Annotated in this window: 57 protein-coding genes and 4 pseudogenes (2 of these 61 running past the window's edge); 30 read left to right on the plus strand and 31 right to left on the minus strand. The window is 69.2% G+C overall.

Annotated features, from left to right (window positions below):
* The 5 genes from QF037_RS04050 to QF037_RS04070 form a co-directional block, all read left to right on the plus strand.
* Positions 1-1,163, plus strand: the 3' portion of a protein-coding gene (locus tag QF037_RS04050; protein ID WP_307021863.1) for a cellulase family glycosylhydrolase. It extends 592 nt beyond the left edge of the window; 1,163 of the gene's 1,755 nt are visible here — the last part of the coding sequence; the start codon falls outside the window, past its left edge; the stop codon is at positions 1,161-1,163.
* Between the two features lie 158 nt (positions 1,164-1,321).
* Positions 1,322-1,807, plus strand: a complete 486-nt coding sequence (locus tag QF037_RS04055) for a DUF5709 domain-containing protein (protein WP_307021865.1) — start codon at positions 1,322-1,324, stop codon at positions 1,805-1,807.
* A 61-nt stretch (positions 1,808-1,868) separates the two neighbouring features.
* Positions 1,869-2,429, plus strand: coding sequence for a 2Fe-2S iron-sulfur cluster-binding protein (locus tag QF037_RS04060; protein ID WP_307021867.1), 561 nt, complete (start codon positions 1,869-1,871; stop codon positions 2,427-2,429).
* Positions 2,426-3,418: an FAD binding domain-containing protein gene (locus QF037_RS04065; protein ID WP_307021869.1), complete on the plus strand. Its 993-nt coding sequence runs from the start codon at positions 2,426-2,428 to the stop codon at positions 3,416-3,418. The genes QF037_RS04060 and QF037_RS04065 overlap by 4 nt, the downstream gene beginning before the upstream one ends.
* Positions 3,419-3,454: 36 nt before the next feature.
* A complete protein-coding gene (locus QF037_RS04070) occupies positions 3,455-5,551 on the plus strand; it encodes a xanthine dehydrogenase family protein molybdopterin-binding subunit (RefSeq protein ID WP_307021871.1) in 2,097 nt (698 codons plus the stop codon).
* A 127-nt stretch (positions 5,552-5,678) separates the two neighbouring features.
* Here QF037_RS04070 and QF037_RS04075 read toward each other — a convergent pair whose 3' ends face one another.
* Positions 5,679-7,826 (minus strand): beta-galactosidase, encoded by a 2,148-nt coding sequence (locus QF037_RS04075; protein WP_307021873.1) that lies wholly within the window; start codon positions 7,824-7,826, stop codon positions 5,679-5,681.
* A 228-nt stretch (positions 7,827-8,054) separates the two neighbouring features.
* Here QF037_RS04075 and QF037_RS04080 point away from each other — a divergent pair, with 228 nt between their 5' ends.
* Entirely contained in the window at positions 8,055-9,443 is a 1,389-nt protein-coding gene (locus QF037_RS04080) for a GH1 family beta-glucosidase (RefSeq protein WP_307021876.1), read from the plus strand.
* Entirely contained in the window at positions 9,440-11,722 is a 2,283-nt protein-coding gene (gene yicI / locus QF037_RS04085) for an alpha-xylosidase (RefSeq protein WP_307021878.1), read from the plus strand. The genes QF037_RS04080 and yicI overlap by 4 nt, the downstream gene beginning before the upstream one ends.
* A 32-nt stretch (positions 11,723-11,754) precedes the next feature.
* Here yicI and QF037_RS04090 read toward each other — a convergent pair whose 3' ends face one another.
* Positions 11,755-12,486 carry a bacterial transcriptional activator domain-containing protein gene (locus tag QF037_RS04090; protein ID WP_307021880.1) on the minus strand — a complete coding sequence of 244 codons (732 nt, stop codon included), beginning with the start codon at positions 12,484-12,486 and terminating at the stop codon, positions 11,755-11,757.
* Positions 12,487-12,665: 179 nt separating this feature from the next.
* Here QF037_RS04090 and QF037_RS04095 point away from each other — a divergent pair, with 179 nt between their 5' ends.
* The 3 genes from QF037_RS04095 (at position 12,666) to QF037_RS04105 (ending at position 14,686) form a co-directional block, all read left to right on the plus strand.
* Complete coding sequence (locus QF037_RS04095; protein ID WP_307021882.1) at positions 12,666-13,217, plus strand: NUDIX domain-containing protein; 552 nt, start codon at positions 12,666-12,668, stop codon at positions 13,215-13,217.
* A gap of 109 nt (positions 13,218-13,326) precedes the next feature.
* The gene (locus QF037_RS04100) at positions 13,327-13,746 is read left to right on the plus strand and encodes a VOC family protein (RefSeq protein ID WP_307021884.1); all 420 of its coding nucleotides are present in this window, start codon (positions 13,327-13,329) and stop codon (positions 13,744-13,746) included.
* Positions 13,747-14,110: 364 nt separating this feature from the next.
* Positions 14,111-14,686, plus strand: a complete 576-nt coding sequence (locus tag QF037_RS04105) for a dihydrofolate reductase family protein (protein WP_307021886.1) — start codon at positions 14,111-14,113, stop codon at positions 14,684-14,686.
* Here QF037_RS04105 and QF037_RS04110 read toward each other — a convergent pair.
* The 3 genes from QF037_RS04110 to QF037_RS04120 form a co-directional block, all read right to left on the minus strand.
* Entirely contained in the window at positions 14,668-15,378 is a 711-nt protein-coding gene (locus tag QF037_RS04110) for a helix-turn-helix domain-containing protein (RefSeq protein ID WP_307021888.1), read from the minus strand. The genes QF037_RS04105 and QF037_RS04110 overlap by 19 nt on opposite strands.
* A gap of 300 nt (positions 15,379-15,678) precedes the next feature.
* A complete protein-coding gene (locus QF037_RS04115) occupies positions 15,679-16,116 on the minus strand; it encodes a glutaredoxin domain-containing protein (RefSeq protein ID WP_307021890.1) in 438 nt (145 codons plus the stop codon).
* 381 nt (positions 16,117-16,497) lie between these two features.
* Positions 16,498-16,791 (minus strand): hypothetical protein, encoded by a 294-nt coding sequence (locus tag QF037_RS04120; protein ID WP_307021891.1) that lies wholly within the window; start codon positions 16,789-16,791, stop codon positions 16,498-16,500.
* A 164-nt stretch (positions 16,792-16,955) separates the two neighbouring features.
* Between QF037_RS04120 and QF037_RS04125 the strand changes: the two genes are divergently transcribed.
* The gene (locus tag QF037_RS04125; protein WP_307021893.1) at positions 16,956-17,264 is read left to right on the plus strand and encodes a DUF7677 family protein; all 309 of its coding nucleotides are present in this window, start codon (positions 16,956-16,958) and stop codon (positions 17,262-17,264) included.
* 93 nt (positions 17,265-17,357) lie between these two features.
* Positions 17,358-18,380, plus strand: a complete 1,023-nt coding sequence (locus QF037_RS04130) for an LLM class flavin-dependent oxidoreductase (RefSeq protein WP_307021895.1) — start codon at positions 17,358-17,360, stop codon at positions 18,378-18,380.
* 392 nt (positions 18,381-18,772) lie between these two features.
* Here QF037_RS04130 and QF037_RS04135 read toward each other — a convergent pair whose 3' ends face one another.
* The 5 genes from QF037_RS04135 to QF037_RS04155 form a co-directional block, all read right to left on the minus strand.
* A complete protein-coding gene (locus QF037_RS04135; protein ID WP_307021896.1) occupies positions 18,773-18,928 on the minus strand; it encodes a hypothetical protein in 156 nt (51 codons plus the stop codon).
* A gap of 266 nt (positions 18,929-19,194) precedes the next feature.
* Positions 19,195-19,782 carry a TetR/AcrR family transcriptional regulator gene (locus tag QF037_RS04140; protein WP_307021898.1) on the minus strand — a complete coding sequence of 196 codons (588 nt, stop codon included), beginning with the start codon at positions 19,780-19,782 and terminating at the stop codon, positions 19,195-19,197.
* Between the two features lie 415 nt (positions 19,783-20,197).
* The gene (locus QF037_RS04145; RefSeq protein WP_307021900.1) at positions 20,198-21,013 is read right to left on the minus strand and encodes an oxidoreductase; all 816 of its coding nucleotides are present in this window, start codon (positions 21,011-21,013) and stop codon (positions 20,198-20,200) included.
* A 597-nt stretch (positions 21,014-21,610) separates the two neighbouring features.
* Positions 21,611-22,009, minus strand: a complete 399-nt coding sequence (locus QF037_RS04150; protein WP_307021902.1) for an MmcQ/YjbR family DNA-binding protein — start codon at positions 22,007-22,009, stop codon at positions 21,611-21,613.
* Positions 22,006-22,401, minus strand: a complete 396-nt coding sequence (locus QF037_RS04155; RefSeq protein WP_307021904.1) for an MmcQ/YjbR family DNA-binding protein — start codon at positions 22,399-22,401, stop codon at positions 22,006-22,008. The genes QF037_RS04150 and QF037_RS04155 overlap by 4 nt, the downstream gene beginning before the upstream one ends.
* 234 nt (positions 22,402-22,635) lie before the next feature.
* Here QF037_RS04155 and QF037_RS04160 point away from each other — a divergent pair, with 234 nt between their 5' ends.
* Complete coding sequence (locus tag QF037_RS04160; RefSeq protein WP_307021907.1) at positions 22,636-23,466, plus strand: helix-turn-helix domain-containing protein; 831 nt, start codon at positions 22,636-22,638, stop codon at positions 23,464-23,466.
* Positions 23,467-23,590: 124 nt separating this feature from the next.
* Here the strand turns inward: QF037_RS04160 and QF037_RS04165 are convergent, their stop codons facing one another.
* From QF037_RS04165 to QF037_RS04185, 5 genes are all read right to left on the minus strand, one after another.
* A complete protein-coding gene (locus QF037_RS04165; RefSeq protein ID WP_307021909.1) occupies positions 23,591-24,022 on the minus strand; it encodes a YybH family protein in 432 nt (143 codons plus the stop codon).
* An 84-nt stretch (positions 24,023-24,106) separates the two neighbouring features.
* Positions 24,107-25,087: an alcohol dehydrogenase catalytic domain-containing protein gene (locus QF037_RS04170; protein ID WP_307036975.1), complete on the minus strand. Its 981-nt coding sequence runs from the start codon at positions 25,085-25,087 to the stop codon at positions 24,107-24,109.
* Between the two features lie 375 nt (positions 25,088-25,462).
* A complete protein-coding gene (locus QF037_RS04175; RefSeq protein ID WP_307021910.1) occupies positions 25,463-26,371 on the minus strand; it encodes an SDR family oxidoreductase in 909 nt (302 codons plus the stop codon).
* A 393-nt stretch (positions 26,372-26,764) separates the two neighbouring features.
* On the minus strand, positions 26,765-27,607 hold the full coding sequence (locus QF037_RS04180) for an alpha/beta fold hydrolase (RefSeq protein ID WP_307021912.1): 843 nt from the start codon (positions 27,605-27,607) through the stop codon (positions 26,765-26,767).
* A gap of 373 nt (positions 27,608-27,980) precedes the next feature.
* Complete coding sequence (locus QF037_RS04185) at positions 27,981-28,400, minus strand: hypothetical protein (RefSeq protein ID WP_307021914.1); 420 nt, start codon at positions 28,398-28,400, stop codon at positions 27,981-27,983.
* Positions 28,401-28,676: 276 nt separating this feature from the next.
* Between QF037_RS04185 and QF037_RS04190 the strand changes: the two are divergent.
* Both QF037_RS04190 and QF037_RS50880 read left to right on the plus strand, forming a co-directional pair.
* Positions 28,677-28,900: pseudogene (locus QF037_RS04190) on the plus strand (MmyB family transcriptional regulator); the annotation flags it as partial.
* A 168-nt stretch (positions 28,901-29,068) separates the two neighbouring features.
* On the plus strand, positions 29,069-29,734 hold the full coding sequence (locus QF037_RS50880) for a hypothetical protein (protein ID WP_373463661.1): 666 nt from the start codon (positions 29,069-29,071) through the stop codon (positions 29,732-29,734).
* A gap of 187 nt (positions 29,735-29,921) precedes the next feature.
* On the opposite strand, the pseudogene QF037_RS04195 reads toward QF037_RS50880, so the two are convergent.
* Both QF037_RS04195 and QF037_RS04200 read right to left on the minus strand, forming a co-directional pair.
* Positions 29,922-30,105, minus strand: a pseudogene (locus QF037_RS04195) (IS630 family transposase); the annotation flags it as partial.
* A 27-nt stretch (positions 30,106-30,132) separates the two neighbouring features.
* Positions 30,133-30,504, minus strand: a complete 372-nt coding sequence (locus QF037_RS04200) for a VOC family protein (protein ID WP_307021917.1) — start codon at positions 30,502-30,504, stop codon at positions 30,133-30,135.
* 303 nt (positions 30,505-30,807) lie between these two features.
* On the opposite strand from QF037_RS04200, the gene QF037_RS04205 reads away from it, so the two are divergent.
* A complete protein-coding gene (locus QF037_RS04205) occupies positions 30,808-32,868 on the plus strand; it encodes a sensor histidine kinase (protein ID WP_307021919.1) in 2,061 nt (686 codons plus the stop codon).
* A gap of 78 nt (positions 32,869-32,946) precedes the next feature.
* On the opposite strand, the gene QF037_RS04210 is transcribed toward QF037_RS04205, so the two are convergent.
* A complete protein-coding gene (locus QF037_RS04210) occupies positions 32,947-33,222 on the minus strand; it encodes a hypothetical protein (RefSeq protein ID WP_307021921.1) in 276 nt (91 codons plus the stop codon).
* 381 nt (positions 33,223-33,603) lie between these two features.
* On the opposite strand from QF037_RS04210, the gene QF037_RS04215 reads away from it, so the two are divergent.
* Positions 33,604-34,422, plus strand: a complete 819-nt coding sequence (locus QF037_RS04215; RefSeq protein ID WP_307036976.1) for an SAM-dependent methyltransferase — start codon at positions 33,604-33,606, stop codon at positions 34,420-34,422.
* 15 nt (positions 34,423-34,437) lie between these two features.
* On the opposite strand, the gene QF037_RS04220 is transcribed toward QF037_RS04215, so the two are convergent.
* Together QF037_RS04220 and QF037_RS04225 are read right to left on the minus strand one after the other, a co-directional pair.
* Positions 34,438-35,358, minus strand: coding sequence for a helix-turn-helix domain-containing protein (locus QF037_RS04220; protein WP_307021923.1), 921 nt, complete (start codon positions 35,356-35,358; stop codon positions 34,438-34,440).
* 104 nt (positions 35,359-35,462) lie between these two features.
* On the minus strand, positions 35,463-35,693 hold the full coding sequence (locus QF037_RS04225) for a DUF397 domain-containing protein (RefSeq protein WP_307021925.1): 231 nt from the start codon (positions 35,691-35,693) through the stop codon (positions 35,463-35,465).
* 150 nt (positions 35,694-35,843) lie between these two features.
* Between QF037_RS04225 and QF037_RS04230 the strand changes: the two genes are divergently transcribed.
* Together QF037_RS04230 and QF037_RS04235 are read left to right on the plus strand one after the other, a co-directional pair.
* Complete coding sequence (locus QF037_RS04230) at positions 35,844-36,353, plus strand: ATP-binding protein (protein WP_307021927.1); 510 nt, start codon at positions 35,844-35,846, stop codon at positions 36,351-36,353.
* 35 nt (positions 36,354-36,388) lie between these two features.
* Positions 36,389-36,889 (plus strand): hypothetical protein, encoded by a 501-nt coding sequence (locus QF037_RS04235; protein WP_307021929.1) that lies wholly within the window; start codon positions 36,389-36,391, stop codon positions 36,887-36,889.
* Positions 36,890-37,852: 963 nt separating this feature from the next.
* On the opposite strand, the pseudogene QF037_RS04240 reads toward QF037_RS04235, so the two are convergent.
* Positions 37,853-38,929 (minus strand): annotated as a pseudogene (locus QF037_RS04240) (LLM class flavin-dependent oxidoreductase).
* A 645-nt stretch (positions 38,930-39,574) separates the two neighbouring features.
* On the opposite strand from QF037_RS04240, the gene QF037_RS04245 reads away from it, so the two are divergent.
* The 4 genes and pseudogenes from QF037_RS04245 to QF037_RS04260 form a co-directional block, all read left to right on the plus strand.
* A complete protein-coding gene (locus QF037_RS04245; protein WP_307021931.1) occupies positions 39,575-40,486 on the plus strand; it encodes an SH3 domain-containing protein in 912 nt (303 codons plus the stop codon).
* Between the two features lie 506 nt (positions 40,487-40,992).
* The gene (locus QF037_RS04250; RefSeq protein WP_307021933.1) at positions 40,993-42,213 is read left to right on the plus strand and encodes a metallophosphoesterase; all 1,221 of its coding nucleotides are present in this window, start codon (positions 40,993-40,995) and stop codon (positions 42,211-42,213) included.
* Between the two features lie 166 nt (positions 42,214-42,379).
* Positions 42,380-43,570, plus strand: a complete 1,191-nt coding sequence (locus tag QF037_RS04255; RefSeq protein WP_307021935.1) for a cytochrome P450 — start codon at positions 42,380-42,382, stop codon at positions 43,568-43,570.
* A gap of 357 nt (positions 43,571-43,927) precedes the next feature.
* Positions 43,928-44,014, plus strand: a pseudogene (locus QF037_RS04260) (IS5/IS1182 family transposase); the annotation flags it as partial.
* A 70-nt stretch (positions 44,015-44,084) separates the two neighbouring features.
* Here QF037_RS04260 and QF037_RS04265 read toward each other — a convergent pair.
* The gene (locus tag QF037_RS04265; protein WP_373463663.1) at positions 44,085-44,348 is read right to left on the minus strand and encodes a hypothetical protein; all 264 of its coding nucleotides are present in this window, start codon (positions 44,346-44,348) and stop codon (positions 44,085-44,087) included.
* 121 nt (positions 44,349-44,469) lie between these two features.
* Here QF037_RS04265 and QF037_RS04270 point away from each other — a divergent pair, with 121 nt between their 5' ends.
* Positions 44,470-44,832: a hypothetical protein gene (locus QF037_RS04270; RefSeq protein ID WP_307021938.1), complete on the plus strand. Its 363-nt coding sequence runs from the start codon at positions 44,470-44,472 to the stop codon at positions 44,830-44,832.
* A 40-nt stretch (positions 44,833-44,872) separates the two neighbouring features.
* On the opposite strand, the gene QF037_RS04275 is transcribed toward QF037_RS04270, so the two are convergent.
* Complete coding sequence (locus QF037_RS04275; RefSeq protein WP_307021940.1) at positions 44,873-45,229, minus strand: hypothetical protein; 357 nt, start codon at positions 45,227-45,229, stop codon at positions 44,873-44,875.
* A gap of 346 nt (positions 45,230-45,575) precedes the next feature.
* The gene (locus QF037_RS04280) at positions 45,576-46,568 is read right to left on the minus strand and encodes an ArsR/SmtB family transcription factor (protein WP_307021942.1); all 993 of its coding nucleotides are present in this window, start codon (positions 46,566-46,568) and stop codon (positions 45,576-45,578) included.
* Between the two features lie 160 nt (positions 46,569-46,728).
* Here QF037_RS04280 and QF037_RS04285 point away from each other — a divergent pair, with 160 nt between their 5' ends.
* From QF037_RS04285 to QF037_RS04305, 5 genes are all read left to right on the plus strand, one after another.
* Complete coding sequence (locus QF037_RS04285; RefSeq protein WP_307021944.1) at positions 46,729-47,094, plus strand: hypothetical protein; 366 nt, start codon at positions 46,729-46,731, stop codon at positions 47,092-47,094.
* 3 nt (positions 47,095-47,097) lie between these two features.
* Positions 47,098-47,658, plus strand: coding sequence for a hypothetical protein (locus QF037_RS04290; protein ID WP_307021945.1), 561 nt, complete (start codon positions 47,098-47,100; stop codon positions 47,656-47,658).
* A gap of 107 nt (positions 47,659-47,765) precedes the next feature.
* Positions 47,766-48,386, plus strand: a complete 621-nt coding sequence (locus tag QF037_RS04295; RefSeq protein WP_307021947.1) for an LLM class flavin-dependent oxidoreductase — start codon at positions 47,766-47,768, stop codon at positions 48,384-48,386.
* A complete protein-coding gene (locus QF037_RS04300) occupies positions 48,307-48,513 on the plus strand; it encodes a hypothetical protein (protein WP_307037824.1) in 207 nt (68 codons plus the stop codon). The genes QF037_RS04295 and QF037_RS04300 overlap by 80 nt, the downstream gene beginning before the upstream one ends.
* A 121-nt stretch (positions 48,514-48,634) precedes the next feature.
* On the plus strand, positions 48,635-49,804 hold the full coding sequence (locus tag QF037_RS04305) for a UDP-N-acetylglucosamine--N-acetylmuramyl-(pentapeptide) pyrophosphoryl-undecaprenol N-acetylglucosamine transferase (RefSeq protein WP_307021949.1): 1,170 nt from the start codon (positions 48,635-48,637) through the stop codon (positions 49,802-49,804).
* A 108-nt stretch (positions 49,805-49,912) separates the two neighbouring features.
* Here the strand turns inward: QF037_RS04305 and QF037_RS04310 are convergent, their stop codons facing one another.
* From QF037_RS04310 to QF037_RS04340, 7 genes are all read right to left on the minus strand, one after another.
* Positions 49,913-51,289 carry an oxidoreductase gene (locus QF037_RS04310; RefSeq protein ID WP_307021951.1) on the minus strand — a complete coding sequence of 459 codons (1,377 nt, stop codon included), beginning with the start codon at positions 51,287-51,289 and terminating at the stop codon, positions 49,913-49,915.
* On the minus strand, positions 51,273-51,416 hold the full coding sequence (locus QF037_RS04315) for a hypothetical protein (protein WP_307021953.1): 144 nt from the start codon (positions 51,414-51,416) through the stop codon (positions 51,273-51,275). Before QF037_RS04315 ends, QF037_RS04310 begins: the two co-directional genes overlap by 17 nt.
* 195 nt (positions 51,417-51,611) lie before the next feature.
* Positions 51,612-52,058 carry an SDR family NAD(P)-dependent oxidoreductase gene (locus tag QF037_RS04320; protein ID WP_307021955.1) on the minus strand — a complete coding sequence of 149 codons (447 nt, stop codon included), beginning with the start codon at positions 52,056-52,058 and terminating at the stop codon, positions 51,612-51,614.
* Positions 52,046-52,366, minus strand: coding sequence for an SDR family NAD(P)-dependent oxidoreductase (locus QF037_RS04325; protein WP_307021957.1), 321 nt, complete (start codon positions 52,364-52,366; stop codon positions 52,046-52,048). The genes QF037_RS04320 and QF037_RS04325 overlap by 13 nt, the downstream gene beginning before the upstream one ends.
* A gap of 57 nt (positions 52,367-52,423) precedes the next feature.
* Entirely contained in the window at positions 52,424-52,867 is a 444-nt protein-coding gene (locus QF037_RS04330; protein WP_307021959.1) for a hypothetical protein, read from the minus strand.
* 759 nt (positions 52,868-53,626) lie between these two features.
* Positions 53,627-54,109: a DUF6114 domain-containing protein gene (locus QF037_RS04335; protein ID WP_307021961.1), complete on the minus strand. Its 483-nt coding sequence runs from the start codon at positions 54,107-54,109 to the stop codon at positions 53,627-53,629.
* 130 nt (positions 54,110-54,239) lie between these two features.
* Positions 54,240-54,854, minus strand: a complete 615-nt coding sequence (locus tag QF037_RS04340; protein WP_307021963.1) for a DUF6230 family protein — start codon at positions 54,852-54,854, stop codon at positions 54,240-54,242.
* Positions 54,855-55,128: 274 nt separating this feature from the next.
* On the opposite strand from QF037_RS04340, the gene QF037_RS04345 reads away from it, so the two are divergent.
* Positions 55,129-55,470: the start of a MerR family transcriptional regulator gene (locus QF037_RS04345; RefSeq protein ID WP_307021965.1), read on the plus strand. The gene runs 378 nt beyond the window's last position; the window shows 342 of its 720 coding nt (coding positions 1-342); it begins with the start codon at positions 55,129-55,131; the stop codon falls past the right edge of the window.

A 55,470-nucleotide genomic window follows, 5' to 3' on the forward strand; every position in this document is an offset into this window, starting at 1 on the left:
TCGACAACGCCACGCCCGCGCAGAAGACCGAGTTCCTGAGCGAACTCCAGCTCTCCTTCCACTCGATCGTCCGCTCCTCGGGCGGCGGGAACGCGAACCGTATGTTGTCGCTGACCACGCAGTTCGGCAGTAGCGACCAGGCCCTCATGGATGACCTGTTCAAGACGATCTCCTCGCTGAACGACCGTCAGCTCGTGGCGCAGGTGCACTTCTACAGCTGGTACCCGTTCAGCGTGAACGTCGCGGGCGGCACTCGCTACGACGACGTCGCGCAGAAGAACCTGGAGGACTCGTTCGCCGCCATGCACCGCACCTTCGTCGCCGAGGGCATCCCGCTCTACATCGGCGAGTACGGTCTGCTCGAGTACCCCAATCACTTCCACCCCTCCCGCGTCGAGCGCGGCGAGGCGCTGAAGTACTACGAGCACGTGGGCTACGGAGCGCGCAGGTACGGCCTCACCACCGCCCTGTGGGACCCGTTCTCGTACCTGAACCGCGACACCCTCGAGTGGCGTGACCCGGCCCTGTTCGCCGCTATCAAGTCGAGCTGGACCACCCGCTCGGGCACGGCCTCCTTCGACAAGGTCTTCGTGCCGAAGTCCAGTCCGGTCGCCGCCCAGTCGCTCACCCTCAGCCTCAACGGCACGTCCTTCCGTGGGGTGTGGCAGGGCGAGACCCGACTGCTCCCGGGACGGGACTACACCGTCTCCGGCAGCACGCTGACCTTCACCGCCAAGGCGCTGACCCGCCTGGTCGGCAACCGCGCATACGGCGTCAACTCGACGCTCCAGGCCCGGTTCACCCGTGGGGTGCCCTGGAGCATCGACATCGTCACCAACGACGTTCCGGTGCTGTCGGACGCCACCGGGACGCCGGAATCGTTCACGGTTCCCTCCCAGTACCGGGGCAACGACCTGGCGACGATGCACGCCACGTACGCCGACGGCGGCAACGCGGGCCCGACCGACTGGACGCCGTACCAGGAGTTCAACAAGGCGTTCTCGCCCGACTACGCGAACGGGACGATCATCCTGACGCCCGAGTTCCTCAAGACGCTCCGCGACGGGGAACCGGCGACGCTGGTCTTCCACTTCTACAGCGGCGCCAAGGTCACCTACCACGTCACCAGGTCCGGAAGCTCGGTCACCGGCACAGTCTCCTGACCGGCCACCCCTTTCAGCCTGGCCGCCCGCTCCCCCGGGCGGCCGGGCCGGCGCTTACCAGTCCCCGGACGCCTCCCCGGTGTGCCGGAAGGTGTGGATGGGGTCAGCCTGGATACGCGGACCCAAGAGCCTGGATCCATCCGGAAGGTATGTGCGCCATGGGAAGCCAGAACGACGATGTCATGGGTGACGAGGTCTACCAGCCCCAAGGCACCGACGACCGTGAGGACGAGGGCGCCCTGGATCCGGAGGACACGCTCAGTGACCGGGGCAGCGACCCCTACGACGAAGGCTGGTCGCCCCCGGAGCGTCCGCTCGCCGTGGATCATCAGGGCACCACCGGTCGTGAGCAGCTCGAGGGCGAGAGTCTGGACCAGAGGCTGGCCGAGGAGCGTACGGATCCGGCGCTGGAGGAGCCAGGCGCGGACGATCTCGTAGGGGACCTGTCGGGCGGGCAGGGGGATCCGCTGGACGCGGAGGTGGGTGCGGACCGGGCGGGCCGCCTCGTGGCTCCGGACGAAGGCGCGCGCGAGGACGCCGAGAAGGACATGATCGCCGACGACATCGGCATCGGCGGCGGCGCGGCCTCCGCGGAAGAGGCCGCCGTCCACCGTGTCCCGGACGAGGACGACATCTTGCCGTAGCTCTCGTGCCCCCCTTTTCCGAACGCCGTGTCCCCACGGCCTTTACGTACGGGAGGTCTCTATGGATTCCGACGCCGCGCGCGCTACCTCCGCCTCACCCGGCAGCCACCACTCGGACGTCACTCTGCGGGTGAACGGCAAGCCGCACACGCTCACCGTCGACCACCGTTCCGTTCTGCTGGACGTGCTGCGTGAGGACCTCGACCTCATCGGCGCCAAAAAGGGCTGTGACCACGGCCAGTGCGGCGCCTGCACGGTCCTGGTCGACGGCCGCCGTGCCAACAGCTGCCTGCTGCCCGCCGTCGCCCTCGACGGCGGCGACATCACGACCGTCGAAGGAGTCTCGGGGGACGGCGAGGACCTCCATCCGCTCCAGCGCGCCTTCCTGGACCGCGACGCCTTTCAGTGCGGCTACTGCACCCCGGGACAGATCTGCAGTGCCCTGGGCGCGGTCGCCGAGGCGGCGGCCGGCCATCCCTCCCACGTCACCGACCCCGCCGTCCCCTCCGGGCAGCCCGTACCGCTGGGCGCGGACGAGATCCGTGAGCGGCTCAGCGGCAACCTCTGCCGCTGCGGCGCCTACCCGCACATCGTCGAAGCCGTCCAGGACGTGATCTCGTGAAGCCCTTCGGATACATCCGCGCGGGCAGCGCCGAGGAGGCGGCCGACGCCTACGCCTCGCATCCCGGCGCGCGGTATCTCGGCGGCGGCACCAATCTCGTCGATCTGATGAAGCTCGGCGTGGAAGAGCCGACCACCCTCGTCGACGTCAGCCGGCTGCCCCTGGACTCGGTGGAGGCGCTGCCCGACGGCGGGCTGCGGATCGGGGCCACCGTCCGCAACAGCGACCTCGCGGCCCACCCTCTGGTCCGTGACCGCTACCCGGTGCTCTCACAGGCGCTGCTCGCAGGCGCCTCCGGACAACTGCGCAACATCGCCACCACGGGCGGCAACCTTCTCCAGCGCACCCGCTGCCCCTATTTCCAGGACACCGGCAAACCCTGCAACAAACGCGAGCCCGGCAGCGGCTGCGGCGCCCGGGACGGCGTCCATCGCGACCACGCGGTGCTCGGGCATTCGCCGCAGTGCGTCGCCACGCATCCCTCCGACATGGCCGTGGCCCTGTCCGCCCTCGACGCACGCGTCGAGTTGTACGGGACCGACGGCGAACGCTCCGTGCCCGCCGCCGAGTTCCATCGGCTGCCCGGTGACCACCCTGAGCGTGACACCGAGATCCGCCCCGGCGAACTCATCACCGCGGTCGTCCTGCCGGCCGCCGCGGCCGGGCTGCCGTCGCTCTATCGCAAGGCCCGCGACCGCGCCTCGTACGCCTTCGCCCTCGCCTCCGTCGCCGTGGTCCTGCACACCGGCGACGGCGTCGTCCAGCACGCCGGGATCGCTTTCGGCGCGCTGGCCCACCGGCCCTGGCGCGCCCGGCGCGCGGAGGAAGCCCTGCTGGGCGCCGCTCCCACGATGGCCGCCTTCGAGCGTGCCGTGGACCTCGAACTCGCCGCCGCCCAGCCCCTGCGCGACAACGCGTACAAAGTGCGTCTGGCCCGCAATCTCGCCCTCGACGTCCTGACCAGGCTGGCGCCGCCGACCGACACCTGACAGCCGACTCGCCACTGGCAGCCCCAGGAGGACTCCATGGCCGACACCGACACCGCGCTGGGCGCGCCCGCCGAGCGGCGGGAGGGCCGTGACAAGGTCACCGGCATGGCCCGTTATGCCGCCGAACACACCGTCTCCGGCCGGGTCCACGCGTGGCCCGTGGCTGCCGCCGTCGCAAGTGGTGCGGTCCGCGCGATCGACACCGGCGAGGCCCTGCGGCTCCCCGGGGTCCTGACCGTACTCACCCACGAGAACGCTCCCCAACTCGCCGACCCCGACGACCCCACCCTCGCCGTCCTGCAGAACTCCCGGGTACCGTACCGCGGTTGGCCGGTCGCCCTGGTCGTCGCCGAGACGCTGGAAGCGGCCCGGTCCGGTGCCGCGGCGGTGCGTGTCGAGTACGCCGCAGGGGACCATGACGTGACGCTCACCGAGAACCATCCGGGAGCGTACGTCCCCGACGAGGCCAACGGCGGCTACCCGGCACAGCGGGAACAGGGCGATCCCGAGGGCGCGTTCGCGTCCGCCGCGGTCCGCGTCGACGCCGGCTACCGGGTGCCGCCGCTGCACAACCACCCCATGGAACCGCACGCGGCCACCGCCCGCTGGGACGACGGCCGGCTCGTCGTGCACGACTCGAGCCAGGGTGCCACGGTCGTACGAGCCACACTCGCCGCGCTGTTCCGGCTTCCCGAGGACCGGGTCACCGTCATGTCCGAGCATGTCGGCGGCGGCTTCGGGTCCAAGGGGACCCCACGCCCCCACGTGGTGCTCGCCGCGATGGCGGCACGGCAGACCGGACGCCCTGTCACCGTCGCCCTGCCCCGCCGCCTCCTGCCCGCCCTCGTCGGCCATCGCGCGCCCACCCTGCACCGCCTCCGCCTCGGCGCCACCGAACAGGGCTCCCTCACCTCGCTCCGGCACGAGGTCACCACCCACACATCCCGCATCAAGGAGTTCGTCGAACAGGCAGCCGTGCCCGCCCGCATCATGTACGCCGCGCCGAACAGCCGCACCGGCCACCGCGTCGTACCGCTGGACGTTCCCAGCCCTTCCTGGATGCGTGCGCCCGGCGAGGCACCGGGCATGTACGCCCTGGAGTCGGCCATGGACGAACTCGCCGTGGCACTCGGGATGGACCCCGTCGAGCTGCGCATCGCGAACGAGCCGGACACCGAACCGGACAGCGGCAAACCGTTCAGCAGCCGGCATCTCGTCGAGTGTCTGCGTGAGGGCGCCCGGCGCTTCGACTGGTCGCAGCGGGATCCGCGGCCGGGCACCCGTTCCGCGGGTCCCCTGCTGCTGGGATCGGGGGTGGCGGCCGCGATGTATCCCGTGCTGATCCAGCCCTCCACCGCGACCGCTCAGGCGCGGCCGGACGGAAGCTTCGTCGTACGGGTCAACGCGACCGACATCGGCACCGGTGCCCGCACGGTCCTCGCGCAGGTCGCCGCCGATGCCCTTGGCGTCCCGCTGGAGCGGGTCCGTACCGAGATCGGGAACAGTGACCTGCCGTCGGCTTCACTGGCCGGCGGTTCCTCGGGTACCGCGTCATGGGGATGGGCGGTCCACCAGGCGTGCACACGGTTGCGCGCGGCTCTCGCGGAACACACGGGACCCCTGCCCGAGCCGGGTCTCACCGCGAGCGCCGACACAGAAGGCAGCGCGGATGCCGACAGCGACTACTCGCGGCACGCCTTCGGCGCCCACTTCGCCGAGGTCACCGTCGACACGGTCACCGGGGAGGTCCGGGTCCGCCGCCTGTTGGGCGTGTACGCGGCGGGGCGCATACTCAACGCCCGTACCGCCCGCTCTCAGTTCATCGGCGGCATGACGATGGGCTTGGGCATGGCCCTGACCGAGGGCAGCACCATGGACGCCGCGTTCGGGGACTTCACCGAGGCGGACCTGGCCGCCTACCACGTACCCGCCCATGCCGACGTGCCCGCCGTCGAGGCCCACTGGATCGACGAGGACGACCCCCATCTCAATCCGATGGGCAGCAAGGGCATCGGCGAGATCGGGATCGTGGGCACGGCCGCGGCCATCGGCAACGCCGTCCACCACGCCACCGGCGTCCGGTACCGCGAACTGCCCCTGACGCCGGACCGCGTGCTGGCCGGTCTCCCGTAGTTCCGTTCATTGCGCGGTGAGCGGAGATACGCGTTCGCGTACGACGTGGCGCAGGGACGTCAGCGGGGGGCACCCGGCCGCTACGAGCTCCTCGTCGGAGCGTGGAACCGGCATCCGGGGGCCAATGTCACCGCTCCCGCGCTGCGGATCCCGGTGCGGCGGCGAGGACGCGGACATCCCAGGCACCGAGCCGCACGGGCGTACCGGCCGGGAGCACGCTGCCGTCCAGGGCGTCGGTCAGGTCCACCGGGGCCTGGGCGGTGGCCGGCTGCCAGTTCCAGTTGTGCACGACATGGACGCGCCGGCCATCGGGGGCGGTGCCGGTGGCGACGGTGACCGAGTCCGGCAGGTCCTGCCAGCCGCTGCGCGGGGAGGGCGCGAGCCATGCGGCGAGCGCGCGGGCCAGGCTGCGGCCGGGCACGGTGCCCACGCATGTGACGCGGCCCGCGCCGTGGCGGCGGGTGGTGACGGCGGGCCAGCGCCCGAAGTGCGGGTGGTCGTACTCGGCCAGCACGTCGGCGTCCTCGACGGCCAGGCCCTCCACCCAACGGGTGGCCACCGCGTCTCCCGGCAGCTGGAGCGGGCTGTCCGGTGCGGTGCGCAGCGGCAGGTCGGCGTGCAGGTTGCTGAACTCGTCGTACCGGACGCCCGCGGCCCGCACCAGTCGCGCCGGTGTCACCTCGTGGCGGGCCCGCGCCTCATGGTCGCCGTAGCCGGTGCGGGGACCGAGGACGAGGTGGCCGCCCGCCTCCGCGTAGGCGCCGAGCCAGTCCAGCGTCCCGTCGTCGGCCACGTACAGCCCCGGCGCGATGAGCACGGCGTGCCGCTCGGCTGCCAACTCCGGTGCGACGCCAGGTCGTTCACCGCTCGGGTCGTGCAACTGACGGGTGTGCAGGATGCGTACCTGCCGTCCCGCCTCGAACGCACCCCGGTAGAACGGTTCGAAGATCCCCTCGTACGCGTGCGCGTCCGGACCACCGTCCGGGTCCGCCAGCGGCGGGTACCTGCGCATCAGCCACTTGCTCGGCGCCGAGTACACCATCGCGATATCCGCGTCCGGTGCGAGCCCGGCGACCAGGTCTCCGACACGCTCGAACTCGGCGCCCAGCCGGGCGAGTTCGCGGTAGACACGCCCCGGCCGTCCGCTGTGCGGGAGGACTCCGCCCCAGTACGTCTCGGTGCCGAAGTGCAGCGTGTGCCAGTGCCAGTACTCGATCATGCGGGCTCCGCGCGCGACCAGGGCCCACGCGGCCTGCCGCCACTGCCCGTCGAAGGCGGGACGGTTGTCCGAAGTTCCGCCGATGGCCTGGGCGTTGGTCTCCGTGATCAGGAACGGCTCCTGGCGCGAGGAGTAGATCCGGTCGGCGCTGTGGTGCAGCGCCCACGCCCCGTACGCCATCCACTGCCCCGGCAGCTTCTCGTACGGCGGCTCCGGCATGGTGAGGCTGTCCTGCATGTCGTAGTACGGGTTGCCCGCGGTGACGTCCAGGCTGTCGGTGAGCTCGTCGTCCTCCAGGCCGGGAGAGCCGTAGGCGAGGCACGTGGTGACGAACTGGCCGGGCCGCGCGTACTCGCGCACGATGTCGGCCTGCCACGTGATGAACTCGGTGGTCTGCCGCGCCTCGAACGCCTGCCAGGCCAGGTCGTACTGGGGCTGGGCATTGCCCTCCGGCTTCCACAGGTCCGCCCAGGTGCTCAGCCGGTGCGACCAGTACGTCAGCCCCCACTCGCGGTTGAGGTTCTCGACATCGCCGTAGCGCTGCCGCAGATCGTCCACGAACCGCTGGAAGACGCCGTGGTTGTGCGCGATCCGCGTGCCGGGCTCGTTGTCCACCTGGAAGCCGATGACGGCGGGGTGCGAGGCGTACCGGGCGACGATCCGGCGGATCATGCGCTCCGCGTGGAAGCGGAACGCGGGGTGGGTGTAGTCCACCTCCTGACGGCCGCCCCACGCGGCGCGGCGCCCGGCGGCGTCCTCAGCGGCGATCTCCGGGTACTGCCGGGCGAGCCAGGGCGGCACCGCGTACGTCGGAGTGCCGAGGACGACGGAGATGCCGCGTTCGTGGGCGCCGTCGAGGACGGGTTGCAGCCAGTCCAGTTCGAACCGGCCGTTCTCCGGTTCCCAGGTGGACCAGACCGACTCACCGACGCGGATGACGGTGAACTTCGCCTCCGCCATGAGATCGAGGTCGGCCTTGAGCCGCTCGTAGGGCTGGTACTCGTGGTAGTAGGCGGCGCCGAACAGGACGCGCGCGGGCAGATCAGCAGCAGTCATGCGAAGCCCTTGGGAGACGTGGGAATCCCGGCGGCCGGGACGAGGACGCAGAGCAGTCGAAGCGCTTCAATCGATGATGAAAGCTAGTGAGGAATTTCGGACGAAACAAGGGGACGTAGTCGAGGAATCCCTCTTCCTTGGCAGGGCATTGACATGACATCTTGGACGGTGACAGCGTCGAAGCGCTTCACCAACTGACCCTTCTCCTTCTTGTGGAGGTGTCCCTTCGTGGGTGCTTTCCTCCCCGCCGGCTTCCGTTTCGGAGCCGCGACCGCCGCCTACCAGATCGAGGGGGCCCACGACCAGGACGGCCGCGGCCCTTCCATCTGGGACACCTTCAGCCACACCCCCGGCCGCACCCTCGGCGGCGCCACCGGCGACACCGCCTGCGACCACTACCACCGCTACCGCGAGGACATCGGCCTGCTGCGCGGGCTGGGCGTGGACGGCTACCGGTTCTCGATCGCCTGGCCCCGCCTGTTGCCCGAGGGCACCGGGCCGGTCAACGCCAAGGGCCTGGATTTCTACGACCGGCTGATCGACGAGCTGCTGGCCGCCGGTGTCGCACCCGCCGTCACCCTCTATCACTGGGACCTGCCCCAGGCCCTGGAAGACCGCGGTGGCTGGCGCGTCAGGCAGACCGCCGAGGCCTTCGCGCAGTACGCGGCCCTCGCCGCCGAGCGTTACGGGGACCGGGTGGAACGCTGGATCACCCTCAACGAGCCCTACTGCTCCGCCTTCGTCGGCTACGCCGAGGGACGGCACGCACCCGGCGCCCAAGAGGGCCGCGGCGCGCTGGCCGCCGCTCACCACCTGCTGGTCGCCCACGGCCTCGCCGTACCCGCGCTGCGCGCCGCGGGCGCACGGGAGATCGGCATCACCCTCAACCTCGACCGCATCCACGCCGCCTCCGACCGCCCCGAGGACCGCGCCGCCCTGCGCCGCGCCGAGACCCTGCACAACGACATCTGGACGGAACCGCTCCTCGCCGGCCGCTACCCCCTCCATGAGGCCGAGACCTGGGCCGGGCTCGCCGACGGCCCCTGGCGGCTGCCCGGCGACCTGGACCTGATCGGCGCCCCGCTCGACTTCCTGGGCATCAACTTCTACCGGCCCCTCACCGTGACCGACGCGCCCCATCAGGTGGCCGACCCCGAGCAGCGCACCGCCGTGGACGTGGGCGTCGCCGAACTGGACCCGTACGGCACCCGGCACACCACCATGGGCTGGCCGGTCGTGCCGTCCGCGTTCACGGAACTGCTCCGTGACCTCGACGCCCGCTACCCGCACCTGCCGCCGATCTGGATCACCGAGAACGGCTCCGCGGAGGCCGACACGGTCTCACCCGACGGCCACGTCCACGACCCCGACCGCATCCGCTACCTGACCGACCACCTCGCCGCCGTGGCCGGCGCCATCGCCGCCGGCGTCGACGTACGCGGCTACTACACCTGGTCGCTGCTCGACAACTTCGAGTGGGCGCGCGGCTACGACCAGCGCTTCGGCCTGGTCCACATCGACTACGACACCCAGGACCGCACCCCCAAGGACAGCTACCACTGGTACCGGGGCCTGATCACCGCGCACCGCGCGCGGACGGAGGAAGCTGCCCGATGAAGTTCACGGACGGTTACTGGCTGATGCGTCCGGGCTGCACCGCCCGCTATGCGGCCGAGGTCGCCGACGTCCGCGCCGACGACCACCGGCTGACCCTGTACGCACCCGTCAAGCACGTGAGCCGGCGCGGGCAGACCCTCAACAGCCCGCTGCTGACCGTGGAGTGCTGGTCCCCGGCCGAGGGGATCATCGGCGTACGGACCACCCACCATGCCGGATCGGTGCGCCGGGGACCGGAGTTCGCGCTGTCCGGTGCCGATGCGGAGGCCGGCAAGGTGCACCAGGACGGCGCGGTACTGGAGCTGACGTCCGGTGAACTGACGCTGCGGGTGGACACGGAGCAGCCGTGGCGGCTGGAGTTCACCGCCGGCGGACGCGTCCTGACGTCCGCCGGTGAGCGCGGCACCGGTTTCGTCACCGACGCCGAGGGCCGTCACCACATGGTCGGCCAACTCGCCCTGGACGTGGGGGAACTGGTCTACGGGCTGGGTGAGCGATTCACCCCGTTCGTCAAGAACGGGCAGACGGTGGACATCTGGCAGGCCGACGGCGGCACCAGCAGCGAACAGGCGTACAAGAACATCCCCTTCCATCTGACCAACCGTGGGTACGGCGTCTTCGTGAACCACCCCGGCAAGGTCAGTTACGAGGTCGGCTCGGAGAGCGTCGGACAGGTCCAGTTCAGCGTCGAGGACCAGTCGCTGGAGTACTTCATCGTCTACGGTCCGACGCCGAAGCAGGTCCTGGAGCGCTACACCACGCTCACCGGCCGCCCGGCGCTGCCGCCCGCCTGGGCCCTGGGCCTGTGGCTGACCACGTCGTTCACGACCGACTACGACGAGGCCACGGTGGGCCGTTTCATCGACGGCATGGCCGAGCGCGGCATCCCCCTGAGCGTCTTCCACTTCGACTGCTTCTGGATGCGCGGCTACCAGTGGTGCGACTTCGCCTGGGACTCCGACACCTTCCCCGACCCGGCCGGCATGCTGAGCAGGCTCCGGCAGCAGGGGCTGCGGGTCTCCGTCTGGATCAATCCGTACATCGCGCAGAAGTCGGCGCTGTTCGAGGAGGGCATGCGCGAGGGCTACCTGGTCCGGCGCCCGGACGGCAGCGTGTGGCAGTGGGATCTGTGGCAGCCCGGCATGGCCCTGGTGGACTTCACCAACCCGGCCGCGCGCGACTGGTACACCGGCAAACTGAAGACACTGCTCGACCAGGGCGTGGACTGCTTCAAGACCGACTTCGGCGAGCGCATCCCCACCGACGTCGTCTGGCACGACGGCTCCGACCCCGAGCGGATGCACAACTACTACACCCACCTCTTCAACGAGGCCGTCTTCGAACTGCTGCGCGCCGAGCGGGGCGAGGGCGAGGCGCTGCTGTTCGCCCGCTCCGCCACGGCGGGCGGCCAGCAGTACCCGGTCCACTGGGGCGGCGACTGCGAGTCCCACTTCAGAGCCATGGCCGAGTCGCTGCGCGGCGGACTTTCTCTCGGTCTGTCCGGCTTCGGTTTCTGGAGCCATGACATCGGCGGCTTCGAGGGCACCCCGACCCCGGCCGTGTTCAAGCGCTGGGTGCAGTTCGGGCTGCTCTCCTCGCACAGCCGTCTGCACGGCAGCAAGTCGTACCGCGTGCCGTGGGACTACGGCGAGGAAGCCGTCGACGTCACCCGCGAGTTCACCCTGCTCAAGCACCGCCTCGCCCCGTACCTCCAGCGCGCCGCGCAGCAGGCGCACACCACCGGTGTCCCGGTGATGCGCGCCATGGTGCTGGAGTTCCCCGACGACCCGGCCGCCGCCTCCGTCGACCGGCAGTACATGCTCGGCGACGATCTGCTCGTCGCCCCGGTCTTCACCGACGACGGCACCGTCGAGTACTACGTGCCCGAAGGCACCTGGACCAATGTGCTGACGGGCACTCAGGTCACCGGCCCCCGCTGGGCCCGTGAGCAGCACGACTTCCACACCCTGCCGCTGCTGGCCCGCCCGGACTCGGTCATCGCGCTGGGCGCCGACGACCAGCATCCGGTCTCCGCCTGGGCGGACGGCGTCGAGCTGCGCGTGCATGCCTTCGCCGACGGCGCCGAGCAGACCGTGGTGATCCCCAGCACCGACGGCCCCGGTGAAACGGCGCGCTTCCACCTGCGCCGCCGGGGCGACCGCCTGCACGTGAGCACCGACAGCCCGCACGCGTGGCAGCTGCGGATCGGTGGCCCGAGCGCCACCGCGCACTCCTGGCCCGCCGGCACACGGGAGGCGGAGTTGCCGTATCCGGCCTGACCTCGACTGACAGGACGCAACGCCCTCGATCCCTACCGTTGCAGCTGCTTGAGCAGCTTGCGGGTGCTGGAAGAGGGGGTCGCGTCGATCTGGGCCAGTGCTGTCTCGCAGCCCTGGAAGGCCGTGAGGACTCCGTCGTCGTCGCCCAGCGCGTTCGCCGCACGCATCCATATGCGCCAGGCCACCTCGCGGAACGGGTCGATCGCGGTTGCCTGTTCGCACAGGCGGACGGCGTCGCCGTACTGGTGCAGTTGCAGAGCGAGGTCGGCCGCCGACGAGAGGGCGTCGGCGGCTTGCCGCGACAGTGCCCGACGCCGCTCTTCGACCCACTGCGAGGTGCGGTCCGGTAGGTAGTCGCCTTCGTTGCGGGCAAGCACTGCCTCGATTGCCGCCAGCCTTGCCCGGCCGGCCAGCCGGTAGGTATGCGCGAGGTCGGCATCCATCAGCAGCGACTGACACCCTCGTGCCAACTCGGCGGCGAGGGACAGCCTGTTGTCGCGGGCGAACAGGGCCTCCAGGGTGCGGGGGCGATCGGCGGCGTGGCCGGGTCTGCTGCTCAGGTACGAGAGCAGTTCCAGGCGCTTGCTGATGCGCAGGCGGGCCTCGACGCCGTCGACGATCAGGGCGTGGCGCCCGAACTCGGTGACCGTCACCGCCGTGGCAGCGGAGACGGGGGCGCCGACCGCGAGACTGTCCAGCCACGCGTCTGCGGGTGACGGCGGGCCCGGGGCGGCCGCGCTGTGCCGGTGGAACAGGATGGACATGCATCCCGTGGTGGTGTCGACCGCGACCGGCGTGTAGCGCCGGAAGGCGGTCGGAATGCGGGACGCAGCCCCTGGACCGCGGGTCTTGTCGGCGGAGGCACGCCCAGCTGCCGGCCCTGCCCAGGGCCGGCACAGCGTGACCTTTCGTTGGGTGTAGTGGAGTTCGCCCGCCGGAGCCGATGGCCTGGCCCTCTGGGCATTTCGGTCGGGTGTCAGTGGTGTCTGGGACTGTGTACGTTGTGGATGAACTCGTGGAACATGTCGATGCTCAGGACCGGGTGCTGGGAGTGGTCAGCCGGACGGAGGCCGTCCGGGAGGGCTGGCTGCATCGGGTGGGCGTGGTGGTGTGCCGCGATGGGCAAGGTCGCTTTCTCGTCCATCGGCGTGCCGAGCAGCTGTCCCGTTTCCCAGGGCACTACGAGCTCGGTGTCGGGGGCGCTGCGGGAGTCGGCGAGTCCTATGAGCAGGCGGCTGCCCGCGAGCTCAGTGAGGAACTGGGGGTGCGGGCGACAGTGTGCCTTCGGTTCACGTTCCTCAACCGGGGTGGACTCAGCCCTCACTGGCTCGGGGTGTGCGATGCCGTCCTTCCAGAGATCGGCGCCCCCGATCCGGGAGAAGTGGCCTGGCATGGGTGGCTGACCGAGTCCGAGCTGCGGCGGGCTCTGCGGCAGTGGACTTGCACTCCCGATAGCCACGAGATTTTCGGTCGGTATCTTGCAAGTGGGCGGTGACCGTTTCGCGGTCGCCTGTCTGAAAGTCTGATGCAGCGTCAGGAAGTGTGCACGGCGGCCCTTTCGCCACTCCCCTCCCCTTCAGGGCCCCGAGTACAGTGGGCCGACCATGCCCGGGCTCTTCGGAATCAACCACCTGACACTGTCCACCACCGACCTCGACCGGCTCGTGGCGTACTACACGCAGCTGCTCGGCGCGGTGCTTGCCTTCGAACGCGCCGCGACCTCTTCTGATCCACGCATCGCGGTTCTCGATGTGGGCGGAGACGACCATCTCATGATCGTCGAGACCGCCACCGTCCCCGCGACCGGTCTCGACCCCCTCCAGAAGGCAGGATGGGGGCTGCGCGTGGGATCCTACGAGTGCCTGTGTGAGGTCCACGCGCACATCCTGGCTGCCGGGTGGCCGGTCGGGCCGATCGAGACACTGCCCACCCAGTGGACAATGACGGCCCGGGACCCCGACGGACGTCCCGTGGACATCCGGGCCCACCGCCCGCGCACCCCGTCACCACAGCCCACCGGCTGACCACACATCCCAGCAGCACCGCGCCTCTGGCACAGCGCCGGAGGCGCGTCCAACCCAGCGCATGCCCCCTGTTGGGGCAAGGTTCCCATCGGTCGCAGGGCTCGCCGGCCGGCCTCGCAGGCAGCCGACATGCGTTCGCGGAGCACGGATACGACCACGGTTTCTCGGAGCCCGTGCGCCAAGTCGGCCGCACCCCCGCTGCCGGCCGGACGGTCATCGCGTAGCGCCAAAGCGGCTGCACCGCCACAGGTCACACGGCGTCCCGGAGCCGTCACCCACTCGATGTCGTTTCCGTCCAAGACGCCCGTCCCCGCCGTGATCTAACCTCATCCCGGAAGCTCGGCCTGTGATGAGGAGACAGCAGATGCGTACCTTGGTCTACACCGGATTCATGTCGCTCGACGGCGTTCTGGACTCGCCCGGTGGGCCCCAGGAAGGGCACCGCAGTGGTGGCTGGGTGGTGAAGGATCTGGAGTTCGTCCCCGAGGCCTGGTCGCTGAAGGGCGAGGAGCTTTCCGACACGACGGCGCTGATGTTCGGCCGCCGCAGTTATGAGGCCTTCGCGTCGGTCTGGCCCGCCTCGGAGGACCACGCCTCCTACAAGGAGCTGCCCAAGTACGTGGTGTCGAGCACGCTGTCGGACGACGCTCTCGTCGATGGGTGGGGGCCGACGACGATCCTGCGCACGACGGAGGACATCCAGAAGCTCAAGGAGAGCGAGGGCGGCTCCATCTACATCCACGGAAGCGCGGAACTGGCGCGCCGACTGTCGGAGGCGGGCCTGATCGACCAGTACAACCTGCTCGTTTTCCCGGTCTTGCTCGGTGCCGGCAAGAGCCTGTTCCACCGGGCCGACCGTGACAAGCAGATGCTGTCGCTGCGGGAGTCGGAGAGCTACTCCAACGGGATCATGAAGCTGATCTACGACGTCAAGCGCTGATCCAGGTCGAGCGCGATCGCCCCGCCGATGCCGTCCCGCAGCTGTCCGACGGTGCGTCCTACGTAGGTGCGCAGCGCTCTGGCGAGGTGCGGCTCGTCGAAGTATTCGAGCTTGGCGACGACGTCGGCGGCCGTATCGCCGGCCGCCAGCAGCTCCGCCGCCGTCCGGGCCCGCTCGATCTGCCGGACGGCGCCCCGCGTCAGGCCGGTCGCGGCTCGGAAACGGCGTTCGACGGTCCGTCCCGACACGGCCGGCTCGTGGCCTCGCAGGACATCGGCGACGAGTGGGTCACGCACCACGATCCCGGACTTGACCAGTCGCTCCACCAAGGCCTCGGCGTCATCGGCGCCCGGGGTCTCCCAGCGCGCGCCGTCCAGCCGGAACGTCCGATGTGTGGTGTCGGGGAGCTCGACGCCGCCGTCTACCAGCTCCGGCGTGGGCAGGACCCGCAGCGAGGTGCCCACGGCGAAATCGATGCCGGTGAAGGCAGCGCCTTCCGGGACCGGTGCCGTGCTGGTCCGGGTCTCGGGGCCGGTGACGGCCGCGTAGGGCCGGCCGTCCTGCTCCCAGAACACCAGCCCCCAGCGCACCCCGGCAACGGATGCCATCGCCGTGACCTGCTCGCTGGTGCAGGTCCATACGCTGTCGACCCACGGCGAGTTGGACCGACGTATCTCGAAGGGCAGCTCCACGGGCGCAGAATACGCCGCGCGGGGCTGTGGGCACCGGTCGTCAGTGTTCGTGACAGGCCTCGCGGACACCTCCGTCGGAGGGACCAGCGGCGATCGCTCGCCTTCGCCGGCAAAACTCCGAGACCGTCAGCGTACGAGCGCGGCCCGGCCATGGCGAGGGCATCCATCCTGCCCTCGCGCGCCGCAGGGGGCGCACCGCTCGCTCGCCTCGCAGCGGATCCGTTCACGAACTGTCGCCGCTCGGCGGTCAACCCGGAGCTGTGCGCGTAAGCGCCTGCGGGCGCTGAAGTGGCTTTCTGATCACGCGGACGAGGCGAGTTGTTCGCGTACCCATGCGGGATCGGGGTTGGTGTGTGGCTGGCCCGCCACGACGACGGTCGGCACGGTCTCGTTGCCGTTGTTGGCCGCCCTCACCGCTGCGGCTCCTGCCGGGTCGCGCCAGATGTTGACCCAGTGCAACTGGCGGGCGCTGCGGCCCAGCCGGATACGCAGTCGCATGCAGTACGTGCAGCCTGGCCGCCAGAAGACGACCGGCCGGCCGTCGACCGCGCTGCGGCGTTGTGCCTCCCGCGCACCGATCGACCTCGGGAAGATCAGGGGCGAGTTGACACCGGCGAGCACGAGGAACGCCAGCAGGAGGGCTGAGACTGTGCCAGGGCTCCCCTCGGAGATCAGGTCAGTCGCGACGGCTGAGCCGCAGAGCACAAGCAGCATCGGCAGGATCCAAGCGCGCATCATGGTGACGCACGCTATCGATGAGTCGAAACGCTCCTCGCATCAGGGCGCTCACCTGGGTGTTCGACGGACGCTGAGGCGGCCTTCGTCTGATCATGTGCTCCGGCCGAGGACACACATGACCACGACGAAGGCCGTCCGCAGGCTGACGGCCGCCATGGCGCGCGGTGTCAGTGGTCCGCGCAGCAAGGGGTCGGTTCCGGTACCTCGAACGGGACGAGGGCTCCCCAGCCGTCGGCATGGCCGTCAGTACGAGCTCGCTGCCCGCCCATTGCGGGCGCATGTGGTCGCGCGTCACCAGCAACGTGCCGGGGGCGGGTGGGCCGTGGACGTCCAGTACCGTCACGCGGTCGATCGCGGAGCGCAAGAGCAGCTCCGTGACCGTCAGCGTGCCGGTGAGGGCGGCGGCCCCGGGGCAGAGCACCGCACGGCCACCGGGTCGGGCACACCGTCCTGCACCTCGTGGCCCCGGTCCGTGAGCCGCTCCTTGACGGTGCGCAGGAGCGGCTCGGACGGCACGGCGAGAGAGGGCGACGCGCGGGCGGTCTCCCCGCACCGGTGTGTGCAGCCGAACGCGCCTTCACTCAGGGCGAGTTCGGCGGCCAGTTCCTGGAGCAGGTGATCGGCCGCGCGCAGATCGCGGACCCCGGGGTCCACTGTGAGGGCGTACTGCGTCACGAGGGCAGGACCCAGCTCGGGTTGGAGTAGAACCACAGGTCGAGCCACGGGTCGGCGTCGCCCACGACGTCGATGCATAGGCCGGTTGACCGGTGCGTGCGCGATCGCAAAACAACCACGGAGGCCGACGATCACCCTGGGAAGGCTGGAGCTAGATTCTTCGCATGCCTTCGCATCTCAGCCACGGTGCTTCCGGAGCCCTCCGACGCTTTGCCGGGTGGCTCGCCCGGGGGTCGGTGGGCCACCCGATGCTGGAAGGGATCGAGTACTGGGAAGACTTGCGTGAGTCGCCCTCCCAGATGGAGATCTGCGTCGCCATCTTCGCCAACGTCCTCGAACTGGATGAGCGGGGAGAACCGGTCAACGAGAAGTACGCGGAGCGCCGGGCCGCAGCCTGGCTCTACCTGTACTGCACCGGCGAGCTGCCACCAGGGGAACCGGACATCGAACCGTGGGAATGCCACCTTCATTGACCGCAGCCCGGCGCGCGTCTCGCCTGGCTCGAGCTTCGCCCCCACCGTGATGGGTGCCGGGAATGAACGCCGACCTTGATTGTTGAAAGCGGTATGAAAAAGATCGGATTCCTGTCCTTCGGACACTGGACGCCATCGCCGCACTCGCAGACGCGCTCCGCGGCGGATGCGCTCCTCCAGGCGATCGACCTCGCAGTCGCCGCGGAGGAGCTGGGCGCCGACGGCGCGTACTTCCGGGTCCATCACTTCGCGCGGCAGTACGCCTCACCGTTCCCACTGCTCGCTGCCATCGGCGCGCGTACCAGCCGGATCGAGATCGGCACCGGCGTGATCGACATGCGCTACGAGAACCCGCTGTACATGGCCGAGGACGCGGGCGCCGCGGACCTCATCTCCGGTGGCCGGCTCCAGCTCGGCCTCAGCCGGGGATCCCCGGAGCAGGTCATCGACGGCTGGCGCCACTTCGGGCATGTGCCGTCCGAGGGGATGACCGACGCCGACATGGCACGCGCCCACACCGAGCGCCTCCTCGATGTACTCAACGGCGAGGGGTTCGCGCAGCCCAACCCCAACCCGATGTTCTCCAACCCGCCGGGGCTGCTGCGCATCGAGCCGCACTCCGAGGGCCTCAGGGACCGTATCTGGTGGGGATCGAGCTCGAACGCCACCGCGGCGTGGGCAGCCACACTCGGGATGAACCTGCAGAGCTCCACCCTCAAGGACGACGAGAGCGGCGAACCGCTGCACGTCCAGCAGCGCAAGCAGATCGAGGCCTACCACGACGCCTGGCAAAAGGCGGGTCACACCCGCCGACCGCGGGTCTCGGTCAGCCGCAGCATCTTCGCCCTGGTCGACGACCGCGACCGCGCCTACTTCGGCCGCGAGTCCAACTCGAAGGACCAGATCGGCTACATCGACGCCGACACCCGCGCCATCTTCGGCCGCTCCTACGCCGCCGAGCCCGACATGCTGGTCAAGCAGCTCGCCGAGGACGAAGCGGTCGCCGCCGCCGACACGCTGCTCCTGACCGTGCCCAACCAGCTCGGAGTCGCCTACAACGCCCACGTGATCGAGAGCATCCTCAGGCACGTCGCTCCCGCACTGGGCTGGCGCTGACCACAACGACAGGGCGCGCTACGGGACGGGGCGCCGGCCGGTGCCGTCGTACGGGCTCATGCACCACGCGCCCGAACGTCTCGTCCACCGGCCTGGTCGCCTGCCGTCCCCGAAGGACCTGAACGGGCGGCTCACGCAGACCACGGCGCGCGGTGCCGGGGACGGCCTGGGTATTGGTCCGGGGTTGCGTTTCGGCGCCCAGGCTCTCCCACTTGGCCACCTTGCGCAGGGCGACGCCGAGGTGTTCGGCGCAGGCTCGGGAGCTCATGCGCAGTGCGGCACGCAGCGGCAAGGAGAGTTGATGTTGAGGCGCTGTCACTGGTTTTGCGGTGCTTGCTTCACCAGTCACTTTCCAGCCCCCGGCGCCAGCTGATCGCGTTCGTGGAGCACGATCAGAGCGTGGCGAACCCCAGCACCAGCGGCACCACGGCAAGGAGCATGATGGCGCCCGGGGTGGCGCTCCCCTTCTTGTCGCCTCCGCGGAGGTGTGTGATCACGGCTCCCAGGAAGTACAGGACGACGGCGACGATGGCATAGGCGATGAACACGGAGAGCTCCGTAGGGAGAAGGGGGCCGTCGGTCGGTCCACAAATTCAGGCGGCAGGCGACGAGCCGCGGTCATGTGAACTGCCTCGTGTCGGGGCATTGTTGTGAGCAAGGGCGAGGTGATCCTGGTGATGCCAGCGCGGCCGCAGCCATTCGCACCGGGGGCGGGACTGATCCCGACCGGGATGGTCTTCACCGGAGTTCCGCTGGGCCGGGATCGTCGACTTCAGCATCCCCGACATGGAACACAAGTCACCGGCTGAAGCGATCAGTTGTGCCGCTCGGTGTCTATCAGTGCGAGGGCGTTGCGGATGCCTTGTTCGAGGAGTTGGTCGGCGAGTTGGCGGTCGGTCAGGGCGCGGGAGAGTTGGAGGGTTCCGGCCATCATGGCGAGGAGGCTGAGTGACGTCAGGCGTGCCGAGGGTGGATCCTGGGGGGCCAGGCGGGCGGCGAAGCCGTCGATGAGGACGAGGGCGCCGTGGGTGTAGGCCTGTCGGGTGGGGTCGGTGGCGCGGGCGATCTCGTCGAGGAGGGCGGCGTTGGGGCAGCCGTCCTCGATGGTGTCGCGCTGCTGGGGGGAGAAGTACCAGCGGATGATCTGTTCGAGGCCGGCACGGCCGGGTGCGGCCTGGGCGACGATGGTCGCGTGCTGGGCGCGCATCTGGTCGGCGATGGCGGTGGCGACGAGGTGGTCCTTGGAGTCGAAGTAGGCGTAGAAGGTGCCGCCGGTCAGGCCCGCGTCCTTCATGAGGGTGGCGACCCCGGAGCCGTCGATGCCGTCCCGTTTGAGTCGGCGGCCCGCCGTCGCGATGATCCGCTGCCGTGTCTCCTGCTTGTGTTCCTTCGCGTACCGCACTTGTGTGTTCCTCCGTCGCAGCCGGGACCTGCGCCCCGGCTGCCGCTGGCCAGGTCAGTGTGCCGCGCCGGCAAGGAGAGCGGGAACGTTGATCCTGGCGGTTTGCAGCTTCGGGTCATGGGGCTCGGGGACCCCACCGTCGGTGATGAGAGCTGGTCGCCGCGGACCGCGGTCGCGGAGGGTGAGGCGAGGCCGTCCGTGCTGGTCAGGGCCGCCTTGTGGGTGCCGTTGGGGTAGATGACCACGACCCGGTCCCGGCCGTTGGCGCAGCTTGGGCTTCCCTGTCGGTGGCCGCGGTGGCAATCGCTTTGGCGACGAGGGCGGGGCCCTCGCCGGCCTTCACCGCCTCCGCGATCACCTCGTGGATGACGCGCCGTCACTTTCGGACGGGGTTCGGGCAGGTGAGAGGTGAGGGTCAGTTCGGCATCCGGTTGAACCTGCGGACAATGCGGTCGAAGACCCGGGCCGGAAGGACGCGGTGGAACACGCTGATGCTCGCGGCCGTAGAGCCGGCGGTGCGCCGCAGCTTCGGGTTCCGGTCGGTGGCCGCCGCGACGATCACCTTGGCCACGGTGGCGGGATCGTCGCCGCCGCTGGTGTTCTTCGCCAGCACCTCGTCGAAGGTGCGCCGTCCCGACGCGTAGAGCGGCAATGGGGTGTCGCCCTGCACGCTGTGGTCCCCGAACGGGGTGTTGATCGGGCCGGGCTCGACGAGCAGGATCCGCACGCCGTGCTCGCGGACCTCGTGGTCCAGCGAGCCGGAGTAGCCCTCGACCGCGTGCTTGGTCGAGGTGTAGATGGCCATGAACGGGCTGGGGACGAACCCGCTGAGGGAGGAGACGTTGATGACGCGTCCGCGCCGTTGAGCGCGCATGTGCGGCAGGACCGCCTTGGTCATCCGCATGATGCCGTAGACGTTGACGTCGAAGACCTCCTGCGTCCGGGCGACGGAGAACTCCTCGGCCGCGCCGTTGGCGCCGACGCCGGCATTGTTGACCAGGACGTCGATGCGCCCGAACCGGTCGATCACCTGCTTGACCACGGAGGCGACCGATTCGTCGCTGGTCACGTCCAGGTCGAGGTAGGTCACCCCGGCGGGCGCGGTGACTCGCGCGGTGTTGCGAGCGGTTCCGATCACCTCGAAGCCCTTCGCGGCGAAGGCGCGGGCCGTCTCCTTGCCGATCCCCGATGAGGCACCTGTCACGAGTGCCACCGGCCGAGTTGTCGCCATCACTGTCTCCCCTGCTTTGAATTACGTTCGTATGTCTTACGTTCGTACGACCATAGAGTGGTCGTCGGTCAATGGCAAGTGGTCACGCCCAGCGATCAGAGAAAAATCTGAGGGAGAGGGGGCGAGCTATGCCGGAGCACCGGTCTCGGCCGGTGAACGGCGTGGGTGCACGGCGTGCCGACGTGTGGGGTGCTGCGCTTTGATGTTCCGTCCGTCGTCGAGGGCCCCAGGGACCTGCGCATGTCGGCGGGCACGGTCCGTACATGGCGGTGCGACGCGGCACAACGTGCTGACGCGACCGGCGCTCGGCAGGGCGGTGGCGCGCGGTCCCGGTTTCGGGTCCGTGGCCGCGGGGGCGATCACGGCGTCCGGCACAACGATCTGCGCCACTGTGCTGCCGACGCTCCCAACCCCGGACCGCCGTCGCTATGTCGTTCTCCTGCGGTGGACTTCCTTGAGGCCATCGGCGGAACTTCCGCGGCGCAGCCCCGGGCATCTCGGGCACGTCGCGCGCGCCACACCGCGACCACTGCTGAAGGCTTTGGCGTCACCCCAGCGGATGGAACTTCGGTCAGGACTCTGGTCGCACAGCCGGCCTCACCCGCTGTCGGTCGCAGCCTTGTCAAAAGCCGGCCCATGCGGGCGCTCGCCGTGTGGCAGACCGTCGACGACCAGGTCGTAGGACTGCTCGACCGCATCGTTGACCAGCTGCTTCGTGATGCCCCGCCCGGGCCCCAGCGAGACCCAGTGCCTCTTGTCGAGATAGCGGCCCGGGGTGATCGAGGCGTAGCCGCGTTCCAGTGCCCGCGCGTGCTCGGGCTCGCACTTGACCGTGATGATCTGTTCGTCCGGGTCATCGGTGACGATCAGGAACACCTTGCCCGCGACCTTGTACACGTCGAGTCCCGGGGTGAAGGGGCGGCCGTGGCTGACGTCGGGCAGGGCGAGGGCCGCCTGTCGGGCGGTGTCCTGGAGGCGGTCACCGGCCGCGCTCACCGGGCCATCCGTGCGCTGGTGCCGTAGGTGTGCGGGTCGACGGGCCGCTCGGCTTTGGGCAGGTGTGCGACGACGAGCAGGTAGGAGTCGGTGACGAGCTCCCTGACGAGCTTCTGGTCGACGCCCGTCCCGCCCTCCAGCGTGATCCAGTGCCTCTTGTTCATGTGGTAGCCGGGGGTGATTTGGCTGTACTGCTCCCGCAGGGCGTGGGCCTCGCCGGGGTCCGCCTTGAGGATCACGACGGAGCGCCCGGGCACCTCGGTCATCAGCATGAACACTTTGCCTCCCACCTTGAAAACCTCCCAGTCCGGGCCGAAGGGATGTTCCAGCTCGGTTCGGGGAAGCCCCTCCGCGCACTCGGCGGCGAACGTCTGCAGGGTCGTTCCGTTCATGAGTGTTTCCTTTCTCGGGCGGTGGCGGGCAGAGGCGTCGGCCATGGGCGCGGACGGCACCCTCCATCCTTTCCAGCGATACGGGCGAAACGGCGGGTAAACTGCGGACACGTGATGGTCAGTAAGCGACACTCCAGGCAGTCTGCCCGCGTCGGACGCAGCGGGCAGGCCGTTGAGGCAGCAGTTCCGCTGTACGGCTTCCAGCCCCCGGTCGGCACTCCGTACGGCCTTGAGGTGAGCACCGTCGAGGACTTCTTCGCCGAGCACGACGACTGGCCGTGGAACCCGCCCCGTCCGGGCCGTGCCACCTTCCACTACCTGATCCTCGTCACCGAGGGCGAGCTGCTCCACGACGTCGACCACGTCACGCGGACCGTCGCCTGCGGCCAGTGGCTGTGGGTCCGTCCCGGGCATGCGCAGTGCTGGCATCCGCCGGGTGCCGTACGCGGCTTGTTCATCCTGTTCGAGCCGGACGTGCTGACGTCCGATGCCGCCCGTCTGCTGGCCCCGCTCACCGCGCACGAGGCCCCTGCCGTACTGAGCCCGCACCCCGATGACGCGGCCTGGTTGCGGCAGACGGCGCTCCAACTCCTGGACGAACACCGTGCATTGGGGCGGCGCCGGCTCGATGTCCACCACGCCCTGCGGCGCAGTCTGCTCGAATCGCTGCTGCTGCGCCTTGCCAACTCCCCGGATGTCACCCTTACCGGCGCGGCTGCGGACGGCACGGGCCGCCGCGACACTTACGCACGGTTCGTGGACGCCCTGGAGCTGCACTTCCGGGAGCTTCACCGGGCTGCGGACTATGCCGAGTTGCTCGGATGTTCGGTTCGTACCCTCAGCCGCGCGGCCCGGGACGCCGTCGGCAAGGGGGTGCGTGAGGTCATCGACGAGCGGCGGCTGCTCGAAGCGCGGCGTCTGCTGGGAGGTGCCGGTTGGGACGCCCGGGCTGTGGCCGTGCATCTCGGGTTCACCGATCCCGCGAACTTCGGTCGCTTCTTCCGTGGCCATACCGGTCTCACCCCGGCCGCCTTCGCGGCCGGCGAAGGCGGGATCGGCATGTGAGGCGGGCGCGGCACAAGCTTGCGCTTCCGGGGCCAGGCGATGCTCGGGCTGCCGAGGACGAGCGAGAACTTGCCCGAGCCGCAGACGCCGGCGGTCGCAGCGAGCTTGCCCGGGGGTTTCCCGGTCAGGACGCGATCGCGTCTGTCGCGGTCTGTGCGAACGCCCAGTTGGAGTGCACGATGCGCCACTCGCCGTCGATCAGCCGGTACGCCTCGGTGGCGTTCCAGGCGCGCAGCTGCCGCTCGTTGCCGTTGTCGTCGAGGACGTAGGTGTCCAGGTTGTAGGCCAGGACCGCGAAGTCACCGCCGTCGCTGACGTGCACAACCGGGTTCAGGTACTCGTTGCGCACGATGTGCGGGTTGGAGTAGATCGCCTCGATGTGGGCGATGGTCGCGTCACGGCCGACGATCAGGTCCTTTTCGATCGGGTCGAAGTAGCTGATGTCCTCGGCGTAGTTGTCGAGGTAGCCGCGGTTGTCGCCGACGCTCCACCGCTCGTTGAAGGACTTCTCCAGTTCCAGGATGGTCTTGCTGATTTCTTCCTTGTTGACGCCCATGACGGTTCCCTTTCGTGCGTGCCGCGGTCGGCCGACTCCGACCGGCGGCGGAGGGGTGTGGTTCTCAGTGGGTGGGTGTGTTTCTCAGTCGCCGAGCAGCACCACGTGCTTGCCCGGCGTCGTGCCGGCCTCGACGTCGGCCTGGGCATCGCGAACCTGCTCCAGGCCGTGGTAGACCTTCGCGACCGGGGTCTTGAGCCGTCCGGCGGCGATGTCTTGCAGGTGCTGCTGGAACACCTGCGGGGGCAGGTCGGCGGCCCCGCCCGCGTAGCTGGTCAGCCGCACCCCGCTGGGGATCATGAACGGGGTGAAGTCGGGGATCGTCCACTGGCCTGCCAGGGCTCCGGTGAAGCAGACGGTGCCGTGGCGGCGGACGGTGCGGAAGGTGTCGGCGAGAACCGAGCAGCCCACCAGTTCCAGTGCGGCGTCGACGCCGTCCGGCATCAGCTCCCGCACCTGGTCGGCGATGGTGCCGTTGTCGACCAGCGGATGGTCGACGCCGATGGCCCGCAGTTCCCCGGCCCGGTCCGGGCTGCGGGTGGTGGACAGCACGGTGGCTCCGAGGTCCTTCGCGATCGTGGCCGCGCTCAGTCCGACCGTGGAGGTGCCGCCGCGGATCAGCAGCGTCTGCCCCGCCTGCAGACCGAGGCCCGCGGCGAGGGAGCCGTAGGCGGTCTGGAACATCTCCGGCAGCGCGCCGACCACTTCCCACGGGAGGCCCGTCTCGAACGGGATGACCTGCCTCGCGGGGACGGTCACGTACTGCGCGTACGCGCCGTCGAAGGACCGGCCCATGCCGCCCATCATCGTCGCCACCTGCTGCCCCGGCCGCAGCCCGCTGCCCTCGTCGGCCTGATCGACCACACCGACGCCCTCGATGCCGGGGATCCTCGGATAGGTGACCTCCGCGTCCGACTCACCCTTTCGGGTGGTGACCTCGGACTCGTTGACGCCGAACGCCTTCACCTTGATGCGCACCCATCCGGGCTGCGGCTCGGGCATCGGCACCGTGGTGATCTGAAGGGCATCCAGGCCGCCGGGCCGAGTGACGACGACCGCTCGCATCGTCGCGGAGACGGCGCCCGCAGACGCTGCACGCTTGTCCATGCCAGTTCCTTACCTATCGAGTACGACCCGCAGGGTCGCCATCGCCACGTTGCGGCCCGCCCGCGGGCGGTCGCCGCAGCACCTCTTCGATCTTCTGTCGACATTCGGCGAATCGCTCAGTCAGTTGCGGACATCTGAACGTCAATGGAAGACACCCAGTGAAGTCGGCTCCGCAGGGCTTCGGGCCCCTCATACCGGCTGGGGAAGCCCGCGAACCGCCCCGTCAACCGTTCGACTCGGCCGGAACGGTTGACGGGGCGGTTCGCGATCAGGAGGGACAGGCTCAAGGCGTCCCGGTCAGGCCGCCGGGCGGAGAGGGATGGGACGGGCCTTTCACCGGTGCCGTGTCGTGACCAGCTCGTCGGTGTACCGGGCGAGGGCGTCCTCGGCCGTGGGGACGGGACCGAACAGCTGCTCCTGGCGGCGGGGATCGGCGACGTAGCGGCCCGTGTCGAACCAGGCGAACATCGCGGCCATGTCCTTGACCAGCGGCATGAAGCGGCCTGCGACGGCTCCTGCGGCGCGGGCGACGACGGAGGGGACGGCCCACACCTTGATCTTCTTTCCGGCCCGGTCGCCCATGAGGTCGGCCATCTCGCGCATGCTGACCGGACGGTCCCAGCCGATGTCGATGCGCTCACCGTTGTCCGCCTCGGCATCGACGGCGGCCGCCAGATAGGCCGCGAGGTCGGAGGTGTGGACGAAGGTCAGCGGGACGCTGCTCTTGCCGATCCACGTCAGGCGGCCCTTGTCGATGGGGTCGCCCGCCATGGTCGCGATCTGGTCGAGGAAGGCCCCCGGGCGCAGTGCGACGAACGGGACGCCGAGCTGTTCGAGCTTGTCCTCGGCGATCTTCTTGTGCCAGAAGTGCGGGACCTGGGGCGTCTGGTCGCTGGTGAGGATGCTGGTCAGAACGAACCGCCGGATACCGGCGCGGTGGGCGGCCTCGGCGAGGTTGGCGTTGCCGACGGTGTCGATGTCGTGCGCGTTCTTGCCGCCGCGGGTGTAGCCGGCGGCGGTGGTGATCACGGCGTCGGCGCCGTTCATGGCGGCGACGAGCGAGTCGAGGTCGAGCATGTCGCCGCGGGCGATCTCGACACCCCGGCTATCGAGCCTGCTCGCGTCGGTGGTCGGCCGGACGAGGGCGCGGACGTTCTTGCCGCGCTTGAGCAGTTCGTCGACGACCTTGCCGCCGAGGGAGCCGGTCGCGCCGACGACGAGGACGGGGAGGGTAGTGGCCATGGAGGTCTCACTTTCCATCAGGTCAGTGGTGGGGGGATGGGAGGCGGGTCAGTGGCGGCCGCCGACATGAGCGCCGTCGGCCTGTAGGAGCTTGTGGAGTCCACGGTGATCCGGACGCGGATGCTGCGGCCGCCCTCGATGTGCAGCTTGGCCGGCGACGGGGACGGGGACGGGCTCGCTTGGCCCGGCAGCCCCGGAGCCCGGCTCCGTTCGGCACGGGCCTTCGCGCAGCTGAGTGCGCTGCAGCGCTGTAGGTGATACGGATGAAGGACTCCGGCTGCTGCGCCGGCAGGTCCCGCGCGGAGGCCATCTCCGCATTTGAGCCCATACCGACCTGCGTACGTGATGCCAGCTCCGGGAGCTTGCGACGCAAGCCGTTCGCTCTATGGGGAGTCAGCCGAAGAACTTTTCCAGTTCGGCCACCAGTGCCTCCGGCTGCTCCTCCGCGACGAAGTGGCCGCTGTCCTCGATGCCGCTGTAGCGGATGTCGTTGGCCTTGCCTTCCATCATCGGCCGCATGAAGTCGGCGCCCTGATTGGCAATAGCCAAGACGGGCATCTCCAGCGGGGGATACGAGTCGTTGTCGACCACATCCTGGTGGAAGGTCTGGAATACGCCGAACCCCGCACTCAGCGCCTCGGGCGTGTCGTACGCCTGCGCGTAGATGGCCCGGCTCTCCTCGCCGATCCGTTCCGGGTGGAGCGCGAGGTGCTCGGCCGACCAGTCGATCACGTGCCGAAACCGGCCCGCGAGAAGCTTGGCGGGCAGCCCCTCGACCTGGCTCAACGGGTATATCCACAGGTTCAGATCACCGGGCCCGGGGAACGGCTTGGCGAAGTCCTGGAACATCTGCGAAAAGGGTGCGCCTTCCCACAGTGCGAGCTTCTTGGTGGCCTGCGGATAGTTGGCGGCGAAGCTGTAGGCGACCATCGCACCGATGTCGGCACCAGCGATGTTCACCTGCTCGTAGCCCAGGCCGCGGACCAGTTCGTAGACGTCCTTTGCCATGTTCTTCTTGTCGTAGCCGCCCTCGGGCTTGTCCGAGTCTCCCTGACCTCGGTAGTCCACGGCGATGACGCGGAAGTGTTCGGCCAAGGGGGTCATGATCTTGTGGAGGCCGTGCCAGGTTCGCGGAAACCCGTCCATGAGGACCAGCGGCTCGCCTTCGCCGCCGATGACGTAGTGGAGCCGGGTGCCGTTCACATCGGCATAACGGTCTTCGAATCCTTCAAACATGTGTGGCTCCTACTCGGGGCTCGGACTGATCACTTCTGCGGTGGGAGCTCCCGCTGTGCGGGGCGGCGCATGCGGGATGGGCGCCGCCGAGATCCGAGATCCAACCGTTGATGCGTCAACACCCCTCCCGCCGGTTCAAGACTTGACGCACGAGAGGCAGGGCTTGGTCAGGTTCGGATTTCGCGGCGATGTGTTCGAGCCGCTCGCGAGGGCGGATCAGCGTCGACGGGGTGGGGGCGCGCCTACGGCGCCTACCGTCGGATGGGCAGTGGGGAACTACGCGACGACGTCCGCGAAGTCGTCAACGGCCTCGGCCTGCCTCATCCCCCGCCCCGCGCCCAGCGGCCTGCGCCCAGCTCCGTGAGATGCCTTGTCAGGACCTCTTGAGCCAGCGTTGCAGCGCCTCGGGCACGTTCGTCGGATGTGAGCTGAAGCTCAACCGTATGTTGGGCTGGAGGTCGATGAGCACGTTGACGATCCGTTCGAACAGAACGGTGTATTCGGGAACATTCTTGATGCCGCCACCGATGAGCACCACGCCGAACGCATGCCCGTCGAACAGTCGGCGCAGCTCGGCCTCAGCCTCGTCGGGGTCCAGGCTGACATAACCTTCCTCGGCGTCGACTCCGGTGGCCTGGATCGCAGCCCAGGTGCGCTTCCTCAAGGCGACCAGCTCCTCGAGCGTCGCCACCCCCGGCGGGAAATCGTCCGGCGAAAGCGCGGCAGGGGTGATGCCGAGGATCAGCACGCGCTGATTGATCGGAGGCTTCACTTGAGAGTTCTTGTGGGACATGGGGTCGTTCCTCCAAGGCAGTACGGCCCCCTCTGAGGGCGCACCATGGAGGTCTCCTCAGTTCTGTGGGGGAAGTCAAGATAAAGTGTGGCTGGCCACATGACTAACGTAGCAGCAATCGTGTGGCTAGCCAAGTATTGATGGGTGCGGGAGCCCTTCGCAGCTCGCGCGCGCACGCCCAGGACCGAGTGGCCTTGTTGTGGTCGATGGTGGTGGTGGGCTTCCGACGTCTGCGAGGCACGGCTCGTGGAGGCAGGGTGGTGAGCGTGGGGGCGCAGAGAGCCGCACGACAAGATCTCCACGACCTGGTGGGCGAGCTGTCCACGCGCAGCGACGCCTTCCGCACCCGCTGGGGCTCCCACAACGTCCGCCGTCACGGCACCGGCGTCAAGCGCTTCCATCACGCAATCGTCGGCGAGCTCACCCTGGCCTGGCACGGCTCGGCCGTGGACGACGAACCCGGTCTCACCCTCCTCATCCACACCGCCGAACCCGGCGCCCGGAAGAGGTCTTGGGGGCAGCCGGTCTCGCTTATTGCGCGGGTCTGGTCACCGGTTCGCAACGGACGGCGTCAGGGTGATCGAAAGCGCCACGGTGTGGCTGAATATGGTCTCTCCAGCTCACGCGGCTACGCAGGCAGCCGCTGCCACCACCATGGGGGACACATCATGATGATCACGCATCGCCGCAGACGGATCGCGTTCCGGACGCTCGCCCTGAGTGCATGGGCAGTTGGCGTCCTGGCGCTCGCCGCCTGCTCCCCCACGTCCTCGGATGCGGAGGGTACGGCGGCGGCCGCCACTCCCTCACCGGCCAAGGGGGAGAACAGCACCGGGGCGACCTCGTCCGCCACAGCGCTGCCCGCCGGGAAGGTCTCGTCGTCGCCCGACGGCAAGGTGCCCTCTCCCTCGGCATCCGCGGCATCACCGACGGCATCGGCCGTGGGCTCGCCGATTGCTGCCGGGACCGGTGGCGAAGACGACGGCTGCGACCACAAGATGCCCATCTCGCCCGACGAGATCGCCGTCTACCGCTACACGCCCGAGGGCGGGTCCTTGAGCCTGATCATCCGGCACGGCAACTGGGGCTGCGGCACACCGGATTCCGACGGCGCGCCGTTCGAGACAGTCGGCAAGGAAACCTATCTGCCCCTGGATCAGGCGGCGTACATCACCGTCACCAACCCCATCGTGGCGAGCACCGAGAACCAGCCCATCGGTGTCCAGGAGTTCCTGGACTGGCTGGAAGCACACCCCGACAGCGGCCTGGTTTTCGAGTACCACCTCGGCGCGGACGGCGCCATCGACCACCTTGAGCAGATCTTCACCCCCTGACGCGGACGGTCTCCTACCCGCACACCCGCCGCCGGGGCCGAAGAGACACTCTCCCGCTGCGGTACGGCACAGGGCCCTCGGTGCGCTGCCGGCGGCAGGTCCTCGCCCGAACAGCGGAGACGGCGCGTGGCTTCCGATCCGTATCGCTCCAGCAGTCCCGCCAGGCCACCGCGGTACGGGACTTCCAGTGGATCACGTCCCGGACCCGGTCGTCGCTGGAACGACACCTCGGCGATCTTCGCCACGGGCATGCCCTGCGCGGACAGCAGGACCATTTGGGGCCGCAGCCAGGTCACCACCGACCCGGTGCCCCGGTGGATGATCCGAAGCAGCCGTCTGCCTTCGTCATCGTCGATCTCACGCACTCGCACTCGCTCCCCACCTGAGCCCCGTGTCCGTCAGCCGTGACTGGTGTCGATGACGCAGAAGCGGTTGCCCTCCGGATCGGCGAGCACGACAAAGTCGGCGTCGTCCGGATAGAAGTCCCAGTCGACGCGTTCAGCGCCCAGGGAGATCAGTCGTGCCACTTCGGCTTCCTGATCGGCGGCGTCGCCTGCATAAAGGTCGAGGTGGACTCTCGGGTGTTCCTGCACGGGCGTCGTACTGAGGTCGAGAGCCAGTGCGGCGCCGGAGCCGTCGGCCGGCACCAGTACCACCCAGTCATCCTTCACCTCACCATCGCGAGGGACGTAGCCCAGTGCCCGACTCCAGAACTCCGCGGCCCGCCGTACATCGGTGGCCCCCATCACGATCGTTCCGATGCTCAGCATCCGCCGATTCTCGCAGACCCCCAGGCAGACCCAGGGCGTGAGTCGCGTCCCCAACTACGAGGCGAACGTTGCCTGATACGGCACCGACTGTCATTTGAAAGCTCAACTGTGTACCGCTTCAGTGAAATCCGGGTCAGCAGCGGAAGCAGAGTGCTACACATCGGAACGATCCGATCTGAACAACGCACTGTGACCGTCTCGTTGTGGAGAGTGTCGAACGCGAGGCGGATCCGAGCCGATAGGACGACCGTGTCGCACACCCCCACTGCCACGGGCCGAAGATTCCATGCCCGCAACTTGCGTGTGGCCCAAAAGCTTCAGGCCATCCTGCTGATCCCTGTGCTCGTCGCCCTCGTCCTCGGCGGCGTGCGCGTCAAACGCTCCGTCGACACCTGGCAGACGGCCAAGGACGCGGTCCGTGTGGCGGAACTGGTCCAGGCGGCGAACACCTACGCCAGCGACGCCATCAACGAACGCGATGTCTCCGTCATCCCGTTGGTGAAAGGCGAGCGCGACTCGGACACCGTCGCCAAGGCCCGGCAGATCACCGACCAGGACGCAAAGAGGTTCGACGAGGCGGTCGCCCGCATGCCGAGAACCGCCAGCCTCGAGCGCCGGGTCCAACTCGTCCGCGCGGGCGAGAAGCGCCTCGCCGCGGTACGCGCCAACGCCTTCACCGCCAACCTGACCGGCGTGCAGACCGAGGAGAGCTACCACGCCGTCCAGCACCCGCTGATGGAAATCTCCAACGAACTGGGCTTCGGCATCAGCAGCCAGGCCACCTTCGGCCGCACCCTGTACGCCATCTCACTCACCCAGGCGGCCGAGTCACTGATCCGCGCCATCGGCACGCACCTCCTCGTCGAGGACCGCAGCAAGCTCGCCCCGGGTGAACTCCAGTCCCAGCTCGCCTCGTTCAGCTCCTACGTCTACCTCGAGCAGGTCGCGCTGCAGGAGTACGCCGGCTTCGCCGGCACCGACGACGTGGCCCGGTTGCGCAAGGCGCTCGCGAACGCGGAGGTGAAGGGGCGGCAGCAGATCGCAGAGGCCCGGACGCAGGCCGAGGCCGCCGGGCGAACCTTCGTCCCCCCGCCACGTCTGGACACCATGACCAGCGCCATCGCCTCCGGCGCGACCGCCACACAACTCACCGAACGCGGCATCACGCCCGCGACGTTCTTCGCCGCCTCCACCCTCAGCTTCGACGCCTACCGCAGCGTCGAGGTGTACCTCACCGGCACCGCGCTGTCCGAAGCCCACGACATCGCCGACGACGCCCGCAACGACGCCATCGTCAACGCAGCGCTCGTGCTCACCTCCATCCTCGTCGCCTTCCTCCTCGCGAACTGGGTGGCCCGCACGATGAGCACCAGCATGCGCCGCCTCAGCACCTCCGCCCACGCCATCGCCGCACAGCGGCTGCCGGCCCGGCTGACCCAGCTCACCCGCACCATCCCGGGCCGAGTCGACTCCGACGTCGAACCCATCCCTATCACCACCACGGACGAGATCGGCGAAGTCGCCCGCGCCTTCGACCACGTCCACCGCGAAGCCGTCCGGCTCGCCGCTCAACAGGCCCTGCTGCGCGCCAACATCAACACCATCCTCGGCAACCTGGCGCGCCGCAGCCAGCCCCTCATCGAGCGCCAGCTCGCCATGATCTCCGACCTGGAGGGCAGAGAAGCCGACCCCGACCAGCTGGAGTACCTCTTCCACCTCGACCACCTCGCCACACGGGTGCGCCGCAACGGCGAAAACCTCCTGGTGCTCAGCGGCGAGAACCCCGCCCAGCAGTGGGACCAGCCCATGCCTCTCGTCGACGTCGTCCGCGCCGCGGTCTCGGAAGTGGAGCAGTACGAGCGCATCCAGCTCTCCGGCATCCCGGAAGCCCAGATCGACGGCCGCGCCATCAACGACCTGGTCCACCTGCTCGCCGAACTCCTGGAGAACGCCGCGGCCTTCTCCTCCCCGCACGTCCCGGTCCACATCACCGCCGCACGGCTGCCCGACGGCCGGACCATCCTCGAGATACACGACCAGGGAATAGGCCTGCCCCACGACGAACTCGCGGACATCAACCGCATCCTCGCCGACCCGCCCACCGTCGACGCCGCGCTCTCCCAGCGCATGGGCCTTTTCGTGGTGGGCCGACTGGCCGACCGACACGGCATCCGCGTTCAGCTACGCCCCTCCCACGAGCAACAGGGGACCACTGCGCTGGTGATGCTGCCCCGAACGATCACCCATCGACCGGCGAAGGAGGAGCCCGACGCCGACACCATGGCCCTGGTCGCATTCGTGGACAGTTCCTTCACCAAGAACGCCCCGCACACCAACGAAACGTGGGACAACCGGCCGTCCTGACGCAGGATGTCCGGTCAAGAAGCCCGAGCGGCGCGGCCGGAACGGTGCCGTGCGCTCGAAACAGCCGCCGCCGACGGACTACGTCAGGACGAGAGGCACGGTGATGGTGAGGTGTTCGTCGGTGGTCGGCCGCGCGGTGGCAAGAGCGTTCATTCGAGCTGCGAGGTGGCCGATCACGCGGCTGGTCAGCTCCTCGTCCCACTGCGCTGTGCCTTCCGGCGGCAGGAACATCTCCTTCTCGGCGGGTGGGTTGTCACCGAAATAGCGCGCGGTGTCCATGTTGACGACCCAACAGGCCAGTGCGATCTTCACCTGCCCGGGTGCCGCCCACTGCGCCCGAACGTGGGCGCACATGCTGAAGTCGTCCCCACCGAATGAGACCGTCGTGGAGAACGACCTGCCACGGGGGTATCGCCGTAGCAGCTGGAGTACTGCAGGTTCTACAACGGCTCGCGCCATAGGTTCCGTAAACACCGTCCGCCCCCCTGTCGAGCCTGGCCTTCAGCATCCCAGACGGGGCCTGCGACGGACAGATCGCCACCTGGCCGGCAAGGGCGGGGCCGGTCATCGGCACGCCAGAGGAGCAGTGGCCACGGTTCTTCTTTTTCCATGTCGCAGTACGAGTCCTTGAACCCCTGGACTTTGTAGAGACGGTGGATGCGCCAAGTGCCTTGTCCCTAGGATGTATTGCCTGATGCACCGGTCAGCTCGGTGCGGTACACGACTGGGGAGACGATGGAGTCCGGGAAGCGGTTGTCCACCAAGATCGACGCCACGGTTCCGACGGCCGCGCGCATGTACGACCACTACTTGGGCGGCAAGGACAACTACGCGGTCGACCGTGCCGCCTGCGAGGAACTGGACAAGGTGGTGCCCAGCACCCGGGCGCTGGCGCTGAACAACCGGCGCTTCCTTCAGCGGGTGGTGGGGACGCTGGCACAGGAGTACGGCATCCGGCAGTTCCTGGACCACGGGTCCGGCCTGCCGACGCAGAACAACGTGCACCAGGTGGCCCAGCGCATCGATCCGACCTCGCGCGTCGTGTACGCGGACAACGATCCGATGGTCCTGGTGCACGGCCGGGCCCTGCTGGACCAGAACGACCGCACGGCCGTGATCCAGGCCGACCTGCGCGACACCGACGGGATCTTCTCCCACCCCGACACCCAGCGGCTGATCGACTTCTCGCAGCCGGTGGGCGTGCTGTTCAACTCGGTGTTCCACTGCATTCCGGACAGCGACACTGAAGGCCCGCTCGCGGTGGTGAAGCGGGTGACCGAGCGGCTCGTGCCCGGCAGTTGCCTGGTGATGTGCCAACTGGTCAGCGAGGACCCCAAGGTGCGGGAGTTCGTCACCGACTTCATGGACAAGGCCACGCAGGGGCACTGGGGTCGGGTGCGCGAGGAGAAGGACGTCGCGCAGTGGTTCGAAGGGCTGGAGATCCTCGAGCCCGGACTGGTGGAGGTGTCCACCTGGCGGCCCGACACCGAGGTGGCGCCGCGTCAGCTGACCCAGGAATGGATCGAGTTCGGCGGGTGCGGCCGCATCCTGTGACGGAGCGGCACCGGCTCACTGGCCCCCGTAGCGCTGCTTGACGGTCTCGCGCAGACGGTCAAGGGAGTCTCGGGGGCTGAGCGCGTCGTCGGCCAGTTGGTCGAGCGCTACGCGGTACTGCTCGGTCTCGTCACGGTCCTCCAGGAACGTGGCGCTCCTGATGTGCTCCAGGTAGACGATGTCCGGGAGATCGAGGCCGCCGAAGCGCAGGTACGTGACCGGAATGGCCGGCGCGGACGCGTTGGTCGCGTCCAGGGGGACGATCTGCACGACGATGCGCGTCTGCTCGGCCATGGTGATGAGGTGTTCCAGCTGTTCGCGCATGATCTCGCGGCTGCCCAGGACCCGCAGCAGCACCGACTCGTCGACGATCGCCCACAGCTGTGGCGCGTCCGGCCGCCCCAGCAGTTCCGCCCGCTTCATGCGCAGCTCCACGCGGCGGTTCACCTCGCGGCTCGGGGCCGCGGGCAGGCCACGCTCCACGACGGCGCGCGTGTAGGCCGGCGTCTGCAGCAGTCCGGGAACGTACTGAATCTCGAACGTACGGATGAAATCGGCCGCTTCTTGCAGCCCGACGAGTCGGTCGAACCATTCCGGCATCAACCGTTTGTCGAAACGCTGCCACCACCCGGGCTCACCGGCCCGCCGCAGCAGTTGCAGCAGGACGGACGCCTCGTACTCCTCCGTCTTGTAGAAGTCCAACAGCGCGCGGACATCGTCCTCGGTGGGTGGACGGCGACCCTTCCCCGCCTCGATGCGGGACAGCTTCGCCGGGCTGAACCCCACGGCCCGCGCCGCCTGCTCCTGCGCCATGCCCGCGTCCTCGCGCAGGCCCGCCAGCTGCACGCCGACCAGCATCTTCAGCAAGGTCGGCGCGGGCTCGGTGCGCTGCAGGTACGGCTCGAGACGGGAGACGCGCGGCGACTCGGAGGGCATCCTGACTCCCGGTGGGCAGAAGGCAACAGCCCGCATTATCGCACCGGTTGGCCGCTGTGCGCATGTCCGGGCCCGTGCCGGGTACGGACGGCACGCATCACCTTTCACATCAGGTCGTCGAACTCGCCGTCCTTCACACCGGCCAGGAAGGCCGCGACCTCGGCGGACGTGTAGATCAGCGCGGGACCGTGCGGATCACGAGAGTTGCGCATCGCCACGCCTCCCCCGGTCAGGGACGCCACCTCGACGCAGTTGCCTTCGGCGTTGCTGTGGCGGCTCTTGGTCCAGCGGACCTCCAGTGAACTCGCTTGCACCCCATTCGGAACTGATGGCACCGCAGTCTCCTCGCGCATGACTGTCTCGATCCACGCCTGCAATTTCTCGTGAAATTGCACGGACTGGCTGTCGACGTGGATAATAACCCTGTCGCCAACATCCGTGCTGGCGCCTAGATCTGACGTCCTGACGCCACCTCAGGAGATGCCGTGTCGCAACCCGCGCGCCCCGCACCCTGGCCTGGCCCGGCCGTGCTCCCGGCACAGCGGGCCGCGGCCCTCGCCCCCGCCTCGCGCCCCACCGGCAGAAGCGCCGCCCTGCGCCTGCCCGGCAGCAGCGAGGGATGCGCACAGGCGCGCGAGTTCACCGAACGCATCCTGGGCGAGTGGGAGTTGGGGCAGTGCCGGGACGACGCTCTGACCGTCGTCTCCGAACTCGCCGCCAATGCTGTACTGCACGGCCGAAGGAGCGACACCCTCGACGACACCGAGTCCGAGGTGTGGCTACGTCTCACGCGCCGCACGGCCCACCTGGTGTGCGCCGTGACCGACCAGGGCGACGGACTTCCGCACACGGCGCACGCGCCGAACGTGCTCAGCGAACACGGCCGAGGCCTGTTCATCGTCGAGGCCCTCGCGCAGCACTGGGGCTGGACCCGCCACGCACCCCGGTACAAGACCGTCTGGGCCATGCTGCCCACAGGGGCGCGCCGGGCATGAAGCCGCGTACCGAGCTCCGAAACGGTCAGGGAGCCGTGCCGCAGCCGCAGCAGACCACCACGCTCCGCGACGTCGGTCTCGTCTCCTGGGGCGACATCGAGGACTCGTCGGGATCCGCCGCCGCCATCCCCTACCTGCTCGCCGCCATCGCCTCGGGCGACAAGTCCGCCTCGCAGAACGCGCTGGACCGATTGCGGCACCGGATCTGCCGGCACGGCTTCGTCGTCGGACAGGCAACGGCCATCACGGTCCCCTTCCTGTGGGACCTGGCCCAGCGCCCGCAGACGTCGTGCCGCGTGCAGATCCTGGGCCTGCTGCGGAACATCGCCGGCGCCCACCAATGGGAGACCACGGCCGCCGCCTTCCCGAAGCTCCGACGCCGCCACGGTGACCATGTCGAGTGGGAGTCGGCCGCCCGCCGGGCCGTGCACGCCCAGCGCGGCATCATCCCGCGTCTCCTGGCCGAGCAGGACAACGAACTCGTGGACGCGACCGAGGCCCTCGCCTGCACACTGACCGAGTGCGGCCCACGATGACTCAGACGATGCGGGCAGCAGCCCCGTCGTAGATGCCGCTGAGCTCCGAATCGGTGCGCGTGAGGACTTGCGCGATCTCCGTAGACCCGCGAAATCGAGTACTGCACGCCGTTTTAAGCCGTGCGCTCGGCCGTCAAAAATGTTGCATAGTCGATGACTGCCGGCGTCTTCACAGCACCTGCGTAGACGAGCCCGGCCACGGTGACTCCGGCCGGCTGATACAGATAGGGCCCGTCGCTACGGGGGAAAGCCGAGCCCGGACCCACGGTGCAAGAGCCTCCCCGGTGGCGCAGCCCGTCCAGGTGAAGGGCCAGCCCGCAACGAGCGGCATCCGAGCCGGCTACAGACCGCCTTTCCACCACGCCGGGATTCACGGTCCCCGGAGTTCGCAGTGGAAAGCCCGCCCGCTGGACCCACGACGATGTCGCCGGCCACAGCAGCCCACCGAACCACCGCGCAGCCGTCCCCGGCGGCGCTGGTGACCATTCGGACCTCAGCGCTGACCTTCGGGATCGTGTCCTTGAAGATGTTCCCGCACGCAGCGCCCGGTCCGATGCCGGACATATCGCTGCTCATGCCGAGGATCTCGCAGTCAGACCCGCGGTTCGGCCCGTGGCCGGGATCTCCCACAGCTTATTCGAGTGGTCGAGAATTGGTGTCGCGACTGGGGAGAAGAAGCTCCGCACGATGTAGTCGCAGTTTCCACGGGTCAGCGACGACGACATCGCCATCTATCTCGTCGTAGCGCGAGGATACTTCCGATCTGGGCGGCACTCTCCATAGAGCGAGAGACGCTCGCTGTACGCGGATTTACCGTTCGTTTCGCTGCGATATCCCCGAGGTGGATCTCGCCGACTTGGGACCGGTTCAGGCGTTGAGATAGGGCACGGCGACGGACCGCGTCAAAAACGCCTTGGGGTCTTGCAGGTGTGCAAGTCACGGCCGCGCGGCGGTCGGGTTCACTCAGGTGAGGAGTTTCGCGAGGGTGGGCCATCTCGGTGGGTGGGTCGATCACCGGCTGGATGAGGAGTTCGTCGATGCCGGCGTGTTCCAGGGTGGCGATGCGGGCGAGGAGGTCGTCGCGGGTGCCGACCAGGGCCAGGGCGTTCATGAGCGAGGGCAGGACGAGGTCCCGGTCCTGCGGTGCGATGCGTCCGAGGTAGTTGGGGTAGAGCCTGGTGTGCCGGTCCGGCGCGGTAGCGGTGGTGCCGCGCCGGTCGAGGAGGAGCCGCACCGCCTCGCGTTCTCCGGGGCCGAGTCGGTCGGCGAAGGCGGGTGTGTCGGCGGCCGTGTCCGCGGCGTAGGCCAGCAGCGACAGGACGAGTGGCCCGTTGCATCCCGGGCCGCGTCGCTGTGGTGGTCCTCGTTCTCGTCGAGCAGGTGGAGCGAGGTGACCACGTAGGAGTCCGCCTGGGAGCCCGTTGGGGCGTCGGGGTCGCGGGGCGCGCCCCGGGCGGCGTGGCGGCGGGTGTCACGCAGCGCCTGCCAGGCGGTGGGGTCCAGCAGTCCGAAGGAGATGAGGCCGGTGCCGCGACGGCCGGCGACGGCGGCGGCCTGCGGCCCGAGCGCGGCCACGACGAACTCGATCGGGTCGGCGGTGTTCACGTGCGCCCCGGCGTGCAGGAACCGGATGTCGCGCACCCGGTCACCTTCGCGGTACTCGGTCGAACGTCCGGCGCACAGGTCCTGCAGTGCGGCAGTGAAGTTCTCCAGCTGAGCCGCCGTGGTCGGCCGCATGCCCAGGGTGCGCCGGGCAGTGTTTCCGGTGCCGACTCCGCAGATGATCCGGCCCGGTGCCAGGGCGTTGAGGCTGTCGAGCCCGCACGCGGCGGCCGGCGCCGAACGCAGCGCCGGTGAGGTCACGCCGATGCCGAGCCTGATGCGGCTGGTGGCCTTCGCGCACAGGCTCAAAGCGACGAAGGCGTCGCCCTGGACCATCGGGGTGTCATTGACCCAGAAACTGTGCAAGCCCAACTCCTCGGCCTGCACGGCCAGATCCTCCACACCGGGCTGCGCGGCGACGACGAGGCCTGCACGCATCAGAACCTCCACGGTGTGCTGCGGATCGATTCGAACCTGCTCAGCATGGCAGGTGCCCGCGTAGGGCCGTTGGGGCGTCGCGCGATCTGGTTGCGTCGAAAGCCCGCCTCGTCCCCGAAACAGATCGAGGCGGACCAGCCATTCCGGCGCAGCAGCTGCCACACGCCCTGGATCGTGTACTCCCGCGCGATGGCACCGGTTCGGCCCCCTGCGTGAACCGCATGATCCCCTCGTACCGCATGGATCAAGGAACGTCAGGAGCCTGCGGACACCACGAGTTCAACCTGAGGAACTCCAGTTTCCCTTTCTTGTTGTTCTGATCTCGAATTCGGAAGATTTAATCGGTCGGTCGAGAATCAGTAACATTCATGGTGGGATCTGGATTCGCGGCGCTACGATGCGTGAGCCGATATGCGTGCACGGGGAATCGGGGGAATCATGCGTGCGGTGCGATCAAAGGTGCTCTGTCTGCCTATAGTCGGCGTGATGCTGCTGTGCCTGGCGGGGGCGGCGGGGTGTGAGGATTCCGATGCGTCGGTCTCCTTCACTCCGACATTCTCGCCGGTGACATTCACACTGGATTCATCAGGCAAGATCACCTTTAGCGTAGGTCGATCTTTTGTGACTCCGATCGGGGTTTTTTCGGTGAACGCGGGCGTTGAACACCAGTTCATAATCAGCCCCGAAGGGTATCTCACCGCAATCTTCCGGTACGTCAGTTCGAAACAGGGCCTGGTCGAGGCCGCTTATCTGGTGCGGACGGACCGCCGGGTCGAACCGACACTCGACGGCCAGGAACTCGCGGTGGCACGGGGCGGCGAGCTCCGGATCGACATGACGGATGCCGAGCCGGGCAGCAGGCTGACGATCTCCGACATACCGCAGGACAAGCCGGTACCGAGCGCGTCGGCGTCCTCCTGCGCGGACTCCGGCGATATCGCTCTCGTCCTGCCGGAGGTGTCCGCCGGGGACTCCGTGACGGACACCGTGGCCAAGCTGTCGTCCGCCTGCCTGCAGGTGCAGTACGCCTCCGAGGGGGCGGACGTGTCGGAGGGTACGGTCACCCGCGTTGTCGTTCCCACGACTGTCCCGGACGGTTCGGTGCAGCTGCCTCCGGCCGGGGAAGGGTCTCCCGGGCCCGGCGACAAGGTCACCGCGAGCGGGCGGCAAGCGGCGACGATCTACGTCGCGGCCCCCGCCGAGGGGGCTTCCCCGACGGAGACCAGCCCGTCCCCGTCCGAGGACCAGGAGCCCACCCCTTCACCGACGGACCCCTCACCCACAGGCACCACCACCGTCTACGGCGAGGCGTCCGCCCCGGTCCGCTCCGAGCCGAACACGGCCGGCAGCGTGCTCAGTACGATCACTGTCGGCGGCGACTACCCGGCGCTCTGCTCGCGTCAGGGCGAAGAGGTCACCGCCCATGGCAAGACGAGCGCGATCTGGGTCCAACTTGCACTCCAGAGCGGCGACACAGGCTGGGTCACGGCCACGGCCCTCAGCGGCGAACCGGAGACCATCGTGCCCACGCCGTGCGGAACGGAACCCAGCGACTGAGCTCTCCGGTCTTCACCTCGTGCAGCAGGTCCGCGAGGGCGTGGAGTGAGGTCCTGGCTATCTCGTGGAGCTGGTCACTCTCACGGAGGTGGATGCGCTTCGGGGCGGATGCCGGGACGCGTTGCGCCTTCTTCCCACGCGCGCCGGCAGTGCCGCACCGACCGCGCCGTCACCCGCAACTCCCGCACAGCGGCCTCGGTTTGGTCTCCCTGCGTGAACCGCTCGGCAGCCTCCAACCGCAGCCGACTCCACTTCTCCTGCTCCCCGCGCTTCAGCGCGCCTCCCTGCAAGCTCGACCTGAGTAATCACGCACGCAACTCTCCAACAGCCCCGGGATCTCAGTGAGTTCGCCAGGGCCTCTCGCAGTTCAGGCCACAGCAGAATCCGGGCATGCGCGACGGATCACGCCAAAGCCATGGCCGGGCCTCTGGTACGACGACCGCTCCGTCCGCCATCCAGCACCGCAAGAGGCATGATTCAAGGCACAGAGCATCAGGAGGAGCAGCGTGACCAACACCAGCGACACCCGCCCGGCAGGCGATGAAGCGCAAGCGGCTCGACCGAGTCGACTGCACCGGCTGATGCGCTACATCCCCCTGGTTGCACCCGTCCTGCTGTGGGCTGTGCCCTGCTGGGTGCTGCTGTACTCCGGGCAGCACTGGCCGCTGCCCGTCACTCTGGTCGGCACCGCCCTGTTCGTCCTCGGTCTGATCGGTATGCCGCTCGCGATGATGCGCGGCCATGGCCGGCGCCAACAGGACTGGGCGGCGATCATAGGTGACACCCTGCTGGGCAGCAGTTGGGTCCTGTTCACCTGGTCCGTTCTGCTCGGCGTCCTGCTCCGGCTGGCCCTGACCGTGGCCGGCGTCGGGGACGGACAGGATCGGGCCCGCATCGTGACGTGGACCGTCCTCGGTGTGGCCGTCGTACTCCTTGCCTGGGGGTACGCCGAGGCCCGTCGCGTACCCCGCGTACGTGAACTGGACGTGCGGCTTCCGCGCCTGGGAGCCGGACTGGACGGAACCCGTGTCGCTCTCATCACCGACACGCACTACGGCCCCCTCGACCGCGCCCGCTGGTCGGCACGGGTCTGCGAGGTCGTGAACACATTGGAGGCCGATCTCGTCTGCCACACCGGCGACATCGCGGACGGCACGGCTGACCGCCGCCGCGCCCAAGCTGCCCCGCTCGCCACCGTGCAGGCCACCAGGGCCCGGGTCTACGTCACCGGCAATCACGAGTACTACAGCGAGGCACAGGGCTGGGTCGACCTGATGGACGAGTTGGGCTGGGAACCGCTGCGCAACCGCCATCTGCTGCTCGAACGTGGCGGCGACACCCTCGTGGTCGCCGGCGTGGACGACGTCACCGCCGAATCCTCCGGCCTGGCCGGCCACCGCGCCCACCTCGCCGGGGCCCTGGACGGCTCCGATCCCGATCTCCCCGTTCTGCTCCTGGCGCACCAGCCGAAGTTCGTCGACCGGGCGGCAGACGCGGGCATCGACCTGCAACTCTCCGGCCACACCCACGGCGGCCAGATCTGGCCCTTCCACCACCTGGTCCGTATCGACCAGCCCGCCGTCGCCGGCCTCAGCCACCACGGCACGCGCACCCTCCTCTACACCAGCCGCGGCACCGGCTTCTGGGGCCCGCCGTTCCGCATCTTCGCCCCCAGCGAGATCACCCTGCTCGTGCTCCGCTCCCCTCAGCAGCCCACCGCTCCTTAGCACCGGGCTTCCGGCGGGAGCGCGGCCCGGGCGTCGAGGACGAGCCACGGTCCCTGGCGGACCAGGCACTGGCGGCAAGGGCCGGCCATCGTGAAGTCTGGCCGCACATGCCTGACAGCGGGCTCCTCCCACCAGGGTGTCGACACGACGACGGAGGCAGCAGTCGATGGACCGAGCCGACGACGCACGCAAGATTCGCAGAGATCGCACCGAGCCCGTCTGCCCGATCGACCGCGGGGACGACGGCACGTGGCAGGTACGCGGCTATCACGCCGCACGCGCCGTTCTGCGCAGCACCGACACCGTGCAGGCGGGCCTCGGGATCGAGACCGTGGAGAAGCTGCCCGCTCGGATCCGGCGGCCCGTGCTGTACCGCGACGGGCTTGAGCACCGCGAACACCGCCGTCAGACCGCCCGCTACTTCACACCCCGCCGCGTGGACGAGCACTACCGGGAACTGACCGAGCGCATCGCGCGCCGGCACCTCGACACCCTGCAGAGCGCGGGTGAGGCGTGGCTGGAGGACCTCACCTTCGGCGTCTCGATCGATGTGGCGTGCGAGGTGATCGGCCTGACCCGTAGCAGACGCGGGATCCAGCGTCGGCTGGAGCGCTTCTTCCCCGAGAAATTCGGCAGACCCGGGCTGACGAGTTGGCACGGGATCTACTGGTTGTTCCGCCAGAACAGCAACTGGCTGCGGATCTACCTCGCCGACGTCCGCCCAGCCGTGCGCGCCCACCGCAAACGGCCCGCGGACAACCTGATCTCGCACCTGATCGCCGAGGGCTGTTCCCCTGCCGAGATCCTCGGCGAGTGCCTCACCTACGCCGCCGCCGGCATGGTCACCACGCGGGAGTTCATCAGCGTCGCCGCATGGCATCTGTTCACCGACGCCGCGCTGCGCGAGCGCTACACGACCGGGAGCGAGAGCGAACGCCTGGCGGTGATTCACGAACTCCTGCGCCTGGAGCCCGCGGTCGCCCGCCTCAAGCGGAGGACCACCGGCGCCCTGAGTCTGCCGAGCACCGACGGGCCGGTCACCGTGCCCGGCGACGCGCTCGTCGAGATCTTCGTGGACGAGGCGAACACCGACCCGGAGGCCGTGGGCGACACCCCCACAGCGGTCCGGCCCGGCAGGCCGACGACGACCGGCCGATACGCGACCGCCCTGTCCTTCGGCGACGGACCGCACCGCTGCCCCGGTGCCGACATCGCGTTGATGGAGGCCAACGTCTTCCTCGGTCACCTTTTCGCCCTTGAGGGCATCCGCATGCTCACTCCGCCCCGCGTCACGTTCCAGGACGAGATCGGGGGCTATGTGATCCGCGGACTCCGTGTGGCTGTCGACCGGCGGTGAGACCACTCCAGCGCTGGCTGCTGTCCTCCAGGAGCCGCTGCGGGAGCTGCTGAAGCAGTTATGCGGAGGCCGAGCCGGGCTGTGCCCAATCCCCTCCTGCCTTCCAAGTGAAGTCCGCTGCGGTTGCGTCCAGGGAAGTGGTGTACGGGTTCGACCTGATCCGAGGGTTTGGATGAACGGCCACCGACTGATCTTCGAAGTGCCGAAGCCTCGAAGGAGATCAGCACGACGACCGCGCCTGACAATTTGCCAGCCGACGCATAGGAGCGAGACACCCGGACCGGGAGGTGCTGGCCGCAGTCTGGTTCGTGGCCAGCGCCTTCGGATGCACGGCCGCCAGGCGCCTACGACGACCTGCGCCGCCGGGGTATCGAATCCTCGACTCGCCTGGGGCGACACCGGTGGAGTGTCGAGCGAACCGCGAGCCGACTGGGCGGCTTCCGCCACCCGCATCGCCGCAACCCTCATCCGCTACCGCCGGCGGTCCGCCAGACAGCTGCACTCGACGTTCCCGTCAGCGCCACTCGGGGGGAATGTTGGCGAGCTGCTTCACCAGGTCCCAGTCGGCCGGCCGGAACTTCGGGTCGTGCCACAAGACTCCGCTGGCAACCCAGTATCCGCGCAGCTCACGGACCTGTGACACGTTGTCGTCGCCGATACCGGATTCGTTGTAGCAGCAAGGACAGATGACGTACTGCGGCGCTCCGTATTCGTTGAACACCGCGTCGCCATCGTCGTATCCGCAGATCCGGCAGGCGGTCTCGATCTTGTCGTCCATAGTCATCTCGACCGCAGCCTAGCCGCCAACGTCAACGCCAATACGGGCCACGACGTTGGCGACTCCCTCGGTAGCCTGCTATTCCGTGGACCGTGCGTCCCGCGTGGGTGAGTATCGCGTCATGGAACGGGTCGTTGACCTTGATCGGGCCGCCGCCGAAATCACCGAGCGTCGGCGAGGCTGGGAACGTGCCGGCCTGATCGTGGAAGCCGTGACCTGGCGGGATGAGGCAGCGTCATGGCCGCAGGTCCTGGAGACGGAGCGGGGCCGGGTTCAGGATCCCGATTCGATCGGTGTGCTGATCTCAGATCCCAACGAGGCCGAGCTCGGCGTCGTCCTGTTCCGAGGGGGCTGGGCGGACGTTGACGCTCTCACACTCGCCGGGGATGTTGTGGCCGAAGCTCCGACAGTGGACTCACCGATGCGGTTCGGCGTGCTGCGCGACCACTGCGTGATCCGTACTTTCGGTGTCCAGGCAACGTAGGCGGTCACCTCCGCGCGTGCCGGTGCGCGTCGGCAAGTCCTCACCACCCCCCGTTCGTCACGTACACCACGTACGGAATCAGGAGTGCCGGCAGGGTCAACAGGCGTGGTGTGAGGGGGCGGCCGCGATACAGGGGGCGGAGGACGTCGAAGAGGAGGAGCAGGAGGAGGACCAGAGTGCCGAAAAGGATCATGGCGATCAGCACGAAGCCGCCGTTCTCGATCTGGTCGTAGGTGCAGCCGTCCAGGTCCCGGCGGTCCAGGTCGTCGTACTCGCAGTGGCCGTAGGCGAAATACCAGCGCGCGCAGAGGATGGCGAGGGCCGCGGGGACACCTATCAGGAGATGGACCAGCAGCGGCGACACACAGCCGCGCAGGGCGGGAAGGACGGTACGCATCCGGTCACCTCACCAGGGCAGGGTCGACCGGAGTATGACGGAAGCCACTCTTCCGGCCACAGGGCCGTCACAGCCGCCTCAACGTTGACGCTCGCCGAGCCCGAGCCGCGCAGCCCGCGCTCGCCGTCCTGGACCTGGCGCTCCTCAGCCGCGCCGCACGGAGAACATGCGCACCGCCACAGCCGGCGCCGGCCCGGCCGCGATGAAGCCAACGGCGAGCCGGCAAGGCAGTTTGCGTGTGCACGCCCAGCAGTTGAGGCCGGCCGCAGTGGGGGCATACGTCTTCAGGACCGTGCTGCCGCGCCGCCACCAGGTCGTGCGTGGTTCCCGGCAGTGCGGGTGAGACTCACAGCAGCGATCGCGTCCCGTTCTGTTGCAGCAGGGACGCCCCCAAGGGTGTCAGGGCGTGCAACATGGTGTTGGCGTGGCGGTGGCTGGTGATCAGGCCGGCGTCGCGCAGGACCGTCGTGTGGTGGCTCGCGGTCGTGGGGGTGACACCGGCGTGCCGGGCGGCCTCGGTGGTGGTGGCGCCGGTGGCCGCGGCGCGCAGGATGCCGGTGCGGGTGATGCCGAGCAGGGCGTGCAGCGGTAGGTGGCCGTCGGCGCCCTGGGGGGCGGCGGGCGAGTGGTGGAGGGGGTAGAGCAGTACGGGAGGCAGGTCGGGGTCGGCCAGGGAGACCGGGGTGTTCCAGCAGAAGTACGAGGGGATGAGGAGCAGCCCGCGGCCGTTGAGGTGGATGTCGCACTCTGTCGGGTAGTTGCCGAGTTCCAGGACGGGCGGGCGCCACCGGATCGAGGGCGCCAGGGTGTTCAGCACGCCTTCGATTCCCGTACCGCACAGCGTGCGGGTCTGGCGGGTGCGCTCGGCGTGCAGACGTTCGTGGATGCGCTCCTCGAACGGGGTGATCACGGCGTGGTGGTAGGCGCGTAACGCACGGACAAGCTGCTCTCGCATCGGGCCGTCGGTGAGTTTGCGAGTCCAGGCAGGAGCGCCGACGATCTCCCGGAGCTTGGTGACTTCCCGGGCGACCTGGCGGTCCGGTGCGGCCAGGATGGATTCGAGCCCGGCGTCGAGGCCCGCGGCGCCGTCTGCCGGGGTGAGGAAGTCCGGGAAGTAGCTCGCCCGCGGGAAGAGTGGCAGCAGCACGGTCCGTACCGCGCGGTCGAGTCCGGTGGTGCTCAGCGCGGAGCGCGCGGTGCGGTACCAGGGCGCATAGGCCCACCGCCCTTCATGGGTCTGGAAGCGGTGCAGGCTCGCTGCGATCTCCCACAGCGGGTGCGGTGCGGTGGCGATCCTGAGTCTGGTCAGGTCCTCAGGTGTGAAATGAAAGCGGAGCAACGTGTTCCCCCAGTGCTCAGGTCCCTCATCTGCGATGTTTCAGCAGGGTCGCATGAGCATGACAGCAGCGGTCATGGCCCGGGAACATGAGTTCGCGCCAACCGGGACGTGCGCCGCAGGGCCCTCGTCCGGCTCTGGCTTCCATCTAGGAGGAGAAGTGATGGGACGAATTCTCGCGGGCAGACGGCTGTCGAAGGTGGCGGCGACAGGTGTCCTCGCCGTACTGGTCTCGACTCTCGCGACGCCGTCAGCGCAGGCGCTCGGCAACAACCGGGCGGTGAGCCGCTCCTGCGGGACGAACTACGTCTCCAGCGGGTTCACCGGCAGCTACAACTGGGCCCAGACCCGCAAGCAGAGCGGCGACTGCAGCGGCCGGCTGAGCTCGGCCATCGAGTACGGCACCGGCTGGTGGACACCTCGCGCCTACGGGTCGAGCGAGAACGCCTACACCTCGCACACCTCCTCCACCAGGGCCGCCAACGGGCTGCACTGGGGCTGCGACTCGTGCAACGTGACCAGGAGTTAGCAGGTGCGCTTCCGCTTCCTCGCCACCGCGCTGCTGACGGCAGCCGCGGTGGCGGCCTGCGCCCCCGGCACCGACAGCGGTGCACAAGGAGCGAACGAGGACGTGTCCCTTCCGGGCCAGCAGTGGGCACTACGGGACGACCGGGTGACAGCGGGCGAGTACCGCACCGCGATCACACGCTTCCTCGCCTGCGTCGAGGACAGCGGCTACCGCACCGGTGCTCCGGTGACCAGCCCGATCGACGGACTGAGCCTGCTGTACGACATCACACCGTCGGGAGACCCCGCGACGTACAACGACCGGGTCCAACGCTGCAACCTCGGCCATCTGTCGATGATCGAGCCCACCTACGTGGAGCAGCACCGCAAGGTCATGGACCAGCCGCTGAAACGAGCCGTCGGCGAGTGCCTCGAGGGCCGTGGGGTGCGCGTCTCGGGCACCGAGCAGAACGCCACGGACTTCGCCGTCACCGCCCGCGACGAGCCGGTCGTCGTGGAGTGTGTGACGGAGACAAGGCAGCAGCTCTACCCCGACCTGCCCGACTTCGCCGTCGTACGCATCTGAGCCCTGCGGGGACTGCCCAGACAAGACGTGAAGCTCCGCGACGCGACCGCCGACCGGCGGCAGGTTGTGGGGAGAGGACGAGGAGGCGCGCATGCGATCGACGGCCCGTGATACGGCACGGTGCCGACGCTGACCCTCGGCGCACTGGTCACGTCGCGGCTGGAAATCGGCACGCTCGTGGCCGGCCCGAACTTCCGCCACCCGGTGTCCTTCTCCCGCGACCTGATCGGCCTCGGCGAGATCAGCGAAGGGCGGCTCACTCTGGCGTCGGCGCGGAGAGCGGGTACGACGTCGACGTTTTCGGGACGGGGGCGCCGAAGAGCCGGGTTCGCAGGTTGGGCGAGTTCGTCGGGCTGCTCGATCGGCTCCTCCGCGAGGACCATGTCTCCTTCCAGGGTGACTACTACTCCGCCGTCGACGCTCGTACGGTGCCCGGGTGCCGGCAGCGGCCGCGGCTGCCGTTCATCGTGGCGGCCAACGGTCCCGGGGCAGCGTCCGTCGCGGCGCGGTACGGACAGGGGTGGGTGACGGTCGGCGGGATGGCGGAGCGGCTCGACGCGTGGTGGGGCCTTGTCGCGGAGGCGAGCGACCGCATGACGGCTGCCCTTGCGACGCACGGACGCGAGGCCGACCCGGAGTGCCCGACGGATGCTCCAGACCGATGCCGCACCGGTGCTCAGTGTCCAGTCGGCCGACTGCTTCGACGATTTCCTGGGCCGGGCCGATGAGCTGGGGTTCACCGATGTCGTCGTCCCGTGGCCGCGTGCGCAGGGTCCCTTCTCCGCACCGCGGTGGGTGGTCGACCGGATCACCGCGGACGTTCTTCCCCGGTGGCGGACTTCGGGAGACGACTGACCGTCACCAACGACCCGCGACGCCGCCGGTGCGGCCTTGCTGTGGCAGGCTCAGGGGCAAGCCCGCGGATCCGTCCGGGGGTTCCGTCTCGGCCCGCATCGCAGCAACTGGAGCCATCAGCATGAACAGCGATCACCGTCCCTTCCGTCTGCTCGTCACGGGTGGTGGGACCGGCGGTCACACGTATCCGGCCCTTACCGCCGTGCGGACGCTTCAGGCCCGTCTTGCGGCACAGGGTGGCCGCTTGGAAGTCCTGTGGGTGGGAGAGGCGGACAGCCTGGAGTCGCGGGTTGCGGCGGCCGAGGGCATCGGCTTCGAGTCGGTGGCGGTGGGCAAGATCCGGCGGTCGAAGAACCCGATCAAGATGGTGTCCCCGGCGAACATCGCGGACATGAGCCGTGTTCCGCTCGGTGTGCTCCAGGCCCGCAAAGCGATCAACCGTTTCGGTCCGGATGTGGTGCTGGCGACGGGCGGCTACGTGGCCGTCCCGGTCGGGGTGGCCGCGACCCGTTTGTGCCGCGTCCCGCTGGTCGTGCACGAGCAGACCGTGCGACTGGGGCTGGCCAACCGGACCCTGGCCGCAGCGGCGACGCGGGTCGCTGTGTCCTCACCGTCCACACTGCCGCTCCTGCCCGAGAGCGTGCGCGCCGCCGCGGTGGTGACAGGCAACCCGGTGCGACCGGAGGTGTTCACCGGACAGGCCCAGAAAGCGCTCGACGCCCTGGGGCTGCAGGGGTTCGACCCGCGTCTGCCCACCGTCTACGTGACCGGCGGCGCGCAGGGGTCCCAGCAGGTCAACACTCTGGTGCGTGACGTGCTGCCGTGGCTGGTGGAGCACGCCAACGTGATCCACCAGTGCGGGCGGGACAACGTCGAGGAGCTGCGCCGGCAGACCGGGCATCTGCCCGCGTGGGGTGCGGCGCGCTATCACCTGACCGGGTACGTGGGGGCCGAGCTGCCCGACGTGCTGGCGCTGGCGGACGTGGTGATCTCCCGCAGCGGCGCGGGGACGATCGCCGAGCTGACCGCGCTGGGCAAACCGGCCGTGTTCGTCCCGCTCGCCACCTCGGCCGGCAACGAACAGGCCCACAACGCACGCCACCTGGCCGACAACGGAGCCGCCGTCGCACTGATCGACGACGTGTCTGCCCAGCGGCTACAGGACGCCGTGGCACCGCTGTTGACGGACCCGGCACAGCGCGCGGCCATGGCGGAGCGGGCCCGTGCGCACGGTCGCCCCGATGCCGCTGAGCGCCTGGTCGATGTGCTGCTCGCCGCGGCCGGGAGGTAGACCCCGAGCCGCAGGTGGTCACGGAGGTGTCGGCGTGTGCCGTCCTCAATGAGGGCGGCGCACACGGCGGTGGAGTTGCAACAAGAGCGAACCGGCGCCGAAGCCGCGTCAGTTGCGGCTCAGTGTCCGCGTCACGCCCGCCACGACCGTCGTCGTCAGGATCCAGCCGACCGCGATCAGCCCGTACGCGAGCCCTTGTACGGTCCCCTCATCCCAGTGCCAGCCGTCCCGCTGGCCGAGCCCGCCGACCGGCACCATCAGATCGAGGGCGTACGCGACGGGGTTGAACGGTGCGCCCTCGCCCTTCTTGTTCGGTACGGGATTGTGCGCGGCGAAGACGACCGAGCCGAGCAGTGTGAGCACCGCCAGCCAGATCCCGGCGATCCATGGCCGGTACCCGTACCCCACGGTCGCGTCGAGCAGCCAGCCCCAGGCCCGGCCGGCCGAGCCGAGCGTCGCCCGGCGCTGTCGCTCCCGCACCAGGAGTACGCGGCGCGCCTCGTCCTCGTGCCCGGAGCGCCGGTAGTACGAGGCGAGTTGTTCGTAGGGCTGCGGCGCGTAGACCGGTTGGTGGCGCAGCCACGCGAGCCGGTTCGTCACGTCCTCGCGGCGTGTGCCCGCGGTCTCGCCGAGCCAGTCGTAGGTAAATCCGTCGAGGCCGAGCGTTTTGGGCCAGGTGCGAGGGTCGTCCTGGAGCCGGCTCGCGTGTGCGTTGCGCAGGTTCACGCCGCCCGTGGGTGGTTGGGCGAACAGCAGGTCGAGCGCCTCGGTCCGCATGCCCACGCACATCAACGAAGAGCCTGACCCGGTGAGTTCGGCATCCCGCAGAGAGACCAGGTCATCCACTTGTGCGCCGCGCAGGCGTATCCGGCCGTCGGCCCGCAGGCCCTGGAGCCGCACGTTCGATGTCTTCACGGCGTCTCCGTGAAAGGCGAGCGTGTCCGCCGCCCCGACACTGATCCGCGCCCCGCGCATCCACAGCCCTCCCGGCAACTCGGCTCCTGGGAAGCCGACTTCGCCTTCCGCGTGGAAGCCGTCCTCGCAGAAGACGCCACCACGGGCGACGAGCCCGCCCCCCTCCAGGGCGACCCGCCCCGGTGCGACCAGATGGGCACCGTCGAGCCGTACCCCGCCGGCGATGTCGGCGTGCACCAGGTCCACGGCGCTCTCGGTCCCGTCGCGCTCGCCGATGACCGACCGGCGCAGGTCAAGCCGCCCACCGAACCGGGTGGTCGACGCCCTCAGCCCGGGCAGTGTGCAGCCGACGACGGTCACGGCGAGCGTCGTCGCGCCCTCCAGGCTGACGGCCTCGTCGAACAGGCACGCCTCGAACCGCACGGCTCGCCGGATCTCGGCTCCGTCGAGCCGTAGCATCCCCCTGACGCGGGCGTCGCGCAGGACATACGGCTCCGATCCCGAGCCCTCGTCGAGGATCTCTCGCCTGACACGCTCGGCGTCGACGCTTCGCTCAGGGGCGGGCGACATGGGGCGCCGTGGAGCCGGTGCGGGTGGCGGGGGAAAAGGTCAGGGTGCGGCTGGAGCCGAGGGCGGGCCTGGGGTCGCGGAGGCTCATGGCGGTGACGAGGCCGCGCAGTTGTGCTGCGGTGTTCATAAGGCTCCTTGCACTCCTCCAGCGGGCGCGCGTCCTGATCGTGGACAACGCCGGTGACCGCTGAGCATTCCACACACGGGGTGCGAGCCAGTCGCGGGGCCGGTCCGCCAAGTCGGGGCGGTTGGATGCGGCCGAGGGAGCCGAGGCTCACGGCAGGTGGGCGGCCGCCCCGCCGAGCAGGCGACCGAAGCGTGGTCAGGGTTGATCGCCGATGGCTCGGTAGGCCGCGATGTACAGGGTGTGGCACAGGTCGATCAGTTCTTCGACGGTGGCGTTCTGGTGGCCGAGTGTCCAGTCCACAAGGAGTTCGTTGACTCCGCCGACCGGGCTCATCGCGGTCATGGTGAGCCTGCTGGAGGAGGCTTCCGGAACAGGGGGCGGTACCTGTAGAGGCATGTCGGGCTTCGCGCTGTTGGCCTCGAATCCGGTCCTGGTGTAGGCGGGTTCGACGAGGAGCGACCGGACGCCGTACTGCCGTACCTCGTGGTCCAGCGACTGGGAGTAGCCCTCGATCGCGTGCTTGGAGGCGCCGTAGACCGCCATGTAGGGAGCGGGGATGAACCCCTGTACGGCCGAGAGGTTGATGTTGCGCCCGCGTCCCTGGGCGCGCATGTGCGGCAGGACCTCCTTCACCATGCGCATGACCCCGGAGTTTCCTCAGCCGTGCCGATCGAGCCGATGCCGGCCTTGCTGACCAGGACGTCGATCCGCCCGTACCGGTCGATCACCTGCTGGACCAGGGCGGTGACCGACTTGTCACTGACCACGTCGAGGTCGAAGACGTCACGCCCGGGAGTGGGGTGACGCGTGAGGTGTCCCGGCCCGTGCCGGCCACCTCGAAAACCCGCCGCGACCAGCGCGAGCGCGGTCTCCTTGCCGATGCCGGAGGGCGCGCCCGTCACCAGCGCCGTCGGCCGCACAAGCGGAAGCAGGAAACTGGTCCCGGACACGCCTCCGGGCCTCGCCTCCAGGTCGGGCTGACGGGACACGGACGCTCGAGCCCGGCTTCAGCGCGGCGTTCCGTACCCGTGAATCCCCGGGATGGCGAGTTGTCCGCCCGTCTGTCCTGCCTGGTCGATGTCGGCGTCGTCCAGGCTGAGTTGAAGCTTGAGACCGAGTTTGCCGATCGTTTCGTAGAGCCACTCCGGGACGGTGTCCGGGGTGAGATGCACGCGGAGGACGGGCGGTGCGGGAAGGTTTTCGACGCCGGAGACGGTACCTGTCAGGCTTTCCACGTACATGGTGATCTCGTCGCCCTCGAGGGTGGACGTGGAGCCGGGCGCTCCGTCGATGTGCTGGATCTGCGGGCCGACGGGCACCGCCATCTTCAGGTCGCGGATCGTGACAGCCGCCGCGGAGAACTTGAGTACCCGCTTCGGTCCGGCGGCCGTGTTCACGGTCACCACTCCCTGGAAGACGAGGTCGTGCAGGTCGAGGCGGCTCCCCCGCATGTTCCAGGCCTCGGCGGAGAATCGGCCGGCCTGATGCTCCTCGGGGGCTTTTCATGTCACTGATGTCGCAGGTGCGAGCGGTTTCCCGGGCGGGCTCCGGTCGGGGCGACGGGTGGCCGGGGGCAGGCGATGGGGGCGTCGTGGGCAGCCGGGGCCCGGACGGTGCTGTGGCCTCTGGCGTCGATGCGGCCGGGCTTGGTGAGGGGCTCGCGAGGGGTGAGGGGCTCGCGTCAGGTGACGGGCTTTGCTGCTCGGCGTCGTCGCGGAGGAGCGAACCGAGGATGTCCGTAAGGCTTGTTGTGGCGGAGGTCGCACTGGGTGAGGGGGTGGGAGTGGCGGGCGGTGCCGGGGGCGGGGCCGCTCCCTCGTCGTCCGGGTGCTGCGGCGGCTTGGCGTGCTCTCCGCTCGGGTGAGGGCTGGACGTGCGGGGATCAGCGGACGGGGTGGCGCTTGCGGGAGCGCTCGTCGCCGAAGGTGATGTGCCGTCGGGACGGGCACAGTCGACACCGCGGCTTCCCGGCCCGCCCGGCCCCTCTTCGGAAACGGAGAGCGCCGCGGTGGCGCTCGTGTCGACGGACTCGGGCAGACGTTGACTGCCCAGGATGAGGGCGGTCGGCAGCGCGGTCAGCGCGAGAGCCCTCCCGACCGGCAGACGCAGGCGCGTCAGCGCGGACGTACGGGGGCCGGCGTGTCGGCCTCTCGGCAGTCGAACGAGGCGGGCTTCCGCGGCCTCGCCGCGAGTGTCGGGCGACTGGTCGCTCACTCCCCCTCTCCTCCCGCCCGGCCGACGACGGCTGACGGCCCCTCAGCGCCGTCGGGTATGGGCGCCGGGCCCCCGTTCACCGGGCCCCACGCCAGAGCCAGGAGTCCTCCCGTCGCCGCGAGCAGCGTGCCGACGAAGAATCCGCCGAAATTGGAGATGGGAAGCGACAGCACGCCGAGGAACACCGCGACGCAGCCGGCGAAGAACCTGATGATCGGCTGGAACCAGAGGAGGCCGCCAAGGACGATCAGCGTCAGGCCGATGACCAGGGACCCGGCCCCCGCGGTGGTGGACATCGCCACGGACAAGGCGCCCAGGGACAGATTGAAATAGGGGAAGTAGATGATGGGCGCAGCGGCAAGGAGCACCAACAGTCCCGCCCAGAACGGGCGGGTGCGCCGCCAGGCCCGGAAGTCCTGGCGGGCGCGGGTGAAGCCGCTGACACGGTGGGGGTGAGCGGGTGCGCCGGCACTCGTCATGTGGCAGCTCCCAATTCTTGAGCGAGTCATGGGTCCGTGGGGGGATGAGGACGCCGACGCCCCGGACCGTCGCCGGCAGCGCTTCCGCGCGCTTTTCCATGCGCCGGCGACGACGGGGGGCCGGCCGAGGTCAGAAGCAGTCGTGCCGGCCGGCCGCGATGTTCATGTGCAGGCCTGCCAGTTCGAACGTTCCGGCGGTCGTGGCCCAGACCTTCTGGTGGGCGTCGATGATCTCGACCTTGTCGGCCTGCTGGGCGTAGCCGTTGGGGTCGACCTTGTCCTTCGGGTTGACCTGACCCTTGGTCATGGAGCCGGTGGCGACGCCGATGTCGACGTTGGTGAAGGTGCCCTTCTTGGCCTGGAGGTCGGTCATGTCGATGTACAGGTCCTTGGCCTTGACCGGCGTACCCGACCCGCCGGCCTTGAGCGTCATCGTGTAGGTCCCCAGTACGGGAATGTCCACCGGCACGGACTGGCACATGTCGGTGACCGTCGCGTCCTTGATGGACGAGACGGAGACGGGCACGTGCTTGCCGTTCTTGGCGACGTCGACTGTGGCGTAGTTGCCGAATCCGGTGCCGCTCAACTTGCCGGCCGAGACCTGGAAGTCGGAACCGGAGATGCTGAACGAAGCGGCCAGCGCGCCCTGAGCCATGGAGACGGCGACCGCGGCCGTGGCGGCCACCGTCGGCACCGCACCGATGGCGAAGCGCTTCCAGTGGGTCTTGCCGATTCGCTGGGACATGGTGTGGTTCTCCGTTGTCGAGGCGTACGAGACGACCGGACCCAGAACTGGCTGGGCGGGCCCGGGGCAGGGGGAAGAACTGCGGCCGGGTGCGGCCGCGTCGGTGCGGGCGACTTCCACGGGAGCACGTTTGTCCATGCGCACGGAGCAGCGGGCACACCGCAGAGGCACTCGATAGTGTCGCTACCGAGCGCCTGATAGTGGCACTATCGAGTCGGGTGGGGCAACCCCCGGTAACGCGATACTGGTGGGACAGTTGAGCGTGAGGGAGCGCATGAGGATTTCAGAGCTCAGCCGACGGTCCGGGGTACCGGCGGCGACCATCAAGTACTACCGCCGGGAAGGGCTGCTCCCCGAGGGCCGCGCGCTCAACCCGACCACGGTCGAATACGACGAGGAGCACCTCCAGCGGCTCCGCCTGATCCGTTCCCTCATCCAGCTCGGCGGGCTCTCCGTCGCCCGGACCCGTGAAGTGCTCGAAGCCGTCGACCGCCCGCTGGACGCGTTCGAGACCCTGGGCGTCGTCCACCACGCGCTGCCCGTTCCGTCCGCGGAGACGGAGGACCCGACCGGGAAGCGTGGCGAGGACGGCGAGGACGGCACCGGTCCGGACAGC

Origin of the sequence: Streptomyces canus (genome assembly GCF_030815415.1) — a bacterium.
In the GTDB taxonomy this organism is placed as follows: domain Bacteria; phylum Actinomycetota; class Actinomycetes; order Streptomycetales; family Streptomycetaceae; genus Streptomyces; species Streptomyces canus_F.

Excerpts from the sequence above, each read along its gene's own strand:
- QF037_RS04340 (WP_307021963.1), bottom strand. The coding sequence starts at position 54,854 with ATGTCCCAGCGAATCGGCAAGACCCACTGGAAGCGCTTCGCCATCGGT.
- QF037_RS04315 (WP_307021953.1), bottom strand. The coding sequence starts at position 51,416 with ATGAACACCGCAGCACAACTGCGCGGCCTCGTCACCGCCATGAGCCTC.
- QF037_RS04180 (WP_307021912.1), bottom strand. The coding sequence starts at position 27,607 with ATGTTTGAAGGATTCGAAGACCGTTATGCCGATGTGAACGGCACCCGG.
- QF037_RS50880 (WP_373463661.1), top strand. The coding sequence starts at position 29,069 with ATGATGATCACGCATCGCCGCAGACGGATCGCGTTCCGGACGCTCGCC.
- QF037_RS04305 (WP_307021949.1), top strand. The coding sequence starts at position 48,635 with ATGAACAGCGATCACCGTCCCTTCCGTCTGCTCGTCACGGGTGGTGGG.
- QF037_RS04255 (WP_307021935.1), top strand. The coding sequence starts at position 42,380 with ATGGACCGAGCCGACGACGCACGCAAGATTCGCAGAGATCGCACCGAG.
- QF037_RS04145 (WP_307021900.1), bottom strand. The coding sequence starts at position 21,013 with ATGGCGACAACTCGGCCGGTGGCACTCGTGACAGGTGCCTCATCGGGG.
- QF037_RS04320 (WP_307021955.1), bottom strand. The coding sequence starts at position 52,058 with ATGCGCATGGTGAAGGAGGTCCTGCCGCACATGCGCGCCCAGGGACGC.
- QF037_RS04175 (WP_307021910.1), bottom strand. The coding sequence starts at position 26,371 with ATGGCCACTACCCTCCCCGTCCTCGTCGTCGGCGCGACCGGCTCCCTC.
- QF037_RS04155 (WP_307021904.1), bottom strand. The coding sequence starts at position 22,401 with ATGAACGGAACGACCCTGCAGACGTTCGCCGCCGAGTGCGCGGAGGGG.
- QF037_RS04055 (WP_307021865.1), top strand. The coding sequence starts at position 1,322 with ATGGGAAGCCAGAACGACGATGTCATGGGTGACGAGGTCTACCAGCCC.
- QF037_RS04275 (WP_307021940.1), bottom strand. The coding sequence starts at position 45,229 with ATGCGTACCGTCCTTCCCGCCCTGCGCGGCTGTGTGTCGCCGCTGCTG.
- QF037_RS04310 (WP_307021951.1), bottom strand. The coding sequence starts at position 51,289 with ATGTCGCCCGCCCCTGAGCGAAGCGTCGACGCCGAGCGTGTCAGGCGA.
- QF037_RS04300 (WP_307037824.1), top strand. The coding sequence starts at position 48,307 with ATGCTCCAGACCGATGCCGCACCGGTGCTCAGTGTCCAGTCGGCCGAC.
- QF037_RS04125 (WP_307021893.1), top strand. The coding sequence starts at position 16,956 with ATGCCTTCGCATCTCAGCCACGGTGCTTCCGGAGCCCTCCGACGCTTT.
- QF037_RS04095 (WP_307021882.1), top strand. The coding sequence starts at position 12,666 with ATGGCCTGGCCCTCTGGGCATTTCGGTCGGGTGTCAGTGGTGTCTGGG.
- QF037_RS04220 (WP_307021923.1), bottom strand. The coding sequence starts at position 35,358 with ATGCCCTCCGAGTCGCCGCGCGTCTCCCGTCTCGAGCCGTACCTGCAG.
- QF037_RS04090 (WP_307021880.1), bottom strand. The coding sequence starts at position 12,486 with ATGTCCATCCTGTTCCACCGGCACAGCGCGGCCGCCCCGGGCCCGCCG.
- QF037_RS04335 (WP_307021961.1), bottom strand. The coding sequence starts at position 54,109 with ATGACGAGTGCCGGCGCACCCGCTCACCCCCACCGTGTCAGCGGCTTC.
- QF037_RS04060 (WP_307021867.1), top strand. The coding sequence starts at position 1,869 with ATGGATTCCGACGCCGCGCGCGCTACCTCCGCCTCACCCGGCAGCCAC.
- QF037_RS04185 (WP_307021914.1), bottom strand. The coding sequence starts at position 28,400 with ATGTCCCACAAGAACTCTCAAGTGAAGCCTCCGATCAATCAGCGCGTG.
- QF037_RS04210 (WP_307021921.1), bottom strand. The coding sequence starts at position 33,222 with ATGTGCGCCCACGTTCGGGCGCAGTGGGCGGCACCCGGGCAGGTGAAG.
- QF037_RS04215 (WP_307036976.1), top strand. The coding sequence starts at position 33,604 with ATGGAGTCCGGGAAGCGGTTGTCCACCAAGATCGACGCCACGGTTCCG.
- QF037_RS04075 (WP_307021873.1), bottom strand. The coding sequence starts at position 7,826 with ATGACTGCTGCTGATCTGCCCGCGCGCGTCCTGTTCGGCGCCGCCTAC.
- QF037_RS04100 (WP_307021884.1), top strand. The coding sequence starts at position 13,327 with ATGCCCGGGCTCTTCGGAATCAACCACCTGACACTGTCCACCACCGAC.
- QF037_RS04165 (WP_307021909.1), bottom strand. The coding sequence starts at position 24,022 with ATGGGCGTCAACAAGGAAGAAATCAGCAAGACCATCCTGGAACTGGAG.
- yicI (WP_307021878.1), top strand. The coding sequence starts at position 9,440 with ATGAAGTTCACGGACGGTTACTGGCTGATGCGTCCGGGCTGCACCGCC.
- QF037_RS04270 (WP_307021938.1), top strand. The coding sequence starts at position 44,470 with ATGGAACGGGTCGTTGACCTTGATCGGGCCGCCGCCGAAATCACCGAG.
- QF037_RS04115 (WP_307021890.1), bottom strand. The coding sequence starts at position 16,116 with ATGATGCGCGCTTGGATCCTGCCGATGCTGCTTGTGCTCTGCGGCTCA.
- QF037_RS04265 (WP_373463663.1), bottom strand. The coding sequence starts at position 44,348 with ATGGACGACAAGATCGAGACCGCCTGCCGGATCTGCGGATACGACGAT.
- QF037_RS04285 (WP_307021944.1), top strand. The coding sequence starts at position 46,729 with ATGGGACGAATTCTCGCGGGCAGACGGCTGTCGAAGGTGGCGGCGACA.
- QF037_RS04200 (WP_307021917.1), bottom strand. The coding sequence starts at position 30,504 with ATGCTGAGCATCGGAACGATCGTGATGGGGGCCACCGATGTACGGCGG.
- QF037_RS04170 (WP_307036975.1), bottom strand. The coding sequence starts at position 25,087 with ATGCGAGCGGTCGTCGTCACTCGGCCCGGCGGCCTGGATGCCCTTCAG.
- QF037_RS04070 (WP_307021871.1), top strand. The coding sequence starts at position 3,455 with ATGGCCGACACCGACACCGCGCTGGGCGCGCCCGCCGAGCGGCGGGAG.
- QF037_RS04130 (WP_307021895.1), top strand. The coding sequence starts at position 17,358 with ATGAAAAAGATCGGATTCCTGTCCTTCGGACACTGGACGCCATCGCCG.
- QF037_RS04330 (WP_307021959.1), bottom strand. The coding sequence starts at position 52,867 with ATGCGGGGGAGCCGCCTCGACCTGCACGACCTCGTCTTCCAGGGAGTG.
- QF037_RS04105 (WP_307021886.1), top strand. The coding sequence starts at position 14,111 with ATGCGTACCTTGGTCTACACCGGATTCATGTCGCTCGACGGCGTTCTG.